General features: G+C 66.3%; 53 protein-coding genes and 1 tRNA gene. 31 read left to right on the top strand and 23 right to left on the bottom strand.

Translation table 11 applies throughout. The features are described from left to right. Window positions 1–281 precede the first annotated feature (281 nt). Window positions 282–632 (top strand): GFA family protein, encoded by a 351-nt coding sequence (locus tag GGR43_RS19570; protein WP_188073493.1) that lies wholly within the window; start codon window positions 282–284, stop codon window positions 630–632. Between the two features lie 18 nt (window positions 633–650). On the opposite strand, the gene GGR43_RS19565 is transcribed toward GGR43_RS19570, so the two are convergent. Together GGR43_RS19565 and folE are read right to left on the bottom strand one after the other, a co-directional pair. Further along, window positions 651–1466, bottom strand: coding sequence for an SDR family oxidoreductase (locus GGR43_RS19565; RefSeq protein ID WP_188073492.1), 816 nt, complete (start codon window positions 1464–1466; stop codon window positions 651–653). Beyond that, a complete protein-coding gene (gene folE, locus GGR43_RS19560) occupies window positions 1459–2046 on the bottom strand; it encodes a GTP cyclohydrolase I FolE (RefSeq protein ID WP_188073511.1) in 588 nt (195 codons plus the stop codon). The genes GGR43_RS19565 and folE overlap by 8 nt, the downstream gene beginning before the upstream one ends. A 557-nt stretch (window positions 2047–2603) precedes the next feature. Between folE and GGR43_RS19555 the strand changes: the two genes are divergently transcribed. Next, window positions 2604–2942 carry a P-II family nitrogen regulator gene (locus GGR43_RS19555; protein WP_188073491.1) on the top strand — a complete coding sequence of 113 codons (339 nt, stop codon included), beginning with the start codon at window positions 2604–2606 and terminating at the stop codon, window positions 2940–2942. A gap of 101 nt (window positions 2943–3043) precedes the next feature. Further along, a complete protein-coding gene (gene glnA, locus GGR43_RS19550) occupies window positions 3044–4456 on the top strand; it encodes a type I glutamate--ammonia ligase (protein ID WP_188073490.1) in 1413 nt (470 codons plus the stop codon). 493 nt (window positions 4457–4949) lie between these two features. On the opposite strand, the gene GGR43_RS19545 is transcribed toward glnA, so the two are convergent. The 4 genes from GGR43_RS19545 to GGR43_RS19530 form a co-directional block, all read right to left on the bottom strand. After that, window positions 4950–9158, bottom strand: coding sequence for a translocation/assembly module TamB domain-containing protein (locus GGR43_RS19545; RefSeq protein ID WP_246343935.1), 4209 nt, complete (start codon window positions 9156–9158; stop codon window positions 4950–4952). After that, entirely contained in the window at window positions 9158–11602 is a 2445-nt protein-coding gene (locus tag GGR43_RS19540; RefSeq protein WP_246343934.1) for a BamA/TamA family outer membrane protein, read from the bottom strand. Before GGR43_RS19540 ends, GGR43_RS19545 begins: the two co-directional genes overlap by 1 nt. A gap of 68 nt (window positions 11603–11670) precedes the next feature. Beyond that, entirely contained in the window at window positions 11671–12162 is a 492-nt protein-coding gene (locus GGR43_RS19535; RefSeq protein ID WP_188073489.1) for a DUF1465 family protein, read from the bottom strand. Between the two features lie 123 nt (window positions 12163–12285). After that, a complete protein-coding gene (locus GGR43_RS19530) occupies window positions 12286–12465 on the bottom strand; it encodes a YdcH family protein (RefSeq protein WP_425502250.1) in 180 nt (59 codons plus the stop codon). Between the two features lie 215 nt (window positions 12466–12680). On the opposite strand from GGR43_RS19530, the gene GGR43_RS19525 reads away from it, so the two are divergent. Beyond that, a complete protein-coding gene (locus tag GGR43_RS19525) occupies window positions 12681–12836 on the top strand; it encodes a YdcH family protein (protein ID WP_188073508.1) in 156 nt (51 codons plus the stop codon). A gap of 460 nt (window positions 12837–13296) precedes the next feature. Here the strand turns inward: GGR43_RS19525 and dksA are convergent, their stop codons facing one another. Together dksA and GGR43_RS19515 are read right to left on the bottom strand one after the other, a co-directional pair. Then, on the bottom strand, window positions 13297–13710 hold the full coding sequence (gene dksA, locus GGR43_RS19520; protein ID WP_188073487.1) for an RNA polymerase-binding protein DksA: 414 nt from the start codon (window positions 13708–13710) through the stop codon (window positions 13297–13299). A 733-nt stretch (window positions 13711–14443) separates the two neighbouring features. Further along, complete coding sequence (locus tag GGR43_RS19515; protein WP_246343933.1) at window positions 14444–15136, bottom strand: hypothetical protein; 693 nt, start codon at window positions 15134–15136, stop codon at window positions 14444–14446. Window positions 15137–15303: 167 nt separating this feature from the next. On the opposite strand from GGR43_RS19515, the gene serS reads away from it, so the two are divergent. The 4 genes from serS to rimO all read left to right on the top strand — a co-directional run bounded on the left by serS (window position 15304) and on the right by rimO (window position 20015). Beyond that, a complete protein-coding gene (serS, locus tag GGR43_RS19510; RefSeq protein WP_188073486.1) occupies window positions 15304–16581 on the top strand; it encodes a serine--tRNA ligase in 1278 nt (425 codons plus the stop codon). Continuing rightward, a complete protein-coding gene (surE, locus tag GGR43_RS19505; RefSeq protein WP_188073485.1) occupies window positions 16581–17342 on the top strand; it encodes a 5'/3'-nucleotidase SurE in 762 nt (253 codons plus the stop codon). Before serS ends, surE begins: the two co-directional genes overlap by 1 nt. A 15-nt stretch (window positions 17343–17357) precedes the next feature. Further along, window positions 17358–18395 carry a potassium channel family protein gene (locus GGR43_RS19500; RefSeq protein ID WP_246343932.1) on the top strand — a complete coding sequence of 346 codons (1038 nt, stop codon included), beginning with the start codon at window positions 17358–17360 and terminating at the stop codon, window positions 18393–18395. Window positions 18396–18641: 246 nt separating this feature from the next. Further along, the gene (rimO, locus tag GGR43_RS19495; RefSeq protein ID WP_188073483.1) at window positions 18642–20015 is read left to right on the top strand and encodes a 30S ribosomal protein S12 methylthiotransferase RimO; all 1374 of its coding nucleotides are present in this window, start codon (window positions 18642–18644) and stop codon (window positions 20013–20015) included. On the opposite strand, the gene GGR43_RS19490 is transcribed toward rimO, so the two are convergent. Both GGR43_RS19490 and GGR43_RS19485 read right to left on the bottom strand, forming a co-directional pair. Next, entirely contained in the window at window positions 19982–20818 is an 837-nt protein-coding gene (locus GGR43_RS19490; RefSeq protein ID WP_188073482.1) for a PdaC/SigV domain-containing protein, read from the bottom strand. The two genes, rimO and GGR43_RS19490, sit on opposite strands and share 34 nt — an antisense overlap. A gap of 66 nt (window positions 20819–20884) precedes the next feature. Then, a complete protein-coding gene (locus GGR43_RS19485) occupies window positions 20885–21091 on the bottom strand; it encodes a hypothetical protein (protein WP_188073481.1) in 207 nt (68 codons plus the stop codon). A 121-nt stretch (window positions 21092–21212) separates the two neighbouring features. Here GGR43_RS19485 and GGR43_RS19480 point away from each other — a divergent pair, with 121 nt between their 5' ends. From GGR43_RS19480 to argC, 3 genes are all read left to right on the top strand, one after another. Beyond that, complete coding sequence (locus GGR43_RS19480) at window positions 21213–22616, top strand: leucyl aminopeptidase family protein (protein WP_188073480.1); 1404 nt, start codon at window positions 21213–21215, stop codon at window positions 22614–22616. Between the two features lie 115 nt (window positions 22617–22731). Further along, window positions 22732–23643: a C40 family peptidase gene (locus GGR43_RS19475; protein WP_188073479.1), complete on the top strand. Its 912-nt coding sequence runs from the start codon at window positions 22732–22734 to the stop codon at window positions 23641–23643. Continuing rightward, window positions 23640–24572: an N-acetyl-gamma-glutamyl-phosphate reductase gene (gene argC, locus GGR43_RS19470; RefSeq protein WP_188073478.1), complete on the top strand. Its 933-nt coding sequence runs from the start codon at window positions 23640–23642 to the stop codon at window positions 24570–24572. The genes GGR43_RS19475 and argC overlap by 4 nt, the downstream gene beginning before the upstream one ends. Window positions 24573–24635: 63 nt before the next feature. Here argC and GGR43_RS19465 read toward each other — a convergent pair whose 3' ends face one another. Together GGR43_RS19465 and GGR43_RS19460 are read right to left on the bottom strand one after the other, a co-directional pair. Then, entirely contained in the window at window positions 24636–24845 is a 210-nt protein-coding gene (locus GGR43_RS19465; protein WP_188073477.1) for a hypothetical protein, read from the bottom strand. Window positions 24846–25035: 190 nt separating this feature from the next. Then, window positions 25036–25299, bottom strand: coding sequence for a hypothetical protein (locus tag GGR43_RS19460; protein WP_188073476.1), 264 nt, complete (start codon window positions 25297–25299; stop codon window positions 25036–25038). Window positions 25300–25341: 42 nt separating this feature from the next. Between GGR43_RS19460 and GGR43_RS19455 the strand changes: the two genes are divergently transcribed. After that, on the top strand, window positions 25342–26667 hold the full coding sequence (locus GGR43_RS19455; RefSeq protein ID WP_188073475.1) for a PQQ-dependent sugar dehydrogenase: 1326 nt from the start codon (window positions 25342–25344) through the stop codon (window positions 26665–26667). 238 nt (window positions 26668–26905) lie between these two features. On the opposite strand, the gene GGR43_RS19450 is transcribed toward GGR43_RS19455, so the two are convergent. After that, window positions 26906–27739, bottom strand: a complete 834-nt coding sequence (locus tag GGR43_RS19450) for an ATP-binding protein (protein ID WP_188073474.1) — start codon at window positions 27737–27739, stop codon at window positions 26906–26908. 517 nt (window positions 27740–28256) lie between these two features. Between GGR43_RS19450 and GGR43_RS19445 the strand changes: the two genes are divergently transcribed. Then, window positions 28257–29219 carry an L-threonylcarbamoyladenylate synthase gene (locus GGR43_RS19445; protein ID WP_188073473.1) on the top strand — a complete coding sequence of 321 codons (963 nt, stop codon included), beginning with the start codon at window positions 28257–28259 and terminating at the stop codon, window positions 29217–29219. A gap of 14 nt (window positions 29220–29233) precedes the next feature. On the opposite strand, the gene GGR43_RS19440 is transcribed toward GGR43_RS19445, so the two are convergent. Next, window positions 29234–29458: a hypothetical protein gene (locus GGR43_RS19440; protein ID WP_188073472.1), complete on the bottom strand. Its 225-nt coding sequence runs from the start codon at window positions 29456–29458 to the stop codon at window positions 29234–29236. A 98-nt stretch (window positions 29459–29556) separates the two neighbouring features. Between GGR43_RS19440 and aqpZ the strand changes: the two genes are divergently transcribed. Beyond that, window positions 29557–30258 (top strand): aquaporin Z, encoded by a 702-nt coding sequence (gene aqpZ / locus GGR43_RS19435; RefSeq protein WP_188073471.1) that lies wholly within the window; start codon window positions 29557–29559, stop codon window positions 30256–30258. 23 nt (window positions 30259–30281) lie between these two features. Here the strand turns inward: aqpZ and msrA are convergent, their stop codons facing one another. The 4 genes from msrA to GGR43_RS19415 form a co-directional block, all read right to left on the bottom strand. Next, a complete protein-coding gene (gene msrA, locus GGR43_RS19430; RefSeq protein WP_188073470.1) occupies window positions 30282–30818 on the bottom strand; it encodes a peptide-methionine (S)-S-oxide reductase MsrA in 537 nt (178 codons plus the stop codon). Window positions 30819–30831: 13 nt separating this feature from the next. Next, window positions 30832–32523, bottom strand: a complete 1692-nt coding sequence (locus tag GGR43_RS19425) for a long-chain-fatty-acid--CoA ligase (RefSeq protein ID WP_188073469.1) — start codon at window positions 32521–32523, stop codon at window positions 30832–30834. A 91-nt stretch (window positions 32524–32614) separates the two neighbouring features. Continuing rightward, window positions 32615–32689: transfer RNA gene (locus tag GGR43_RS19420), tRNA-Val, on the bottom strand. Between the two features lie 116 nt (window positions 32690–32805). Then, on the bottom strand, window positions 32806–33018 hold the full coding sequence (locus GGR43_RS19415; RefSeq protein ID WP_188073468.1) for a hypothetical protein: 213 nt from the start codon (window positions 33016–33018) through the stop codon (window positions 32806–32808). Window positions 33019–33123: 105 nt separating this feature from the next. Between GGR43_RS19415 and hslV the strand changes: the two genes are divergently transcribed. Continuing rightward, complete coding sequence (gene hslV / locus GGR43_RS19410) at window positions 33124–33690, top strand: ATP-dependent protease subunit HslV (protein WP_281392539.1); 567 nt, start codon at window positions 33124–33126, stop codon at window positions 33688–33690. A 13-nt stretch (window positions 33691–33703) separates the two neighbouring features. Beyond that, window positions 33704–35005, top strand: a complete 1302-nt coding sequence (gene hslU / locus GGR43_RS19405; protein ID WP_188073467.1) for an ATP-dependent protease ATPase subunit HslU — start codon at window positions 33704–33706, stop codon at window positions 35003–35005. A 94-nt stretch (window positions 35006–35099) separates the two neighbouring features. Here the strand turns inward: hslU and GGR43_RS19400 are convergent, their stop codons facing one another. The 3 genes from GGR43_RS19400 to GGR43_RS19390 form a co-directional block, all read right to left on the bottom strand. Next, on the bottom strand, window positions 35100–35387 hold the full coding sequence (locus GGR43_RS19400; protein WP_188073505.1) for a GIY-YIG nuclease family protein: 288 nt from the start codon (window positions 35385–35387) through the stop codon (window positions 35100–35102). A gap of 80 nt (window positions 35388–35467) precedes the next feature. After that, window positions 35468–38356, bottom strand: coding sequence for a M16 family metallopeptidase (locus GGR43_RS19395; protein ID WP_188073466.1), 2889 nt, complete (start codon window positions 38354–38356; stop codon window positions 35468–35470). A 75-nt stretch (window positions 38357–38431) separates the two neighbouring features. Further along, window positions 38432–39826, bottom strand: coding sequence for a DEAD/DEAH box helicase (locus tag GGR43_RS19390; RefSeq protein WP_188073465.1), 1395 nt, complete (start codon window positions 39824–39826; stop codon window positions 38432–38434). A 293-nt stretch (window positions 39827–40119) separates the two neighbouring features. Here GGR43_RS19390 and GGR43_RS19385 point away from each other — a divergent pair, with 293 nt between their 5' ends. The 10 genes from GGR43_RS19385 (at window position 40120) to GGR43_RS19340 (ending at window position 47617) form a co-directional block, all read left to right on the top strand. After that, complete coding sequence (locus tag GGR43_RS19385; protein WP_188073464.1) at window positions 40120–40707, top strand: NifU family protein; 588 nt, start codon at window positions 40120–40122, stop codon at window positions 40705–40707. 109 nt (window positions 40708–40816) lie between these two features. Beyond that, the gene (tsaB, locus tag GGR43_RS19380) at window positions 40817–41455 is read left to right on the top strand and encodes a tRNA (adenosine(37)-N6)-threonylcarbamoyltransferase complex dimerization subunit type 1 TsaB (protein ID WP_188073463.1); all 639 of its coding nucleotides are present in this window, start codon (window positions 40817–40819) and stop codon (window positions 41453–41455) included. A gap of 3 nt (window positions 41456–41458) precedes the next feature. Continuing rightward, the gene (locus GGR43_RS19375) at window positions 41459–41947 is read left to right on the top strand and encodes a GNAT family N-acetyltransferase (RefSeq protein ID WP_188073462.1); all 489 of its coding nucleotides are present in this window, start codon (window positions 41459–41461) and stop codon (window positions 41945–41947) included. A 95-nt stretch (window positions 41948–42042) separates the two neighbouring features. Continuing rightward, window positions 42043–42465 carry a Ros/MucR family transcriptional regulator gene (locus tag GGR43_RS19370; RefSeq protein WP_188073461.1) on the top strand — a complete coding sequence of 141 codons (423 nt, stop codon included), beginning with the start codon at window positions 42043–42045 and terminating at the stop codon, window positions 42463–42465. A 138-nt stretch (window positions 42466–42603) separates the two neighbouring features. Beyond that, complete coding sequence (locus tag GGR43_RS19365; RefSeq protein ID WP_188073460.1) at window positions 42604–43026, top strand: Fur family transcriptional regulator; 423 nt, start codon at window positions 42604–42606, stop codon at window positions 43024–43026. 7 nt (window positions 43027–43033) lie between these two features. After that, window positions 43034–43798, top strand: a complete 765-nt coding sequence (locus tag GGR43_RS19360; RefSeq protein ID WP_188073459.1) for a lysophospholipid acyltransferase family protein — start codon at window positions 43034–43036, stop codon at window positions 43796–43798. 8 nt (window positions 43799–43806) lie between these two features. Further along, window positions 43807–45159, top strand: coding sequence for a tRNA (N6-isopentenyl adenosine(37)-C2)-methylthiotransferase MiaB (gene miaB / locus GGR43_RS19355; RefSeq protein WP_188073458.1), 1353 nt, complete (start codon window positions 43807–43809; stop codon window positions 45157–45159). 19 nt (window positions 45160–45178) lie between these two features. Then, window positions 45179–46174: a PhoH family protein gene (locus GGR43_RS19350; protein WP_188073457.1), complete on the top strand. Its 996-nt coding sequence runs from the start codon at window positions 45179–45181 to the stop codon at window positions 46172–46174. Further along, on the top strand, window positions 46167–46682 hold the full coding sequence (gene ybeY, locus GGR43_RS19345; protein WP_188073456.1) for an rRNA maturation RNase YbeY: 516 nt from the start codon (window positions 46167–46169) through the stop codon (window positions 46680–46682). The genes GGR43_RS19350 and ybeY overlap by 8 nt, the downstream gene beginning before the upstream one ends. An 8-nt stretch (window positions 46683–46690) precedes the next feature. Then, window positions 46691–47617: a hemolysin family protein gene (locus GGR43_RS19340; protein ID WP_188073455.1), complete on the top strand. Its 927-nt coding sequence runs from the start codon at window positions 46691–46693 to the stop codon at window positions 47615–47617. A gap of 189 nt (window positions 47618–47806) precedes the next feature. Here GGR43_RS19340 and GGR43_RS19335 read toward each other — a convergent pair whose 3' ends face one another. Beyond that, window positions 47807–48106, bottom strand: coding sequence for an HNH endonuclease (locus GGR43_RS19335; RefSeq protein ID WP_188073454.1), 300 nt, complete (start codon window positions 48104–48106; stop codon window positions 47807–47809). A 104-nt stretch (window positions 48107–48210) separates the two neighbouring features. Here GGR43_RS19335 and GGR43_RS19330 point away from each other — a divergent pair, with 104 nt between their 5' ends. The 5 genes from GGR43_RS19330 to GGR43_RS19310 all read left to right on the top strand — a co-directional run bounded on the left by GGR43_RS19330 (window position 48211) and on the right by GGR43_RS19310 (window position 53183). Next, window positions 48211–49362, top strand: coding sequence for a glycosyltransferase family 4 protein (locus GGR43_RS19330; protein ID WP_188073453.1), 1152 nt, complete (start codon window positions 48211–48213; stop codon window positions 49360–49362). Between the two features lie 8 nt (window positions 49363–49370). Next, window positions 49371–50690: a replication-associated recombination protein A gene (locus GGR43_RS19325; protein WP_188073452.1), complete on the top strand. Its 1320-nt coding sequence runs from the start codon at window positions 49371–49373 to the stop codon at window positions 50688–50690. Window positions 50691–50756: 66 nt separating this feature from the next. Beyond that, window positions 50757–51332, top strand: coding sequence for a DUF1285 domain-containing protein (locus GGR43_RS19320; protein WP_188073451.1), 576 nt, complete (start codon window positions 50757–50759; stop codon window positions 51330–51332). Beyond that, on the top strand, window positions 51329–51988 hold the full coding sequence (locus GGR43_RS19315; RefSeq protein ID WP_188073450.1) for a CoA pyrophosphatase: 660 nt from the start codon (window positions 51329–51331) through the stop codon (window positions 51986–51988). The genes GGR43_RS19320 and GGR43_RS19315 overlap by 4 nt, the downstream gene beginning before the upstream one ends. Continuing rightward, on the top strand, window positions 51966–53183 hold the full coding sequence (locus GGR43_RS19310) for a CCA tRNA nucleotidyltransferase (RefSeq protein ID WP_188073449.1): 1218 nt from the start codon (window positions 51966–51968) through the stop codon (window positions 53181–53183). The genes GGR43_RS19315 and GGR43_RS19310 overlap by 23 nt, the downstream gene beginning before the upstream one ends. Here GGR43_RS19310 and GGR43_RS19305 read toward each other — a convergent pair. Continuing rightward, window positions 53147–54832 carry a putative bifunctional diguanylate cyclase/phosphodiesterase gene (locus GGR43_RS19305; RefSeq protein ID WP_284278609.1) on the bottom strand — a complete coding sequence of 562 codons (1686 nt, stop codon included), beginning with the start codon at window positions 54830–54832 and terminating at the stop codon, window positions 53147–53149. The two genes, GGR43_RS19310 and GGR43_RS19305, sit on opposite strands and share 37 nt — an antisense overlap. Window positions 54833–55294: the final 462 nt, after the last annotated feature.

The raw sequence follows: 55294 nt of genomic DNA, 5'->3' as shown, positions 1-55294 counted from the left end.
GCGGAGCGATCCGGGCGGCCTTTTCCTTTTGGGGTGGTTGGGCGACATAACCCCGATCGTCATGCTGAACTTGGTTAGCTGCGCCGGCCTTCGGCTCAGCATCCATCAAGCCCCACGCTTCTCCGCTCAATCCGGCGAAATGGACCCTGAACCAAGTTCAGGGTGACGATAGAGGCAAGGTCCGCCATCGAACTACAACCCGCCATCTCCTCCAACGCAAGCTGGTCCCTCCACTCCTCCCCGGCTATGCTCCAACCGCCAGAAACAATCCGGAAGCGATCATGTCATTCGAAGGCAGCTGTCATTGCGGGGCCGTCCGATTCACGGTCGACGCCCCTGTTCCGCAAAGCGCGATCAGTTGCAATTGCTCGCATTGCCGCAGGAAAGGCTTCCTCCTGACGTTCGTGCCCGCCAATCTGTTCCGGCTGGTGACGGGAGAGGACGATCTGCGCTCCTACCGCTTCAACACCCATCGCATCGAACATCGCTTCTGCACGACCTGCGGCACCCAGGCCTTTGCCTGCGGCACCGGGCCGGATGGGAGCGAAACGCGGGCGATCAACCTGCGCTGCGTGCCGGAGGTCGATCTGGACAGCCTGCACCTCCAGCCTTTCGACGGCGCCAGCGCGTAAGCCGTCCCTCGCTACCTCTCAAAGAAACATGAAATCGCGGGCGTAGCTTTCCATATGCGCGCCGCCGTCCACGGCGATGACCTGCCCCGTCACCGCCCGCGCCCGCGCCAGATAGAGCACCGCCTCGGCGATCTGCGACGGATCGGGCAGGCGCCGCAGCGGCATCATGCCGGAAAGGCGCTCCATCTGCGCGTCGTCATAATGCTCCGTCGCGATGGTGAGGCCCGGCGCGACCGCGTTGACACGTATCCCCTTGCCCGCCAGTTCCCGCGCGGCGATGTGGGTGAAGCCGGCCAGCGCCTGCTTGGACAGCGTATAGGCCAGCTGGTCGCCATGGGGATTGGCCAGCCGCTGGTCGAGCATGTTGACGATCGCCCGATCCCGTCCCGGCGCCCGGTCGCCCCGCGCACCCGTCTGCGCCGCCATCGCCCGCGTCAGCAACACCGGCGCGGCGCAATTGATCGCATGATGGCGCATCATGTCGACGCCGGTCACGCTCTCCAGCCGGTCCTGCCCGAAGATCGCCGCGCTGTTCACCAGCAGATCGGGGCCCTGCCCGAAATGGGCGGCCACCGCATCCATCAGCGCGGTGGCGGCTTCCGGCTGCTCGAAATCGGCAACGAAGCCCCGCCATTCCACGCCCGTTTCGGCAAGCGTGCGCGCCAGTTCCGTATCGGGCGCGGCGTCATGGCTGCCGTGCAGCGCGAGGCGATATCCGGCGCGGGCCAGCGCCCCGGCGATGCGCGCGCCCAGCCGCCTGTGCCCGCCGGTCACCAGCGCCAGCGCGGGCGCGCCGTCCGCCGCCGTCCCCGACCCCGCCGTCACCTCAGGCAAGGCCCATCAGGCGCAGCACTTCCTTGCGGCTCTTCTCATCGTCGCGGAACACGCCCATCATGCGGCTGGTCTTCATCGCCACATCGGGCGTGCGCACGCCGCGACCCGTCATGCAGCCATGCGTCGCCTCGATCACCACCGCGACGCCGCGCGGGCGCAGATTGTCCCAGATGCAGTCGGCGACCTCGGCCGTCAGCCGCTCCTGCACCTGAAGGCGGCGTGCGAAGCCGTGCAGCACCCGCGCCAGCTTGGAAATGCCGACAACATAGTCGCCGGGCAGATAGGCGATATGGGCAACGCCGATGATCGGCGCCATATGATGTTCGCAATGGGAATGGAAGGGAATGCCCTTCAGCAGGACGATCTCGTCATAGCCGCCGACCTCGTGGAAGATGCGCGACAGATGATAGGCGGGATCTTCCTTATAGCCTTCGCAATATTCCAGCCAGGCGCGCGCGACCCGCTGCGGCGTGTCGAGCAGCCCTTCGCGCGCCGGGTCGTCCCCCGCCCAGCGGATCAACGTGCGGACCGCTTCCTGAACTTCCTCGGGCACCTCCGGCTTGCCGGGAACCGGCTGCATCCCTTCCTCCCAGGCCTTCACATCGTGCATCTTTTTTTCCACTGATCTGGTGTCGACTGGTTCCATATGGCCCCGGCCCGGCAAAATGCCAGACTTTTCTGCCAAAAGCCGGGCCGTCCCGCCTCTGCTATCAAGGATGCGTTTCTTGCCCCGGTCCTTCCCGCTCGCTCCGCCGAGAGGATGCTGCGCCGCAACAAAATTCGTGTCGCGATGGGAAAATATTTATTGGGCATAGTGGGCAGACGCCAGAGCGGTCCATCTTTTCAGCACCGGCGTAGAGAGAAAATAGGCCATTATCCGTCCTTTTTCCGGCCGCGCGCAAGATCTGCCCAAAAAACAGGCAGGCATGGACGAAAATGCCTGAAACTGAGGCATTGTAGACTTTTCATCCGGCTTGTCCGAAGGTCCCTTGCCGAGTCGTATTGCGGCGATTGCGGAGCCTTGTCTTCGCAAACCGGCAGCGGCGGCGGTTGGGGAACGGGTCGGCCCTATGGCGCACTGCGGCAGGCTTGTTTGAGCGGCGGGGCGACCGGCTGGAAGATTGGGGTAGGAATGAAATGAAGAAGATCGAGGCGATCATCAAGCCATTCAAGCTGGACGAAGTGAAGGAAGCCCTGCATGAGGTCGGCGTTTCGGGCATCACCGTCACGGAAGCGAAGGGCTTTGGCCGCCAGAAGGGGCATACCGAGCTGTATCGCGGCGCAGAATATGTGGTCGACTTCCTGCCCAAGGTGAAGCTGGAAGTGGTGGTCGAGGCGTCGATGGCGGAACGCGTGGTGGAAGCCATCGCCAACGCCGCGCAGACCGGCCGCATCGGCGACGGCAAGATCTTCGTCTCGCCGATCGAATCGGCCATGCGCATCCGCACGGGCGAGCGCGACAGCGACGCGATCTGACGCTCTTCCGGGGCGGCGGCGGGCGCGGCCCGCGATCAGGACATTATGGATAAACGGCCGGACAGACGAATTCCGGCGGCAATGAAGAAAGGTAATCGGAAATGGCGAATACGCCTCAAGACATTCTGAAGATGGTCGAGGAAAAGGAGATCGAATGGGTCGATCTGCGCTTCACCGATCCCAAGGGCAAGTGGCAGCACCTCACCATGTGCGCGGGCGTCGTTGGCGAGGATGAACTGGCCGATGGCTTCATGTTCGACGGCTCCTCGATCGAAGGCTGGAAGGCGATCAACGAATCCGACATGATCCTGAAGCCGGATCTGGACGCCGTCTATGTTGATCCGTTCAGCGCCACCCCGATGCTGATCCTGTTCTGCGACATCGTCGAGCCGTCGAGCGGCGAGCTTTATGCCCGCGATCCGCGCTCCTGCGCGAAGCGCGCGGAAGCCTATGTGAAGTCCACGGGCGTGGGCGACACCATCTATGTCGGCCCGGAAGCCGAATTCTTCATGTTCGACGATGTCCGCTTCGGCACCGGCTATGACGGCAGCTTCTTCAAGATAGACGATATCGAACTGCCGACCAACACCGGCCGCGAATATGAAGGCGGCAACCTCGCCCATCGTCCGCGCGCCAAGGGCGGCTATTTCCCGGTCGCGCCGGTCGACAGCTGCACCGACATCCGCGCCGAGATGGTGTCGACCATGCTCGAAATGGGCCTGCCCTGCGACAAGCATCACCACGAAGTCGCCGCCGCGCAGCACGAGCTGGGCCTGACCTTCGGCACGCTGGTCGAAACCGCCGACCGCATGCAGATCTACAAATATGTCGTGCACCAGGTCGCGCAGGCCTATGGCAAGACCGCGACCTTCATGCCCAAGCCGATCAAGGAAGACAACGGATCGGGCATGCACACCCACATGTCGATCTGGGACAACGGCAAGCCGCTGTTCGCCGGTGACGGCTATGCGGGCCTTTCCGACATGTGCCTCTATTTCATCGGCGGCGTGATCAAGCACGCCAAGGCGCTCAACGCCTTCACCAACCCGACGACCAACAGCTACAAGCGTCTGGTGCCGGGCTATGAAGCTCCGGTGCTGCTCGCCTATTCGAGCCGGAACCGCTCGGCCTCCTGCCGCATTCCCTACGGCACCGGCTCGAAGGCGAAGCGCGTGGAATTCCGCTTCCCCGACGCGCTCGCCAACCCCTATCTCTGCTATGCGGCGCTACTGATGGCGGGTCTGGACGGCATCCAGAACAAGATCCATCCGGGCGACCCGATGGACAAGAACCTGTACGACCTGCCGCCGGAGGAACTGAGCCAGGTTCCGACCGTCTGCGGCTCGCTGCGCGAAGCGCTGGATTCGCTGGAAGCCGACATGGACTTCCTGCTGAAGGGCGACGTGTTCACGAAGGACCAGATCGAAGCCTATATCGAAATCAAGCGCGCCGATGTGGCCCGCTGGGAAATGACCCCCAGCCCGGTCGAATTCGACATGTACTACAGCGGCTAACCCCTAGCAGGGACTGCGAGAAAGCCCGGACGAGCAATCGTCCGGGCTTTTTTTGTGTGTGGGCGGTTTTTTGTCTCGCGAGTGGATTGAGGCAGGCGAGTCCGGAACTGGAGGCCTTTCAAAATGGAACGTCAACTTGCCGACAATAGCTGACCTAAGAAAACCGTTCGGACTGATGAGCGAGTCACTCGCCTCGCTTCAATGTCGAAGCCCTGTCCTTTCTTCTTGTCCCAAGAAAAGCAGCCGTTGGCTTTGCCCGCCCTGCGGCGGGTCGACAAGCCTCTGAGCGCGTCGAAGGGCTCAGGGCGAACGAAGGCAGGGCCACCCAGTAACCAACTAAATTCAAACGCTATTTCTCCGTCATGCCAACGCAGGCCGGCATCTCGGAAGACGCGCAACATCGCTTACGACCCCCAGCCTGCGCCGGGGTGACGGTAAAGGCTGGTTTCCACTGACCACCCAGGCCCGTCATTCCACTCCCGCCAGCCTCGCCTCAATAATCCTTCGACGCGCGGGCGGTGATGCTCTGGCGGCCCAGCGTGGAGACGGAGGACAGCAGCGAGAGCCAGCGGGTGATCTGATATTCGAGCTGCGTCGCCGAATAGCCCTGACCGTCGGTGATCAGTTCGACATAGATCTTGCGCGTCAGATATTTGCCTACGCCGATCGACGTGCCCTGTCCCGTCGTCTCGTCGGCGGGCAGGATACGCAGGCGGTCCAGCCCGGCCGCCTTGCGCACCGCGTTGATCGGGTCCAGCCCGCCGCCGCCGCCCTGCAACGATGCGACCGCCGAGGCCAGTTGCAGCGCTTCGGGCGCGGACAGGCTGGTGATCGAGGAGCCGAACAGGATGCGCGAGAGGATTTCGTCCTCCGGCAGGCTCGGCGTGCTGGTGAAGGAGATTTCCGGCGCCATGCTGGTGCCCTTGATCTCGATCGTCGCGTCCAGATCGCTGAGCGACGCCTCCGCGCGGATATCCAGCGTCGGATTGGCGGGCACGCTGCCGTCGAAGCGCAGCGATCCTTCCTTCAGGTCGAAGCGGCGGCCGCCGAAATCATAGGTGCCGCGCACCAGATCGGCGCGGCCGACGATCTTCGGCGAGGACACCGCCCCGCCCACGGTCAGGTCCATGCTCCATTCGCTCGACAGGCCCATGCCGCTCACCATCAGGCGGTTGCGCGCATTGGCCTTGATGTCGAGCAGCCAGCCCGCGCCCTTGGGCGCCTGTTCGAACACGTCGCCGCGCCGGTTCTTCTCTATCACGCGCAGTTCGGGGATTTCGGCGACCGCCGCCGCGCGGCCCATGGTGAAGCGGCTGCTCACCACGTCGAACTCCCCGGCGATGACCCCGTTCACGCCGTCGCGGGAGCGGATGGAGACCGGGCCGGTGACGGTCGCGCCGATATCGTCGCGGTCGAGCAGCACCGCCCGGTTGGCCTGCAACGCGACGTTGAGGCCGACGCCCTGCCCGATCGACAGGTCGAACACGCCCTTGCCGCTGACGGTGCCGCCGCCCCTGGTGGTGCCGCTGATCTGCGAAAGCACCAGCCGCGAGCCGTCGAACCGGCCGGAGGTCTGGAACTGGGTCATCCGCATGCCGGTGATCGGGCTTTCCAGCACGGCGTCGCGCGTCATCAGCGCGCCCTCTATCACCGGATTGGCGCCGGTGCCGCTGATATTGGCGGTGAGCGCGAGCTGGCCGTTCAGGTCGATGATCTCGATCGTGCTGAGCCGCCAGAGCGAACTGGCCGGGCCGACATAGCGCAACTGCGCCCGCACCGGTGCCGCGCTCAGCCTTTCCATCAGGCTGCCCCGGCCCAGCGGCGCCATCAGCGCCTGCGCCTTGCCGATGACCTTGCCCTCCTGACTGATGAGCGCGCGCATCGCGAGGCGGCTGTCGGTCAGCTCCGCGTTCATCCCGATATCGACCGGGGTCGAGGTGCGCGTCACGCCGGACCGGCTCAGCCCCTTGATCTTGACCGAGGCGGAACCGCGCGTGCCCGCGCCGGACGTCCAGCTGTAAACTATGCGCCCGTTCGCCGTGCCGCTGAGGCCGAGGTCGATATTGGTGAGGTCGAGCAGCGAGAGCGACAGGTTCTGGACGCCCACGTCCAGCGCCGTTTCATCGCCGAACAGCGCACGGTTGATGACGGCCCGGCCGCCGCGATAGCGGATCGTCACCGGATCGAGCGCCCAGCCGCCGTCCACCCGGCGCAGCCGCGCCCGGCGATCGAGCGCGATCGCCTGCCGGTCGAGCGTGCCCGACAGGCCGAAGCCGATCTCGTCCGCCGCTATATCCGCATCGATCTTCAGGTTGAACAGGCGCCCACGCTGCCCGGTGACGGTCGCGTTGAGCTTGCCCTCGCCATTGACCAGATGGGTGTCGGCGACGATCCGGTTGATCCGCATGCCGCCGACCTGAATGCCGTTGCCGGTCAGCCTCGCGTCGATCGTCGTGCCGCCCGGATCGAGCGACAGGTCGGCATCGAGGCGGCCGCGGGCGATATCGATGGGCGTGGCCCCGGCGAAATGGGCCTGTTCGATCCGCAGCGCCGCCTTTGCCTTCTGCACGCCGCCGACCACCGACAGGTCGATGGGGCCGCGCACCGCGCCCTCGAAATCGAGCCTGCCCGCAAGGCCGCCATCGACGACGCCCAGCCGCCCCTGCCCCTGCGATCCGTTGACGGCCAGCCGCTCGACGGCGAGCACGGTCTGCCCGCCCGGCGGCATCTCGATCGCGCCCGTCGCGGTGAACGGGCCGAGATAGGACTGGCCGTCCGCGTCGAAGCGGTAATCGCGCCCTTCCGGTTCCAGCACCACATGCACATTCGCCAGCCCGGCTGCATCGAGCGGGCGGGCCAGCACCAGATCGACGCGGGGCAGGCTCAGGTCTCCGTCCAGCACCAGCTTGAGCGGCCCATATTGGCGATGTGTACCGCTGCCGGTCAGGTGCACGGTGCCGTCGCGATTGCGCACCCCTTCGCCCCGCAGCGTCATATCCGGGGCGGTCAGCAGCAGGTTGCGCAGCATCAGGCGCCCGTCCGCGCCGAGCGCGATATCGGCGCGCGCTCTCGGCAGGCCACCCGCTATGGTCCGCAGGAAAGCGATATCCAGGCGGCGCACCGACGCATCGACGCGGCCGGTCAGGCTGAAGGCGCCCTTGCTGTCCGGCACCGCCTGCACCCGCGAATGCAGGTCGACAATGCCGAAGCCGGGGATCAGCAGCCCGCGCAGGTCGCCGCCCAGCGCGATATCGTAGCGGCCGGAGGAAAGATCGAATATCGCGACCACCCGCCCGTCCAGCTTGTCGGAGCGCAGGCGCATGGGCGAACTGGTGATGACCGCGCCCTTTTTCTGCAAGGTGCCGGTGATGCTGACATTGCGCAGGATCGAGGCGACCAGATCGCCCTGCCCCTCGACGCTCTTCGCCGACAGGCTGACCGGGATCAGCGTCACGCCGCTGGCGCCGCCGCCGCGCCCGTCGCCCGCCGCATGAACGCCGCGCAGCAGGGTGGAGCCGAAGCGCAACTGATCGGCGCGCAGCAGATATTCGAACCGCGCGGTGGCGAACGGCCCGTTGAGCCGCGCGCGGGCGACCAGCCCCTTCGCGTCGAAATTGTCGAGCAGCGCGCCGGGCCTGGTCAACCCGACATCGACCAGCAGATTGTCGTACCCCCGGCCGCCCAGATGAAGGCCGCCCTTCATATCGACGGAGATCGCCTCCGACCGGGCCTGGAAGGTGCCGGACAGCAGCTTGTTCTCGAACCGCCCCTGCGCCTTCACCGCCAGTTGCGGGGAGGTCAGCCGCGCCAGCAGCCCGTCATTGGCGATGGCCGACCCGGCGATCGTGCCTTCGATCTTCCAGTCGCCCTTGCGCAGGCCGATATCGAAACCGGCGGCCGACCGGCGGTCCAGAGTGGCGATCAGCCTGCCGTCCCAGCGCGTCCAGTCCCCCTTGCCTTCCAGCCGCACATTGGCGTCCTGCGTCAGGCCCGCCAGCGTGGCGATGAGACCGCCCGCCCTCGCATTGACGGTCAGGTCGATGTTGAACCGGTTGTCGTCCGGGCGGCTGTCCAGCGCGAGGAGCAGGCGATCGTCGCCCTTCAGCGAGCGCAGTGACAGGTCGACCACCGCCTGCCCGCTCCGCACATCGGCATCGCCTTCCAGCATGAAGGAATCGGCGCGGCCCGTCACCGGCTCGTCCACGTCCAGACGCCCCAGCCGCAGCCGCATGATGCGGATGTCGAAATCGGGCAGTATCTTGCCGGTGCCCTCGGTCCTGTTGAACTGCGGCAGCTTGTGCAGGCGCGCGCGCGGCACGATCAGTTCGTCGATATCGAGCCGGTTCGACAGCCAGCCCAGCGGCGACCAGTCCAGCCGCACCTCCGGCGAGGAGAAGAATATGCCCTTGGGATCGTAGAGGCGCAGGTCATGCAGCACCGCCTTGCGGAACAGGCTGCCGTCGATGCGGCCGATCACGATCCTCATGCCCGATTGCGGGCGCAGCTCGCCTATCTTCTGCACGACGAAGCGATGGCCGGCCGGGCTGTCTATCCACATGACGGCGCCCGCGAGCGCCAGCAGCAGCGCCACCACCATGCCCGCGATCCAGCGCTTCCACGCCCGGCCGCGCCGTCCGGGCGTCTCCGGCCTGTCCGGCGGCGGCGGGTCCATCGCGGGGGGATCGGTGCGGCCGTCGGTCATCAGAAAGCCTGCCCCAGGGATACGTAGACGGCAATGCGGCTGTCGCCCGGCTGCCGGTTGAGCGGCGTGCCCACATCGATGCGGATCGGGCCGAAGGTCGAATAATAGCGCAGGCCGATGCCCGCGCCGTAGCGCACGTCGCCCAGCCTGGGCAGGAAGCCGGACGAGATGTTGCCCGCGTCGATGAACGGCACCACGCCGAAGGTGCCGAACTTGATCCGCGCCTCCAGCGAGAATTCGGCGAGGCTCTTGCCGCCATAGGGGTTGTTTTCCGGGTCGCGCGGGCCGATGGCCTGATAGGCATAGCCGCGCACCGACGCGCCGCCGCCCGCGTAGAAGCGGCGCGACGGCGCGATCTGGTCGACATCGACACCGCCCAGTATCGACCCCAGCCGCACGCGCGAGGCGATGACGATGCTGTCCGACATCGGCACATAGGCGCTGCCGTCCACCTGCGTGGTGAAATAGGTGAAGGCCTTGCCGTGCCAGGACGCCTCCGGGCTGACCCGCGCGCCGATGCGGAAGCCGCTGGTCGGATCGAGCAGGTCGTCGCTGCTGTCATAGGTCAGGGAAACGGGCAGCGCGCCGATCAGGAAATCGCGGTCGGTCTTGAACAGATTGCCGCCATAATAATTGCGCTCCCGCGTGCCCAGCAGCTGCATGCCGACGCTCCACGCCCATTTCTTCTGGAACAGCAGGTTGCTCTGCCGCTCCAGCCCGGCGCTCAACGACAAGGTCTTGGCCTTATAGGCGTCATAGTCGCGATGGTAGAAGCTGAAGCCCGCGGACAGGATGTTGTCGCGCCTGCGGAAATTGTTGCGGCGATAGGACAGGCCGGCCGCCTGCTCCTTCGTGCCGAGCAGCCCGCGCGCGGTCACCGCGCCTTCGGGCGGGAAGAAGTTGCGATGCTGCCAGCTGCCCTCGATCCGGTATCCCTCGCCCGTGCCATAGCCGATCTCGCCCGCGATGGTGCGCATCGGCGCGGGCGAGGCGGCGACCGCGATGTTCGCATGCTGGCCGTCGCCCGCATCCTTCGGCGTGACGGTGACCGACGACACCAGCCCGGTGGCGACGATCGCGCGGCGCAGGTCCTCGACCTCCGACACCTTGTAGATGTCGTCGCGGTCGAACCGGGCGATGCGCTCCAGATGCCGGGCGGAGAAGATCTCCCCCGTCCGGTCGTCCAGCACGATGCCGCCGAAGCGGCGATGGCCGCCCGCGCGCACCACCATCTCCAGATCGCCCTTCTGCGTGTCATGATCGATGGTGACCTGCGGATCGTCCACCCGCGCGAAGGGAAAGCCGTTTTCGCCCAGCGCCTTGGCCAGATCCGCCTGACCCGCGGTGATGGCGTCGGCGTCGACCGGATCACCGACCTTGACCGGAAACACCGTGCGCAGTTCGGGCGCGCGGCTCACGGCATAGGCAAGGCCGGGCAGGCTGACCGAGGACAGTGTGTAGCGCGGGCCGGGGCGCACCGAGAACACCGCGCGCAGCCTGCTGCCGCCTTCCTCCGGCGGCTGCACCCGGCGGCCGATGAAGGCGCCGTAATAGCCCTTGGCGCGCAGGATGCGGTCGAGCACTTCCTCGTCCAGCTCCATCCGGCGATTGATCTGCGCGATATTGGCCGCCTTGCCGCTTTCCGCCTTCAGCGTGGAGAGGGAATTGAAGCGGTCGCGGAACTGGTTGTCGGCGATCTCGTCAATGCCATTGAGCACCACTTCATAGCGCCGTTCCGCCCCGTCGTCGGCCAGCACCGGGGTTTCCTCCGTGCCGGGTGCGCCCCCGCCCTCGGCAAGCTGCCCGTCCTCCGCCGTCTCGGCGCCATCCCGCGCCCTTTCGGCCTCTTGCGCACCCGCCTCCAGCGCATCGCCGATATCGGCATCGGGGGCGGCGTTCCCGGCCACGGCATTCTCGTCGGGCGCGGTGCTGCCGTCGACCGGCCCGGTCAGCCGCACGTCCGGCGCGTCGGTGGACATGTCGGGCCAGGCGACGCCTACGTCCATCTGCTCGTCCAGATCGAGGCTGAATTCGCTCTCGCTGACGGGCGGCACATCCGGCAGCGTGGCGGGATCGGGCGGCAGCGGCGGCGGCGGAGCAGCGCCCGGCAGCGGCGGCGCGCCTTCCTGCGGCACGGCGGGCGGCACAGGCTCCCCTTCCGGGGCAAGCGGCGCGGGATCACCGGCGTCCGGCGCCTGCTCCGATGCCGGCGCGCTCTCCTGCTCCTGCGCGAGCAGGGGCGCTGCGGGCAGCAGCAGCAGGCCAACGCCGATCGCCCGGCCCGCGCACAGGGCGACGGAGCTGGAAAAGAGGGGGCCGGAAAACATGGTGAGGGAACAGGCCCGCGCAATGCGGAGCTTGGGAAAAGCGCGCCCGGCCAATGCCGTCATCTGTTCGATTCTGCGCTTTTCATGCCGGTCATCGGCGGGCCGGATATCAAACATGGCCGCCATGCTTATCCGGGCAAGGCGCGGCGCGCAATCTCGGCCTGTAGAAAAACGCCGGGTTTCCGTCAGAACGAGCGTTCCAGACGGGCAAGCAATTCCCGCGCCGGACCGGGGGCCACACCATCGCCCGCTTTTTCCGGCGCGGACGCCGTCCGGCGGTTCCGCTCCTGCAAGCGCCGGACGCGATCGTAGAGGGACTGGCTGTCCTGGACCAGCGCACGCGCGCGGGCCGGCATGGCATCGACCGCCGCCGCCTCGCTCGGGGCGGCCTCGCCCAGCCGATATTGCTCGCTTTCCAGCACATCCCGGCCGACTTCTCCCCGCCGCCACGCTTTCTGGGTCAGCAACCAGGCGATGACGTGCATGAGGCGGGTCGTCACCTTGAGCGATTCGCAGGCGAAGGAAAGACGCACGATCGCGCCAAGCCGTTCCCGATCCTCCATTCCCGGCCCGTCAAAATAGGCGCGGGCCTCGTCGGCCAGCACCATCGCCTCGACGTACAGATTGTCGACGAGGCGGGAATAGAGTTCAGGATCAAGGGATTCGACCGTGGACATAAGGAAAAGTCGCACATCGCCCGGCATTTGTCAGCAGGGCTTCATGGTTAACGCCCGGTTGCCGCACCCCGGCGCCATGCAATGTCCCGATACGATACGTCCTGCCCCCCGATCCGCCCGGCGTCAGGCAATGATGTCGGGGATCAGCGTATCCTCCAGCAGGGCGATCTCGTCGCGCAGCATCAGCTTGCGCTTCTTCAGCCGGGCAAGCTGCAACTGATCGGCCAGGCTGCTGTGCGCCAGCGCGGTGATGGCGGTGTCGAGGTCACGATGCTCCTGCTTCAGCAGTTCGATCCGGCGCATGGTTTCTTCGGGGTTCATGGCACCGGGATAACCGATATGCGCGGCGCGGGTCCAGTGCCGAAAACAGCAGCCGCAGCGCGAGGGAAAAAGCGGATGGCGCTCGACATACCGCAGCAAAAACGCGCCCCATCTCCCCCTCCCCAAATGAGAGGGAGACATTCCCCGCGAATCATGTTCTACTGAAATTTCCCGACGCCCATTTCATGGAGAAAGTCATGGAAAACAGCCACATTTCTGCCCTTCGTGCCAAGCATGACGCGCTCAAGGCGACGATCCGCCACGAGCTGAGTCGGCCGATGCCGGACGCGTTCCGGCTGACCGAACTGAAAAAGCAGAAACTGCGGCTGAAAGAGTCGCTCGGCAACAGCTGACGCCTTCCCGCATCTGCGGGAAAGCCACCCTGCCGAGAGCGGAAAAGACCGCAAGCATCTGTCCCCGTGTTGCAGGGACATGCCCGTCATCGGGTGCGCCTTTGCGACCTTTGGACAGCGCCAATGCGAGAGCGTTGCGGTTCATGATCTGCCGCCATATCGGCAGGGTGGTCAAGGGTTCCGACTCGATGCCGGGGAGTGATCGGCCGCTTGACGACCCGTTCCCCGGCATCGAGGAGGCAATGAACGTCCGGGTAACGCTTCGGTTCGAGGCGGGTTCCCGCCTATCCGCTCCGGCGGGCCGCTTTCCGCGGACGGCGCGGACCATATCGGAGCGGCGGCCGGAATATCCAATCTGTAAGAGGCCGATCAGGTAGCGCCGCAAAACTGCGGCGTCGCGGGCGCTGCGTTAATGCCCGCCTCCGCGCGGGCTCGCGAGAATGCCCTTTTCCCGCGTGGGTCAATCGTCGCGGGAGATTTTCTCCTGCCGCTCATGACGCTCCTGCGCCTCCAGCGTCATCGTTGCGATCGGGCGGGCTTCCAGACGACCGAGCGAGATCGGCTCGCCGGTCACCTCGCAATAGCCATATTCGCCATCGTCGATCCGGCGCAGCGCCGCGTCGATCTTGGAGATGAGCTTGCGCTGCCGGTCGCGCGTGCGCAATTCGATGGACCAGTCGGTTTCGCTGGACGCGCGGTCGTTCATGTCGGGTTCGCGCAACGGTTCATTCTGCAACACCGCCAGCGTGTTTTCCGCCTCCGACAAAATCTCCTTCTTCCAGTCCAGCAACCGCCGCCGGAAATATTCCAGTTGAAGGGGGTTCATGAACTCTTCGTCAGGAGAGGGACGGTAGCCTTCGGGCAGATTGGTCATGACTTCTCCGCGATCACCAAGATATCGATACCGTGCCGCAAGCCAAGGCACTCTTCCCGCGAATCCCCGCGATGACCTGCCACACATGGGTGGAGGCGCCTATAGCCATGCCATGGTTCTCACACAAGAAGGCATGCATGACCCGGCCCGGCCGGAAGCGGGGGAAGCCATACTCCCGAAAGGCTTAACCGGGGCTGCACCGGAAGGGCGATCTGTGCCGCTTAGGGACAGTTTTGGGCTCAGGGCCACGGAAATTCGTAAATTCTTGCAGTCAACATCGAAAAACAGAGTTAATGACGTTGCGATTAACGCTATATTTCGTGTTTATGGTGATACCCGAAGCGTGGGACAGGGATAAAAGAAGATCATGGCGTAGCGCCATCATCTCAAGTGGGTGAGACGGAAAAATGTCGGTAAGAATGGCACTTGCTAAACTGTGCGCCTATGCATGCGGCGGCGCCATCATCGGCGGCGGCGCGGTTCATGTGGCCGAATCACCCCGCCCGGCGGTCGTCAAATCGACCAAGAGCAAGAAATATGTCGCGCCCCGGAAGCGCATCGTCGCGAAGCGGCCGCAATATACGCCCCGCCCCGTGCCCGTCAGGACGGTGACGACCACGACTCAGCCGGCCCCCGTGCCCGTGCCGATGGCGATGGTCGCCCCGGCGGCGATGCCCGCGCCGGCAACGGGCGGCGGCGCGGCGCCGGTGGTGATCGGCGGCAGCGGCGGCGGCTATATCGGCGGCAGTGGTGGATTTTTCGGCGGCTTCTTCGGCGGCAGCGGCGGCGGTGGCGGGGCCACCGTGGTGATTTCCAGCACCGGCGGGTCGACCAGCACCAGCACCAGCGGCGGATCGACCAGCAGCAGCACGGGTGGCATCTCCTCGACGACCGGGGGCGTTTCCTCCACGTCGAGCACGTCCACCGGCGGCGTCTCCTCCACGACGGGCGGCGTTTCCTCGACCTCCAGCACGTCGACGGGCGGGGTTTCCTCGACATCGAGCACCTCGACCGGGGGCGTCTCCTCGACGTCGAGCACCAGCACCTCCTCGGGCAATGTCAGCTCGACCTCCTCGTCGTCCGGCAATGTCAGTTCGAGCACGTCGACCTCTTCCTCGTCGTCGGGCAATGTGACCTCGTCGTCCTCGACCTCCAGCTCGACCTCTTCCAGTTCGAGCTTCGGCGGATCGACCAGCACGTCGAGCACCTCGACTTCGTCTTCGACATCGACCTCCAGCTCGACCAGTTCCTCGACCTCGTCGAGCACGGGCGGCACCGACGTGCCCGCGCCGCCGATGATCCTGCTGTTCGGCGCGGCGGCCGCGGCGCTGATGGCCCGGCGCCGGTTCACCGCCCGCAACGGGGAAGCGGCGGAGGCCTGAAAGCCGCCATCCGCGACCGGAACAGGAATGAAGGGCGGCCCCACCTGTCGGCGCCGCCCTTCTTCATTTGCGCGCCTTCGCCGTTCCGGCCCTTGCGCCTGCCCGACAGCGGCGGCATAGGCAGCAGGAAAGCTGGTCGGTTTCACAGCCGCCCGGTTTCAAGGCGTCCGGCTCGCGGGCGCCCAGTTCGAAGGACCGGACCACCGCCGCCATGCACGATATTCGCTTCATCCGAGAAAATCCGCAGAGCTTCGACGCAAGCCTCGCCCGGCGCGGGCTGGAGCCGCTTTCCGCCCGGCTGCTGAAGCTGGACGAGGAGCGCCGCACGCTCGCCACCGAATTGCAGCAGAGCCTCGCCAAGCGCAACGAGGCAAGCAAGGCGATCGGCCAGGCGATGGCGCAGAAGGACATGGAAAGGGCCGAGGCGCTGAAGGCCGAGGTCGCCGCGCTCAAGGAAAGCCTGCCCGCGCTGGAGGAGAAGGAAAAGCAGGCGGGCGCCGCGCTGGATGCCGCCCTCGCCGCCATCCCCAACCTGCCCGGCGACGATGTGCCCGAAGGGGCGGACGAAAGCGCCAATGTGGAGGTCAGCCGCTGGGGCACGCCGCGCGATTTCGCCTTCACGCCGCAGGATCATGCCGATTTCGGCCCGGCGCTCGGCCTCGATTTCGAGGCGGCGGCCGCCATTTCCGGCGCGCGCTTCGCGGCGCTGCGCGGCGGTGTCGCCCGGCTGCACCGCGCGCTCGCCCAGTTCATGCTCGACCGCCAGACCGGCGAGAACGGCTATGAGGAGGTGAACCCGCCGCTGCTGGTGCGCGACGCCGCCCTCTACGGCACCGGCCAGCTGCCCAAATTCGCCGAGGATCTGTTCCAGACCACCGACGGGCGCTGGCTCATACCCACCGCCGAGGTGTCGCTGACCAATCTGGTGCGCGAACAGATCGTCGCGGAGGACAGCCTGCCGCTGCGCTTCACCGCGCTGACCCCCTGTTTCCGGTCGGAAGCCGGGTCCGCCGGGCGCGACACGCGCGGCTTCATCCGCCAGCATCAGTTCGAGAAGGTCGAGTTGGTCGCCATCTGCCGCCCGGAAGACTCGGAAGCCGAGCACCAGCGCATGGTGAAGTGCGCCGAGGGCATATTGGAGGCGCTCGCCCTGCCCTATCGCAAGGTTCTGCTATGCACCGGCGACATGGGCTTCGGCGCGCGCAAGACCTATGACCTCGAAGTCTGGCTGCCGAGCCAGCAGACCTATCGCGAGATCAGCTCCGTCTCCAATTGCGGGGATTTCCAGGCGCGACGCATGAACGCCCGCTACCGGCCGGAGGGCGAGAAGGCCACGCGCTTCCTCCATACCCTCAACGGGTCGGGGCTGGCGGTCGGCCGCACGCTGGTCGCCGTGCTGGAAAACTGTCAGAACGAGGACGGCAGCGTCGACATTCCCGCCGCACTGCACCCCTATATGGGCGGCATCACCCGGCTGGAGCCGCGCTGATGCGTATCCTGCTCACCAATGACGATGGCGTCCACGCGCCCGGCCTCAAGGTGCTGGAGGCGATCGCCCGCACCCTGTCCGACGATATCTGGATCGTCGCGCCGTCGGAGGAGCAATCCGGCGCGGGCCACAGCCTCACCCTCACCCGCCCGCTGCGCATCCGCAAGCATGGCGAGCGGCATTACAGCGTCACCGGCACGCCGACCGACGCCGTTATGATGGCGGTCAGCCATCTGATGAAGGACTGCCCGCCCGATCTCGTCCTCTCCGGCGTCAATCGCGGCGCCAACCTGGCCGAGGACGTCACCTATTCCGGCACCGTCTCCGCCGCGATGGAAGGGGCGATTTCGGGCATCCGCTCGATCGCGCTCAGCCAGGTCTATTCGCGCGAGGGCATGGGCAACGACGTCCCCTTCGCCTGCGCGCAGGCCTGGGGGGAGAAGGTGCTGCGCCCGCTGCTCACCGTGCCGCACGACCCGCGCATGCTGGTCAACGTCAATTTCCCCGCCATCGACCCGGACAGGGTGAAGGGCGTGCGCGTGGTGCGCCAGGGCTTTCACACGCCCGGCCGCACCAAGGTGGTGGAAGGCACCGACCCGCGCGGTTTCCGCTATTACTGGTTCGGCCTGGGGCTGAGCGACAGCGCGCCGGAAGGCAGCGATCTGGAGGCGATCCGCGCGGGCTATATCGCGGTGACACCGCTGCATTTCGACCTGACGCACGACCGGTCGATGGCCGCGCTGGAAAAGGCGCTGGGCTGACCCATGCGCCTGAGGATGCCTCGCAGGGATGATTTCTCTCATTTCCTGCAACGGCGCTCCTCGGTGCCGGTGTGGCTCGACCTGCTGGCGCGGGTCGGGGTGATCGTCGCGCTGTTCGGCGTCGTCCTCGTCGTGCACTGGATCTATCGCGACGGCCTGCACGATTCGCTGGACAACCGGATCAGCTTCATCGACGTGCTCTATTTCACCACCGTCACGGTGACGACGGTGGGCTATGGCGACATCGTGCCGGTCAGCCCGGAAGCGCGGTTGTTCGAAACCTTCGTGGTGACGCCGATCCGGCTGATTTTCTGGCTGATCTTTCTCGGCACGGCCTATAGCTTCGTTATCCGCAAATCGCTCTACAGGTGGCGCATGGCCCGCATACAAAGGATGCTTCAGGATCACATCCTCGTCGCCGGTTTCGGCATCAGCGGCAGCGAGGCCGTGAACGAGATGATCGCGCGCGGGGTAGCGCCGGAAAAGATCGTCGTGATCGATCCGTCGCCCTCCCGGCTGGAGGAGGCGGAAAAGCTGGGGTGCAACGTGCTGCGCGGCGATGCGACGCGGGACAGGACGCTGTCCGACGCGCGCATATCGCTGGCCAGCGCGATCATGATCTCGGCCGGGCGCGACGACACCAGCATCCTCATCACCCTGACCGCCCGGCATCTGGCGCCCGGCACGCCGATCAGCGTGGTCGTGCGCAACGAGGATAACGAGATGCTCGCGCGGCAGGCGGGGGCAACGACCGTGATCAACCCGGTCAGCTTCACCGGGCTGCTGCTGGCGGGCAGCGGCGCGGGGCCGCATATCGCCGACTATATCGCCGACCTCGCCTCGTCCGCCGGGCGGGTGCAACTGAACGAGCGGCTCGCCACCGCGGAGGAGGTCGGCAAGCCGCTGGGGGCGATTACATCCGGCCTCGGCGTGCGCATCTATCGCGCCGGGCGGCCGTTCAGCTTCGCGGAACCGGAGGCGCGGGCGCTTCAGGCGGGCGATGTGATCATCGAGATTTTGACCTCCGGCCCGGTGGGCGAGGCGGATCTATGATGGTTCGGACGACATAGCCCAACCGTCATGCTGACCTTGTTTGGCTGTGCTGGCCTTCGGCTCACCATCCATCAAGCCCAACAGACCGACGCTTAATCCGGCGAAATGGACCCTGAACCAAGTTCAGGGTTGACGATAAGGGCAAGGGGCCATTTTAAGCCGAAACCCGCCCTCCATCCCGAAACGCTGTCACGCAATCCCGCCGCGTGACATTTCCCGCGCAAACGGGTATGGGCCACCTCAATCATGGCAACGAAAATCATCCCCCCCGCGCCCAAGGTCGGCATGGTGTCGCTCGGCTGTCCCAAGGCCCTGGTCGACAGCGAGCGCATCCTGACCAAGCTGCGCTCCGACGGCTATCAGATGTCGCCCGACTATGCGGGCGCCGATGTCGTGCTCGTCAACACCTGCGGTTTCCTCGACAGCGCGAAGGAGGAAAGCCTGGAGGCGATCGGCGAGGCGATCGCCGAGAACGGCCGCGTCATCGTCACCGGCTGCATGGGGAACGAGGCCGACGTCATCCGCGCCCGCTTCCCTCAGGTGCTCGCCGTCACCGGCGCGCATCAATATGAGGCGGTGGTGAACGCGGTGCATGAGGCATCGCCGCCGGTGCCCAATGCCTTCGTCGATCTGGTGCCCGAAGGCGGGCTGAAGCTGACGCCGCGCCATTACAGCTATCTGAAGATTTCGGAGGGCTGCAACCATCGCTGCTCCTTCTGCATCATCCCGTCAATCCGGGGCGACCTCGTGTCCCGCCGCATCGACGCGGTGCTGCGCGAGGCGGAAAAGCTGGTCCACGCGGGTACGCGGGAACTGCTGGTCATCAGTCAGGATACGTCCGCCTATGGGGTCGACGTGCGCCACGAGCCGCGCCAGTGGAAGGGCGCGGAAATCCGCACCCATATGACCGACCTCGCCCGCGCGCTCGGCGACCTCGGCGTGTGGACGCGGCTGCATTATGTCTATCCCTATCCGCATGTGGATCAGGTGATCCCGCTGATGGCGGAAGGGAAGCTGACGCCCTATCTCGACATTCCGTTCCAGCATGCCAGCCCGAAGGTGCTGAAGGCGATGAAGCGCCCGGCCAACGACGCCAAGGTGCTGGACCGCATTCGGGGCTGGCGGGATATCTGCCCGGATATCGCGATCCGCTCCTCCTTCGTCGTCGGCTTCCCCGGCGAAACGGAGGAGGATTTCCAGTATCTGCTCGACTGGCTGGACGAGGCGCAGCTCGACCGCGTCGGCGCCTTCCGCTTCGAGCCGGTCGAGGGCGCCGCCGCCAACGCCCTGCCCGACCCGGTGCCGGAGGAGGTGAAGGAAGAGCGCTACGCCCGCATCATGGAGAAAACCGCCGCGATCAGCGCCGCCCGCCTGCAGGCGAAGGTCGGCCGCACGCTGCCCGTCATCGTCGACGAGGTGGGCGAGATGGACGAGGACGGCAGCATCGGCGCCACCGCCCGCTCTCAGGCCGACGCGCCGGAGATCGACGGCAATGTGTTCCTGCGCGACGTGCAGATCGGGCGGGCCGACCTGAAGCCCGGCGACATCCTCGACGTGCTGATCGAGGATGCCGACGAGCATGACCTTTACGGCGTGCCGGTCGAGAACCAGCCGCGATAGGGCTGCTTCACCGCCTCCAGCATCGCCGGGGTGACGGGCAGGTCTATCTCATAGCTGCCTTCCGCATAGGGGCCGGCGACATAGGGCCCGATCACCACGCGTATCGCGTCGAGCACCTTGCCGTTGCGGGACAGGGGCAGGATTTCCTGCTCCGCCATGATCGGGCACTGGTTGAATTCGGCGATGCCGTCCTTCGCATCGGGATCGACCGGCTCGCCGCGCTTTTCCGCGCGTTGCCGGTCCAGTTCCGCGCAGAATGCCGGGCGCGCCGCCGCCGTCAGCTTCGCCTTGTCGAGCACGTCCGCCGTGCCCAGCCGCTTGCCCGCCTTGCGATCCCAGATCAGCGAGGTGACGAACGGCATGCCGTGCGCGCCGCCGGTATAGCTGTATCCGCTGCTTTCCAGCACCAGCACGCCGGGCAGGTCGGCGACGCTTTCCCACTGCTGCGCGAAGCTGTAGCGGCGGAACGGATAGCCGTCGCTCTTCGCCGCCTTGCGCCCTTCCTCCGCCTCGGCCAGCGCCTTGCGGTACTGGTCCTCCGCATGGGCGCGCAGCCAGGCATCGAGCGGGCCGACCGCCGCCGCAGCGCCGGGCCAGCCATAGTCGAATTCCAGCGCCTCATCGCCGCGCTTTATCGCCACGTCCTGCCCGCCGGCGCCCTGCGAAGTCGGGGCGGCGGCGGGCATGTCCGCCGCGTTGGTTGCGGGCGCCGCGCCATTGCCGGTCGCGGGAGCGGCGTCCTTCTGCGCCGGGGAACAGGCGCACATTGTCAGCAGCGCCATTCCCGCCAGATATGTCCTCATGATGATTTGCCCCCCTTCTCGCGGACGGGGCGGCAGGACGCCGCCCCGGCTTGCCTTATACAGGCTTCAGTGCGCGCTGGCACGCGCCGCGCGGCAGCGTTCCTCGACCGCCTGCATCACATAGTCGCTGTGCATCACGCGGCGGGCATTGGGCCAGCCTTCGCCGATCAGCGCGCGCTCCACGTCGCGCACCGCCTCGAACTTGCCGCTTTCGGCAAGCTTGTAGGCCCGCTCGCGGATGGCGCGATCGCCCTTGTTGTCGGCAATATGCATTGTCCTTCTCCTGTGCTGTGGATCCCTCCCCGCCTCAACGAACCGGCGCTCCGCAGGTTGCATGAACGGCCGCCGGAAAAGCGCACTTTGCCGCCGCGACGCTTTGCCCTAAGGAGGATGGATGAGCGATTATGCCGATCTGTTGAAGGCCGACACCGGCCAGCCCGCCCATGACATCCACATCGTCGACGCCGACAGCTATGAAGGCTGGCTCGCGGCCCAGCCCGAACGAGTGCGCACGGCGCTGGCCGCGCAGCGGTACCGGGCCAAGCCCTATGCCCATGCGATCCTGCCGGGGGAAAAGGCGGAGGACTGGGCGGCCGTCACCACCGTCGCCAATGCCGCCTCGCTGTCGAGCTGGTGCCTTGCGAAGCTGGCGGAGGTCCTGCCCGCGGGCACCTACCGCCTCGCCGATGGCGGCGATATCGGTCCGGCAGGGCTGGGCTGGCTGACCGCGCACTACCGCTTCGACCGCTACCGCTCCGCGCCGGAGGACGCCGCCATCGGCCCGCGCGTGCTGCTGACCGGCGACGTCGCGCGGATCGAGCAGACGGTACGCCTCGCCGGGGCGGTGCATCTGGTGCGCGATCTCGTCAACACGCCCACCGCCGACATGGGGCCGCCCGATCTGGAAAAGGCCGCCGAAGCCGTCGCCCGGCGCCATGACGCCACCTTCACCGTGACGCGCGGCGACGCGCTGGAGCAGGGTTATCCGATGATCCACGCGGTCGGGCGCGCTGCCCATCGCGATTATGCGCCCCGCCTCATCGAGCTGACATGGGGCCATGCCGATCATCCGCGCATCGCGCTGATCGGCAAGGGCGTCTGCTTCGACAGCGGCGGCCTCGATATCAAGCCGTCCTCGGCGATGCGGCTGATGAAGAAGGATATGGGCGGCGCGGCGCATGCGCTGGCGTTGGCGGAGCTGGTGATGGCCAGCGCCCTGCCCGTGCGCCTCCACCTGCTGATCCCGGCGGTCGAAAATGCGATATCCGGCAACGCCTTCCGCCCCGGCGACGTGCTGGCGAGCCGCAAGGGCCTGCATGTCGAGATCGGCAATACCGACGCCGAGGGGCGGCTGGTGCTGGGCGACGCGCTGACCCGCGCGGGCGAGGAGAAGCCGGAGCTGATCCTCGATTTCGCGACGCTGACGGGCGCGGCGCGCGTGGCGCTGGGGCCGGACCTGCCCGCGCTTTTCGCCAATGACGACGACCTCGCCCGCAGGCTGGTCGAGCTGGGGCGCAAGGCGGACGATCCGGTCTGGCAGCTGCCGCTCTGGACCGGCTATGCCGACATGCTGAAATCGGACATCGCCGATGTCGCCAATGCGGGCGAAGGCGGCTTTGCCGGGGCGATCACCGCCGCGCTGTTCCTGCAGAAATTCGTCGGAGAAGGCGCGCTCTGGGCGCATTTCGACACCTTCGCCTGGCGTCCCTCGGCCAAGCCAGGCCGCCCCAAGGGCGGCGAGGCGCTGGGCCTGCGCGCGGCCTTCGCACTGTTGCAGGAACGCTACCCCCGGCCATGAAAATGCGGCCACCGGCAAGGGCGGGCGCGTGAAAGCGGGGATTCCGGAGGGACTTTGCGTGGCAGGGCCGCGCGAAACCCTTGACGATCCGTTTCATTCATCGCAGGGGCGTGCGATGCACGCCACGACGAAAAATTCCGGCCGGACGGCCGACACCCGCATATGCTTTCGCCTGAAGGGCCGCTCGATCGAGCTGGACCGCAGGATCCATGCCGTGCGCGGCGATCTTGCCGATATCAGCCTCGCCGGGCTGCTGTTCGCGCCCCATTATGCCAAGGCCCAGCCGATGCACTGCCTCGCCCCGGCCGCCTTCCTGCGGGACGCCCCTTCCGCCGATGCCACGGCGGTCAGCCAGCTGTTGCAGGGCGAAGGCTTCCACCTGCTCGACGTGACCGGCGACTGGGCCTGGGGCTTTTGCGAGCATGACGGCTATGTCGGCTATGTCGAGCGCGCCGCGCTGGCGACCGAATTGCTGGCCGCCACGCACAAGGTGACGGCCCGGTCCGCGCCGGTCTTTGCGAAGGCCGACATCAAGGCGCCGGTGACAGGCATGCTTTCGGCGGGCGCGCGCATCGCGGGCGCAGTCGAGGGGGATTTCGTGCTGACGGCGGAAGGCGCGGTCCACCTGCGCCATGTCGCCCCGGTCGAGGAGTGCGCGACAGATTGGGTCGCGGTGGCGCAGGGCCAGCTCGGCCAGCCCTATGTCTGGGGCGGGCGCGGCCATGGCGGCATCGACTGCTCCGGCCTCGTCCAGCTGTCGCTGGGGCTGGCGGGCGTCCGCATGCCGCGCGACACCGACCTGCAACGCGAAAGCCTCGGCGCGCCGATCGGCGAGGGCGAGGAGCTGCGACGAGGGGACCTCATCTTCTTCCCCGGCCATGTCGGCATCATGCTGGATGGGGAGACGCTGCTGCACGCCAATGCCTGGTGGATGAGCACGGTGGCGGAGCCCCTTGCGGACGTGATCGACAGGCTGAAGCCCGACCATGAACAGCCGGTGCTGGCCCGGCGCAGGATCGACCTATGACCCATGCTATTTTCATCGACGGTGCCGCGGGCACCACCGGCCTCGAAATCCGGGAACGGCTGGAAGGCCGCGCGGAATTCTCGCTGATCCTGCTGGACGAGGCGCAGCGCAAGGATGCCGCCGCGCGCGCGCAGGCGATCAACGACGCCGATGTCGTCATCCTCTGCCTGCCCGACGATGCCGCGCGCGAGGCCGTGTCGCTGATCGCCAGCGACCGCACGCGGGTGATCGACGCGTCGACCGCGCATCGCGTCGCGCCGGGCTGGACCTACGGCTTCCCGGAACTGGTCGGGCGCGAGACGGTGGCCGCCTCCAAAAGGGTGAGCAACCCCGGATGCTACCCCACCGGCTTTCTCGCGCTGGTCGGGCCGCTGGTGCGCGCCGGGCTGATCCCGGCCGACTGGCCGCTCAGCGTCAATGCGGTGTCGGGCTATTCGGGCGGCGGCAAGGGCATGATCGCCGATTATGAAGGCGAAAAGGCCGGTTCCGCTCCCTCGTGGATGACCTACGGGCTGACGCTCGCGCACAAGCATGTGCCGGAAATGACGCAGCATGCCGGGCTTTCCATCGCGCCGATCTTCGCGCCCTCGGTCGCCAACATGCTGCGCGGCATGATCGTGGAAGTGCCGCTGCCGCTCGCCGCCCTGCCGGGCAGGCCCTCGGCGAAGCAGGTGCGCGATGTGCTGGAGGCCGCCTATCGGGACTCGTCCGTGGTGCGCGTGGTCGGGGATTATGCGCAGGCCAATCTGCCGCTGGAGCGCAAATCCGGCACCGACGGCATGGACCTGTTCCTGTTCGCGAGCGCGGACGGGGCGCAGGCGCGCCTGGTGGCGGCGCTCGACAATCTGGGCAAGGGCGCGTCGGGCGCGGCGGTGCAGAACCTCAACCTGCTATGCGGCCTCGACGAAACCGCCGGGCTGAAGCTCTGATCCCCTGAAAACCGGAAAGGGCGCGCGACCGGATCGCGCGCCCTTTCGCGTTCGTCTTTTGCCTCAGTGAACCGACCCCGTCGGGCATTCCACCGTCATCTGGACGATCAGCCGCTCTATCTGGCGCCAGTGGCAGAAATGGACATGGTTGCCCAGATCCCGGCTGCGATCGGCGCGCAGCGCCGCCTCATAGCCCGCATTGGCGCCGAAATGCTCGATCAGCCGCGCGGCGTCCTCAAACCCCTTGCGCCCACCCATATATGGTAACTGCATTATTCCCGCCCTGCCCGCTGTTGTGCTGTTGCCCGTGGAAGGTACAACAGCCGTGCCAGTTTCCTTCCCGCCCGCGAAACCGCCCGGCGCGAAGGTCAACGCCGCATTAGGCAAATACCAGATCGGGACAATTGTGTGCTGGCGGGACGGGCCGCGTCCCGATATGAGGCATGGCTGGCGACGCCATCCCTTAACGGCCATGATGCAGAGACAATCGATGAACGGACAATCCCCAAGACAATCGCCGGGCAGCGCGGGCGGAGTTTTCATTGCCATCCTCGCCCTTGCGGGCGTATTCATAGGCGGGTTTCAGGGACAGCCGACGATCGGCCTGCTGGGCGGCCTCGCGCTGGGCGGGCTCGTCGCGCTGGCCTTGTGGTGGAGGCAGCGCCCGCGATAGGGCGCGGGGCGATCCGGCCGATGGCGGGTTGCCCTCGATCCAATAGCCGGTCATGCTGAAGCGGGCCCCTATCTTGTTCTGGAAAACGGACATTCGATGAAAAAACATATCCTTGCCCTGTCTCTCATCTTCATCCTGATCGGCGCCGGAGCCGTCTATTGGCTGACGCGGCCCGATGTCGCGCGCCTCGCCGCCGGGCAGGATGTCGGCAGGGAGCCGGTGTTCACGCCCGCCCGGCCGCAATGGATACCGACCGTCGCGGTGGCCAGGGCCGTGGGCTGGCCCGCCGGCAAGGCGCCCGTCGCCGCGCAGGGCCTCTCCGTCGCGCCCTTCGCCGAGGGGCTGGAGCATCCCCGCTCCATGCTGCGCCTGCCCAATGGCGACATATTGGTCGCGGAAACCAACAGCCCGCCCCGGCCCGGAACCGGCATCGTCGGCCGGGTGATGAACCATTTCATGAACAAGGCGGGCGCGGACGTGCCATCCGCCAACCGCATCACCCTGCTGCGCGACGCCGACAAGGACGGCAAGGCGGAGGTCAAAACGGCCTTTCTCACCGGCCTCAATTCGCCCTATGGCATGGCGCTGGTCGGCGACACGCTCTATGTCGCCAATACCGACGCGGTGATGGCCTTCCCCTATAAGGAAGGCGAAACGAAAATCGCGGACAAGGGGCGCAAGGTCATCTCCCTGCCCCATGGCGCGCCCAATAGGCACTGGACGCGCAACCTGATCGCCAGCCCGGACGGCAGGCTGCTCTATGTCGCGATCGGCTCCAACAGCAATGTCGCCGAAGGAGGGCTGGAAACCGAAACCAACCGCGCCGCGATCATCGAGGTCAACCTGGAAACCGGCGACAACCGCGTGTTCGCCTCCGGCCTGCGCAACCCGGTCGGCATGGCGTGGAACCCGGTGACGGGCGCGCTCTGGGCGGTGGTGAACGAGCGGGACGGCCTCGGCTCCGACCTGGTGCCCGATTTCCTGACGCGCGTGGAATTCGGCGGCTTCTACGGCTGGCCGTGGAATTACTGGGGCGGCTATGAGGACAAGCGCGTCGAGCCCGGCCGCCCGGAACTGCGCGAATATACCCATCGCCCCGATTATGCGCTGGGCAACCACGTCGCCCCGCTGGGCCTCGCCTTCGCAACGGCATCGAAGCTGGGGGCGCCGTTCGAGCAGGGCGCGTTCGTCGGCCTGCACGGCAGCTGGAACCGCGTGCCCGCCGCCGGGTACAAGGTGGTGTTCGTGCCGTTCGACGCCAAGGGCGTGCCGCAGGGCAAGCCGGTCGACGTGCTGGGCGGCTTCCTGTCGCCGGACAATGAGGCCTATGGCCGCCCCGTCGACGTGCTGGTCGACGCCGAAGGCGCGCTGCTGGTCAGCGACGATGTCGGAGGCCGCATCTGGCGCGTCAGCCGGAAATAGGCGGCGAGAATTTGGAAGGAAGAGGCCGCCCGGTGATGGCGCCCTTTTTTGTGGGACGGATTGGCTGCAAGGGGCTGGTTTGGGTGGTTGGCAGCCTTTCCGCCCTTCGTCACCCCAGCGCAGGCTGGGGTCGTAAGCCACGTCGCGCGCCCCCTCCGGAGATGCCAGCCTGCGCTGGCATGACGCGTCGGGAAGGGCAGGAATTGGCCGAAACCAGCCGCCGCATAACAGCCGCCTCTCACTCCCCCCGGCGGATGGAGCGGCCTTCGCGGCCGGCCAGTTCCGTCACATATTGCCAGGCGACGCGGCCAGAGCGGCTGCCGCGCACCGTCGCCCAGTAGACCGCGTCCTTGCCGTCGAACGGCAGGCCATAATGGCGGGCATAGCCTTCCACCACCGCCAGATAGGTGTCCTGGTCCATCGCGTGAAAGCCGAGCGAGAGGCCGAAACGATCCGACAGCGCCAGCTTGTCGTCCACCACGTCGCGCTTGTTGATCGGGTCGTCCTGCTCGCTCATGTGGCGCGAGACGATGTGGCGGCGGTTGGAGGTGACGTAGAGGCGCACATTGGCCGGGCGGGCGCTCGCCCCGCCGTCGAGCAGGGATCGCAGCATGCGCGCGGTGTCCCCGGCCGCGCCCTCGTCGAAGGAGAGATCGTCGATGAACAGGATGAAGGGCCTTCCCGCCCCGCGCAGCAGGCGAAACAGCACCGGCAGGCTGGCGAGCTGATCCGCGCTGCATTGCATCAGCGCGATGTCGGCGCCTTCGCGGCGCAGCTTGCCGACCACCGCCGACACGCTTGCCGACTTGCCGGTGCCGCGCGATCCCCAGAGCAGCACGTCATGCGCCGGATGCCCCGCCATGTGCCGCCGCGTATTTTCGAGCAGCATGTCCTTCTGCGCGTCGATGCCGGACAGCAGGTCGAAATCGGCGGGCGCGAAATCCTCCACCGCATGGGCGGTGCGGCCGTCCCAATAATAGGCCGGATGCGCGGTCAGATCGGCGATCGGGGCGGCGGGGGGGGCAAGACGCTCCAGCGCCTCGGCGATGCGGGTGAGCAATTCTTCGGTCATGCGCGGCGGTCTAGCATTTTTCCCCGCCGTGGAAACGGGACGATTCGAAAAAATGCGGGCCGGTTATGTCCTTTGGTGAGCAGGTTGCGGTGGGAGAGTGCTTCCGGTCGGTCAGAATATTAACATAAGAAACCGTTCGGGCTGTTGAGCGAGTCACTCGCCTCGCTTCAATGTCGAAGCCCCGTCCTTCTTTCTTGCCCCAAGAAAAGCAGCCGTTGGACTCCGCCCGCCCTTCGGGTCGACAAGCTCAGGGCAAACGGGGTGAGGATAAACAATAACCACATAAAATTTATCCGTCATGCCAGCGCAGGCTGGCATCTCCGGAGGGCGCGCGCGACATCGCTTACGACCCCAGCCTGCGCTGGGGTGACGGTAAAGGCGAAGGTCCGTTAACCATCCAGTCCGGTCTTCCGCGCAAGGATATGATCGCGCAAAAACACTGTCCAAAAATACGGACAAACGGGAAAATCCGCCCCGGCCCTTTTTCCCGCGCCCGTCGCGCGATATAGCGCAGGCGATGGATGCCACCGCCCCCGCCCCTTCCCCGTTCCGCACGATCGCCCTGCCCTATGGCGAGGAGGCGCTGGAGCAGGCAGCGCGATGGATCGCGCAGGGCCAGCCCGTCGCCGTGCCGACCGAGACGGTCTACGGCCTCGCCGCCAATGCCCGCGATTCCGATGCGGTCGCCGCCATCTACGCCGCCAAGAGACGGCCCAGCTTCAATCCGCTGATCGTCCATGTCGACGGCCTCGCCATGGCGGAGCGGCTCGCCCGGTTCGATCCGGTCGCGCGCAAGCTCGCCTCGGCCTTCTGGCCGGGGCCGCTGACGATGGTGCTGCCCGTGCGGGAGGATGCCGGATTGTCGCCGCTGGTGATGGCGGGCCTGCCCACGGTCGCGCTGCGCCTGCCCGCCCACCGCGCGATGCAGGCGCTGATCGCGCGCGCCGGGACGCCGCTCGCCGCGCCCTCGGCCAACCGCAGCGGCGCGATCAGCCCGACCAGCGCGGCGCATGTCGCCGCGAGCCTCGGCGGCCGCATCCCGTTCATCCTCGACGATGGCCCGACCACGCAGGGGCTGGAATCCACGATCGTCGCGCCCGAAGCCGGTCGCATCCGCCTGCTCCGGCCCGGCCCGGTCACCCCGCGGATGCTGGAGAAAGCAAGCGGCCTGCCCGTCGTCGCCGCGCAAGGCGGGTCGATCGAGGCCCCCGGCCAGCTCGGCAGCCATTATGCGCCTTCCAAGCCAGTGCGCCTGTATGCGACGGAAGCGCAGGCGGACGAATATCTGGTCGGCTTCGGTCCCGTTCCGGGCGCGATCAGCCTTTCCGAAAGCGGCGATCTGGTGGAGGCGGCGGCCAACCTCTTCGCGGCGCTCCATATCGCCGACGCTTCATCGCTCCCCCGCGTCGCCGTCGCGCCGGTGCCGGAGGACGGCATCGGCCTTGCGATCAACGACCGGCTGCGGCGCGCGGCGGCGTAAGCGCGTAAGCAGCCTCAGCAGTCCTTGCGGCCCTGCTTGCGGCATGCCTTGCGCTGGCGCTCCTCTTCCTTGCGCATTTCGCGGCCACGGTTGCGGTCGGCCTCGTCCTGGCTGGTGGTGGCCCAGTCCGCCGCCTGCGATCCGGCGCGGACGGGGACCGTGGCCACGTTCCACGCAGTCTTGGCAACACAGCCGGACAGCAGCAGCGCCGCGATGGGAAGCATGGTTCGAAATATCATGACTGCCTCATAATATTATTTTACGATACTGTACGCGGACAAGATGGTACGAAAGCCATCCTGTTCCGAAAAGGATCGGCCATAGGGGGAATGAGGATATGGCAAATATCAATCGCGGGGTAGCCGAATTCTTCGGCACGTTCTGGCTCGTTTTCGGCGGCTGCGGCAGCGCGGTCTATGCGGCGACCGTTCCCGATGTCGGCATAGGGTTTCTCGGCGTCGCGCTGGCCTTCGGCCTTACCGTCGTGACCATGGCCTATGCGGTGGGCCATATTTCCGGCGCCCATTTCAACCCGGCCGTGACCGTGGGCCTGTGGGCGGGCGGGCGCTTTCCGGCAAAGGACGTTCCGCTCTATATCATCGCGCAGGTGCTGGGCGGCATAGCGGCGGCCTATGTGCTGTACGTCATCGCCGTGGGCGCGCCCGATTATGCGCTCGCCGCCAACGGCCTTGCCGCCAACGGCTATGGCGACGGGTCGCCGGGCGGCTATTCGCTGACCGCGGCGTTCATCGCCGAAGCGCTGCTGACCTTCTTCTTCCTGATCATCATCATGGGCGCGACCAGCAAGCGCGCGCCCGCCGGCTTCGCGCCGCTGGCCATCGGCCTGACGCTGACGCTCATCCACCTCATCTCGATCCCGATCACCAACACGTCGGTCAACCCCGCCCGCGCGACCGGCCCGGCGCTGGTCGAAGGCGGCCTTGCGCTGCAACAGCTCTGGCTGTTCTGGGTTGCGCCGATCCTCGGCGGCGGCGTGGGCGGGCTGGTGTTCCACTGGCTGAACGGCGGGGAAGATTGACCTTCCGGTCGGGCGCCTGATCTTCAGGCGCCCAGCCTTTCGGCGAACTTCGCCTTCAGCTTGTGCAGCTTGGGCGGGATCACCGCCATGCAATAGGGATTACGGTCGCCCATGCGGTTCCAGTAATCCTGATGATAGCTTTCCGCCGGATACCATGGGCCGAGCGGTTCGATCGCGGTGACGATCGGGTCGGCATGGTCGGCCTGCGCGCGGGCGATCGCGGCCCTTGCCTCTTCCTCTTGCGCGGCGTCGTGTGGAAAGATGGCGGAGCGATATTGCGTCCCCACGTCATTGCCTTGCCGGTTGAGGCTCGTCGGGTCATGGGTGGCGAAGAATATGTCCAGCAGGTCGCCATAGGAGATCACATCGAGATCGAAGCCGATGCGGATCGCCTCGGCATGGCCGGTGGCGCCGGAACAGACCTCCTCATAGGTCGGGTCGGGCTTCGCGCCGCCGATATAGCCGCTTTCGACGCTGCCTACCCCCGCCAGCTGCAAGAACACCGCCTCGGTGCACCAGAAACACCCGCCCGCCAGGGTCGCCCATTGCTGTTCGGCCATGTCTGCCTTCTCCTTATCCCTGCGCGCGGGCGGCGGCCTTTTCCTTCTCCTCGGCGACCAGTTCCTTGCGCGACAATTTCCCTACCAGTGTTTTGGGAAGGGTTTCGCGGATTTCAACCTCCACGACGCGCTCATGCTTGCCCAGTTGCGGGTTGAGCCAGTCCTTCAGCTCCGCCCCGGTCGCCCGCGCCACGCTGCCGAGCGTGACGAACGCCTTGGGGCTTTCGCCATGATAGCTGTCCGGAATGCCGATCACCACCGCCTCCCGCACATCGGGGTGGCGATAGAGCACGGCCTCGATCTGGCTGGGGAACACCTTGAAGCCGCTGACATTGATCATGTCCTTCACCCGGTCGACGATGCGGATATAGCCGTCCGGATCGATGGTGGCGACGTCGCCGGTGCGCAGGAAGCCGTCGACGACCATATGCGCGTCGACATCGGGTCTGCGCCAATAGCCCTTCATCGCCTGCGGGCCGCTGAACGCCAGTTCGCCCGGCTGCCCCTCGCCTGCCTCCAGCCTGTAATCGTCGCGGTCGAGCAGCTTGACCTTCGTTCCCGGCAGCGGCTGGCCGATCGTCCCCGCCTTGTTCAACCCCTCATAGGGATTGGCGCTGATGACGCCGCTGCTTTCGGTGAGGCCATAGCCTTCCACCAGCACCGCGCCGGTCACCTGCTCGAACCGCTGCTTCAGTTCCTGCGGCAGCGGCGCGCCGCCCGATATGCACACGCGCAGCGAGGAGAAATCCGCAAGACCGATCGAGGGATGGTCGAGCAGCGCCTGATACATGGTCGGCACACCGGGCAGATAGCTCGCCTTGGTCCGCTCGACCGCGGAAATCACCTGCATCGCGTCGAACCGGGGCAGCAGCACCATCTCGCCGCCGGTGAACACGGTGCGGTTGAGCACGCAGGTGTTGGCGAACACATGGAACAGCGGCAGCACGCCGATGATCCGGTCGTCCTCGCCGCTGTGCGGATCGACCAGCGCCACCTGCCGCGCATTGGCGGAGAGATTCTGGTGCGTCAGCATCGCGCCCTTGGGCGTGCCGGTGGTGCCGCCCGTATACTGGATGAGGGCGACGTCCTGCTCCGGATCGAAGGCGACGACGGGAAAGGCGCCGTCATTGTCGATGAGGCCGGAAAAGCGGACGATGCGCGGATCGTCCGGCGCATGGGCGACCTCACTGCCCTTGAACAGGCGGTAGAGCAGCGACCGCGCGGGCGGCAGCGCCCCGGCGACCGAGCCCACCACCAGCGTTTCGAGGCTGGAGCCTTCCAGCACCTCCAGCGCGGTGGGCAGCAGCGCCTTCGCCGACAGGGTGAAGAGCAGGCGGGTGCCGCTGTCCTCCACCTGATGCCGCAATTCCTCGGCGGTGTAGAGGGGCGAGAAATTGACGACCATCGCCCCCATCATCATCGCGCCATAATAGGCGGCGACATAATGGGGGATATTGGGCAGGAACAGGCCGACCCGGTCGCCCCGCCGGATCCCGGCCCGGTGCAGCCCGCTGGCGACGCGCCGCGCGGTCGCCGCGACATCGGCATAGCTGTAGCGGCGGCCCATGAAGTCGATCATCGGCGCCAGCGGCTTTTTCGCCGCCATGCCGGTCAGAAGATCGGGAACGCTCAGCGGCTCGAAGCGGCTGTTCCACGGGACCGGATGATTATAATGATCGGCCCAGATCCAGTTTTCTCTCTCCATGGCGGCATCCTAGCCCAAGGGAGCGGACAGGCCAAGCGAAACGGCCCGTCGCCCTACGGGCGCGGGAGAACCATGTCCTTGCGATCGGGAATGGTGGGCGCGGCAGGGTTTGAACCTGCGACCCCACCCGTGTGAAGGGTGTGCTCTACCACTGAGCTACGCGCCCGATCAGGGAAGCAGGCCATTGGCATCGCGAGGCCGCTCTGTCAAGCGACAGCGCATGCTTGCCGAAAGAAAAATGAGAGACAATAAGAAACGGCAGACGCCGCGCAGGCGCCAAAACTATTGCAACGCAAAAAAGTTCCCGCCGCCGCGATCCTCTTCCCGTTGCAGGCGAATCCCGTTGCACTGGGGGTCGTCGCAGCCGCAACGCTCGACGACATAGCGCACGCCGCACATCACCAATATGTCGTTTTCGATATGGAAATTATCGATTCCCGCGGCAGATACGATCTCGCGCACCCGTGCCGCAATGCTGGTCGTCTCCGGCCTCATTGCCTCTTCCTTACGAGTCGTCGGGGAAAACAGCCTCTCATGCTGCGTCGCAATATGTCAAGCCTGCGCTTGAACCGTTCGCCGGTCCTGCCCATATGGCGGACCATGAGCACTTCTTCCTCTTCCGGCATGCCGCAATGGCATGGCACCACCATCCTCTCCGTCCGCAAAAATGGCCGCGTCGTCGTCGCCGGCGACGGGCAGGTCAGCATGGGGCAGACCGTCATGAAGCCCAACGCCCGCAAGGTCCGCCGGTTGCATGACGGCAGCGTGATCGGCGGCTTTGCCGGCGCGACCGCCGATGCCTTCACCCTGTTCGAGCGGCTGGAGGCGAAGCTGGAACGCCATAACGGCCAACTCATGCGCGCCGCCGTGGAGCTGGCCAAGGACTGGCGCACCGACAAATATCTGCGCAATCTCGAAGCGATGATGGCGGTGGCGGACAGGGAGATCACCCTCATCCTCACCGGCAACGGCGATGTGCTGGAGCCGGTGGACGGCATCGCCGCCATCGGATCGGGCGGCAATTTCGCCCTGTCCGCCGCCCGCGCGCTGGTCGATTACGAACAAGATGCCGAAACCATCGCGCGCAAGGCGATGGCCATTGCGGGCGACCTGTGCGTCTACACCAACCACAACATTACCCTCGAAGCGCTCGACAGCGCGGCCTGAACCCGGAAAGACCATGAATCCTGACCTGACCCCCAAGGCGATCGTCGCCGCCCTCGACGAGCACATCATCGGCCAGAAGGACGCCAAGCGCGCGGTCGCCGTCGCGCTGCGCAACCGCTGGCGGCGGCAGCAGTTGCCCGCCCATCTGCGCGACGAGGTGACGCCCAAGAACATATTGATGATCGGCCCCACCGGCTGCGGCAAGACCGAGATTTCCCGCCGCCTCGCCAAGCTGGCCGACGCACCCTTCGTGAAGGTGGAGGCGACCAAGTTCACCGAGGTCGGCTATGTCGGCCGCGACGTGGAGCAGATCGCCCGCGATCTGGTCGAGGAAGCGGTGCGGCTCGAACGCGACCGCCGCCGCGAGAAGGTGCGCGCCGCCGCCTCCGACGCGGCGATGGAGCGGCTGCTCGACGCGCTGACCGGCAAGGAAGCGAGCGAGGCCACCCGCCTCGCCTATCGCCAGCGCATCGAAGCCGACCAGATGAACGACACGGAGATCGAGATAGAGGTCGCCGACAGCCCCTCCATGCCGATGGAGATACCCGGCCTCGGCGGGCAGGTCGGCATGATCAACCTTTCCGACCTGATGGGCAAGGCGTTCGGCCAGCAACAGCGCAAGCGCCGCAAGATGCGTGTCGCCGATGCGTGGGACAAGCTGGTCGAGGAAGAGCAGGACAAGCGGCTCGACCAGGACGACCTCAACCGCACCGCGCTGCACGATGCGGAGCAGAACGGCATCGTCTTCCTCGACGAGGTGGACAAGATCGCGGTCAGCGACGTGCGCGGCGGATCGGTCAGCCGCGAGGGCGTGCAGCGCGACCTGCTGCCGCTGATCGAGGGCACGACGGTGTCGACCAAATATGGCCCGCTCAAGACCGATCACATATTGTTCATCGCGAGCGGCGCCTTCCATGTGGCGAAGCCCAGCGACCTGCTGCCCGAATTGCAGGGCCGCCTGCCGATCCGCGTCGAGCTGAAGGGGCTGACGCAGGAAGATTTCGTCGCGATCCTTTCCGACACCAAGGCGTCGCTGACCGAACAGTACAAGGCTCTGCTCGGCACCGAGGGCGTGACGATCGACATGACCGAGGACGGCATCCGCGCCGTCGCCCGCATCGCGGCGGAGGTCAACGAACAGGTCGAGAATATCGGCGCCCGCCGCCTCCAGACGGTGATGGAAAAGCTGCTGGAGGATGTGAGCTTCGATGCGGAGGACCGCAGCGGCGAAACGCTGGTGATCGACGCGGCCTATGTGGATGGCCAGCTGGCGAGCATTTCGCGGAATACGGATTTGAGCAAATATATACTTTGATTTATCGCGACACGGTAAAATAATGGAGGGAGGAAAAAGCTTCCTCCCTCGTCATGCCAGCGAAGGCTGGCATCTCTGGCATTTATGAAGAAGGTCAGACAAGCTGATCGAACAAATCCTCCCAATTAGGATTAACGTCTTCGATCAGCCTGATCTTCCAGGCGCGTTGCCACGCCTTTAAAGCTTTTTCACGAGCAATAGCATTTTCAATGCTGGAATGCTGTTCCGCCAAAACCAGGCGCTTCAAGCCATATTTCCGGCAAAAGGATGATCCCGTTCCTGCCCGGTGCTGCATCATCCGCGCCGCAAGATCAGCAGTTACGCCGACATGGAGGACGCCTTCCGGCTTGTTCGTCAGAATATAGGTCCAGCCGCATCGCATGTACCGAGGATAGTGCCCGAAGGCCAACGATGCCAGCCTTCGCTGGCATGACGATATAATGTGACAGTAGGATTAGAATTTCACTCTCCCCCCTTCGGCAAGACCGTCACCGAGTAGCTCTTCCCCGCCACCAGATATTTCGCCGCCAGCGTCTGCAGGTCCTCCGCCGTCACCTGCAGCGTGTCGCGCATCATCGTCTGCATCGCGGTGATGGTGCGCGGGTCCTGCGTTCCGCCTTCCAGCAGGCTCATCCAGAAGGCGTTGCCGGTGCTCGCGCGCGTCAGCAGCTGCGCCATCGGCGCCAGCGTGCGTTGCAGTTCGTCATTGCTGACCGGGCGGCTCGCCAGATCGGCCGCGATCTCGTCGACCAGCTTGTAGAAATAGTCGATCCGTTCCGGCTTCAGCTGGCTGACCACCGCGAGATAGCCCTGCCCTTTCCCAAAGCCGAGCGGCCAGTCGGAGGTCGCCTGCGGGCTGTACGCCGCGCCGTCGACCGCGCGCAGCTTTTCGAACAGGCGGTCGCTGATGATCTGCGCCAGTATGTCGAGCTGCCGCGCCTCGCGCGTGTCGTCCAGCCCCGCGCCGGTCGGCCAGGCGATCACCGCCGCCGCCTGATCCCTGTCGCCGTCATGGGTGAGGACCAGCGGCCTGTCGTTATGCGCCGGGAAGCGGATGCCGGCATTGGCCGGATCGACCGGCCGCGCCTTGCGGGCGGGCAGCGCGCCGAACGTCTCCGCGACGGCCGCGACCGCCTCCTCCGGCTTCACGTCGCCGAACAATTGCACCTCGATCGGGCCGGAGGCGAGGATGGGCGCCCAGAACGCCTTGAACCGGTCGGGCGTCAGCGCGGAAATCTCCGCCTTGTCGGGGGTGCGGAAGCGCATGTCCTTGTCGCGCAGCAGCCAGACGAGATCGCGCCCCAGCACCGCATTGGGCGAGGTGGAGGACACGTCATAGGCGGCCAGCAGCCCGGCCTTGGCCCGCTCCACCGGTTCGCCCGCCCAGCCGGGAAAGGCGAGCTTGGTCGCGAACAGCCGCAACTGGTCCTTGTAATCGGCCGGGCGGGTCAGCGCGCCCAGCTCGAACGCGTCGTCGTCTATGCCGAAATCGAAGCCCAGGCGGCGGCCGTTGGTGAGGTCGTCCATCTCCCGCTGGCCCAGCTTGCCGATGCCGTTGGCCGCCAGCACATAATTGGCCGCCCATGTCGGCTCCACCTGCCGGGGCGACAGGTCCAGCATGCCATGGCCGAAGCGCACATTGACGCGGACCTTGCCGGTTTCGGCGTCATTGGCGAACAGCATCAGCTTCACGCCGTTGGCGAAGGCGATCTGGCGGATGCCGGAGGTGCCCAGTTGCTCGTCCGAAACCACCTTGCCCGCGGGCGGCAGCTTCGGCAGGTCGTCCATCGTCACCGTGCTGGCGGACAGGCGCACGTCGCTCGCCGCCTCCACCGGCGTTTCCAGCGCGGCGGCGAGGCGCGCCTCGGCATTGGGCTGGGCCTTGGGCATCACCAGCATCGCGCGGGTGGCGTCGCCGGTGAAGGTGCGGCGCGTCGCCTCCAGCATATAGTCGGGCGTCATGATCGCGCGGGCGCTGCGATAGATATCGAGCGCGGCCTGCGGCGAGACGGTGGTTTCGCGGATATCGACAGCGGACACCAGATCGCTCGCCTGCCGCGCGCTGGGCTCGGTATCCTGATTCTCGACGCCGATGGCGAGCACGGTTTCCATTTCCGCGAATTCGCGGTCGATCTCCTGCGTCGTCGCGAGCGCGCGCTTGGCGTCCTCGATGATCGCGCGGGCGTCCTGCAACGCCTTTTCCCAATCCTCGCCCAGCGCGGTGATCGACAGGAAGGTGCCGTTCACCGAGCGGCTGACGTCCTGCACATCGACGCTCGCCTGCAGGAAACTGGCCGTGCCCCGGCGCGCGGCCTCCTCCAGACGGCGGTTGATCATCTGGAGCGCGACCATGTCCGCCAGCTTGCGCTGGTTATAGACGATGGTGTCGGCCTTGGGCTGCCACGGGCGCAGCCAGGCGACGGTGACGGTGGTGGGCAGGCCGGGCTGCACGACGACGGCGCTGGTCGGCGCGTCGGCATCGGGCTTGCCGAAATCGGCGGCGGGCGCGGTCTTGCCGGTCGCCTTCCAGCCGGAGAAATATTTGCGGATCAGCGCTTCCATCGCCTTGGGGTCGATATCGCCGGAGACGGAGATCACCGCATTGGCGGGCCGGTACCAGCGGTCGTGGAACGCCTTCAGCGTCGCGGCGGTCGCGGCGTTGAGCGTTTCGGCCGTGCCGATCGGCGCATGGCTGCCGAGCGGCTGCCCGGCGAAGAACAGCGCCCGCGTCGCGTCGCCCACGCGGGTGCCGACATTGGTGCCCTCGCGCATCTCCGCGAGCACGACCGCCCGTTCCGCATCCACGGCGACCGGGATGATATTGGGATCGGTCATCATGCCCGCGAGGATCTTCACGCTCTCGTCCAACCCGGCGGGCGAGGCATTGGGCAGGTCGAGCGCATAGGTGGTGCCGGTCGGCGTCGTCTGCGCGTTGCTGTCGCTGCCGAAGGTCACGCCGAGCCGCTGCCACAGCCGCTTGGATTCGCCGTCCGGCACATATTTGGAGCCGCGGAAGGTCAGATGCTCCATGAAGTGGGCATAGCCCTTCTCGTCCGGGCGCTCCATCAGCGACCCGGCATCGATGCGCAGGCGGATCGACACCTGCCCCGGCGGCACCGTATTGCGACGGATCGCATAGCGCAGGCCGTTGGGCAGTTCCCCGAACAGCCAGGCCGGATCGATGGGAACGTCGCTGTTCTCGTAGAGCCAGGGCCGGGGCGCCTCCTGCCGCGCAGCCGTGGCGGCGGCAGGCGCGACCTCGCGCGCGTGGATCTGGACGGACCAGCCACCGGCAAGGGCGAGGATAAGGGCAAGCGAGTGCGTCAGGCGCGAACGGGCGATTATGTTCATCGCCCGGTCATAGCCGTGAATTCCTGAACCGGCACTTACAAAGTTGAAAGCATGCCGGTTCCCGTTCGAGGACGGTCAGCCCCTGAACTTGCGGACGGCATCCTTGTGCGCGCCCACCGGCTTGCGGCGGCGGCGTCCGCCGGACGGGCGCCCTGCCCCCTCGCCGCCCTCGGCACGCTGGCGGCCTTCGCCCTGACGGGGGGCGGCGTCCTGCCCCTGCCCCCGCCGGTTCTCGCCGCGATGCGCCCGCTCGGCGCCGCCGCGACCACCACCGCCGCCCTTATTGGGACGCGGGCCGCGCTGGACCGGCGCGGGCTTGGGCAGCTCGCGCACCAGATCGTCGAAATTCTCCGGCAGCGGCACCACCTCGCATTTCTGGCGGGTCAGCCGCTCGATCGCGCGCAGATAGGGCCGCTCGTCCGCCCCGACGAGGCTGATCGCGATGCCGTCCGCCCCGGCGCGCGCGGTGCGGCCGATGCGGTGGACATATTGCTCGGCCACATTGGGCAGCTCGAAATTGATGACATGGCTGACGCCCGACACGTCGATGCCGCGCGCGGCGATGTCGGTCGCGACGAGGAACTTCACATGGCCGTGGCGGAACGCCTGCAGCGCGGTCGTGCGCTGCGCCTGGCTCTTGTTGCCGTGGATGGCCACCGCCTCCACGCCCGCGCCGACGAGGAAGCGCACCACCTTGTCCGCGCCATGCTTGGTGCGGGTGAAGACGAGCGCCCGGTCGATCGCCGGATCGCGCACGATCTTGTTGAGCAGCGCCTGCTTCTGGCCCTGATCGACGAAGCTCACATATTGGCGCACCCGCTCGGCCGTGGTCGATTGCGGCGCGACCGACACCTTGACCGGATCATGCAGGAACTGGTTGCCCAGATCCGCGATTTCCTTGGGCATAGTGGCGGAGAAGAACAGGTTCTGCCGCTGCTTGGGCAGCATCTTGACGATGCGCTTGAGCGGGGCGATGAAGCCCATGTCCATCATCTGGTCGGCCTCGTCGAGCACGAAGATCTCGACGCCCGACAGGGTGAAGGCGCGCTGGTCGATCAGGTCGAGCAGACGGCCCGGCGTCGCCACCAGCACGTCGACGCCTTCCTGCATCTGGCGGATCTGGCGGTTGATCGGCACACCGCCGAAGATGGTCGCGACCGAAATCTTCATGAAGCGGGCATAGGTGCGGAAGCTGTCGGCGATCTGCGCCGCCAGTTCCCGCGTGGGGGACAGCACCAGCATACGGCAGCCATGGCGCATTACCGGCTTCGGGTTACGGTGGAAATAATCGAGCGAGGGCAGCGCGAAGGCGGCGGTCTTGCCCGTGCCGGTCTGCGCGATGCCACACAAATCGCGCCCTTCGAGCAACGGCGGGATCGCCTGCGCCTGAATGGGCGTCGGCGTCTCGTAATTCTTCGAAGCGAGCGCTTTCAGCAGGGGTTCGGCAAGGCCGAGTTCGGAAAAGGTCATTCTTATAGTCTTTCCATATTCATGGCTCCGCTGTCCGCACCCCGACAAGGGAAGCAGGCAACGGGGCGGGTCCAGAAACGACCCGCGTGAACAGGGAAGCCTCAAACGAAGCGCGATCCTTGGCCGATCCGGCGGCATGCCTGCCGGATGTTCACGCCACCAATTCCCAGGAGCCGATGATACGGCATCCGTCGCGCTGCCCGCCATGTAGGGAAGAATGCGGCGAAATACAAGAAAAGTTACATGGTGGCTCATGGCTTGATTCTTGGCGCTGCAATCGCCACATGGGCGCCATGCTGATCGAAACCGAAAGAACGCCCAACCCCGCGACGCTCAAATTCCTGCCCGGCCGGCAGGTGATGGCGGCGGGAACCCGCGATTTCGCCACGCCCGAGGAAGCCGAAGCCTCGCCGCTGGCCGAGGCGCTGTTCGCACTGGGCGACGTGACCGGGGTGTTCTTCGGCGGCAACTTCATTTCGGTGACGATCGCGCCGGGCGCCGAATGGTCCGACGTGAAGCCCGATGTGCTGGCGACGCTGCTCGATCATTTCACGGCGGACATGCCGCTTTTCCGCGGCGGCACCGCCACCGGCATCCACATCCCCGCCGATGACGGGGATCAGGATAGCGGCTTTGCCGACGATCCGGAGGACGCGGAAATCGTCGCCCAGATTCGCGAGCTGATCGATACCCGCGTGCGCCCCGCCGTCGCCAATGACGGCGGCGACATCATCTATCGCGGCTTCGACAAGGGCAAAGTCTATCTGCGCATGCAGGGCGCCTGTTCCGGCTGCCCCTCGTCCACCGCGACGCTGAAGAACGGCATCGAGGCGCTGCTCAAACATTATGTGCCGGAAGTAACGGAAGTATTGTCCGTCTGATACGGCATCCCGCCTTTTCATCGCTTATAGTTGCAAAAAGCCGCAAAGCGTCTAATCGCGGGGACCAACACGGGTTCGCGGAAAGACCCAGGGTTCGCGGAAAGAAAAGGTGCGCCAGCTAGTCATTGATACCGCCACGGAAGCATTGTCCGTCGCCCTGTTCGACGGTGGCAGGCTGATCGATTCCCATCATGAAATCGCCGGACGCGGCCATGCCGAAAAGCTGATCCCGATCATCGCCGCGATGGACGGCGGCGGGCGCGCCGACGAAATCGTCGTGGACAACGGACCGGGCAGCTTCACCGGCGTGCGGGTCGGCCTCGCGGCGGCGCGGGCGCTGGCTTATGGCTGGCGGGCGCGGCTGCGCGCCTATGCGAGCCTGTCGCTGGTCGCGGCCATCGCCCGCGCGGCGCAGGACGGAGGCGACACCATGCCTCCCCTCACCGTCGTCATGACCGGCGGCCATGGCGAATGTTTCTGGCGGCGCTTCGACGCGGCAACGCTGGAACCGCTCGCCCCGCCCGCCTCCACGCCGATCGCACGGCTGGCGGAGGAGCTGGACGCGCCGGTCCTCTACGGCACGGGCGCGGCGGCCGTGGTGGAGGCGCGCGGCCATGGCGAGGCGGCGCCGCTTCACCCCGATGCCCGCCAATTCCCGCTGCTGCCCGCCGGGCTGCTGAGCGAGGACAGCACCCCGCTTTACGGCAGGGGCGCCGACGCCGTGCCGCTGGCGATGCGAAAGAACTGATCCATGTCCGAAAATATCAGCCAGGCCCTGCGCATCCTCGCCTATACCTACCCCGATCACCGGGCCGAGGCCGCCGCCAGCGCGATCATGCGCAACGCGTTCAGCCCCGCCTATGGCGAAGCCTGGACCCCGGCGCAGCTGTCCAGCTTCATGAGGCTGACCGGGGTGCGCCTGTCCTTCGCCTGTCTCGATAATGCACATCTCGGCTTCGCGCTGACCCGTTATGTGCTCGATGAGGCGGAATTGTTGCTGATTGCCACCGATCCGCGCTGGCAGAGCCGGGGCATCGGCCAATTTCTTTTGCAGGATTGCGTCAATCATGCCCGAAAATCGCGGATCAGCGCGATTCATCTAGAGGTGCGCTGCAATAATCAGGCGATCGAATTCTATCTTCGCAATGGTTTTGAGCAAGTCCATCGCAGACCGGCTTATTACAAGGGTGATGACGGAACTTATTATGACGCCCTCAGTTTTCGTCTGTCACTTGATTGAATCGAGAATCGGATTGATTCCTAAATAAAAAAAGATATATTATAGATGACAAATGATATCTATCAGGGTCGCCCCCAAGTTAGTGGAGAAAATTCATGGATGACACCAACGCCAAAAGCGAGATGCTGATTACGCTGACATCGGATATCGTGGCCGCGCACGTCTCGAACAACAGTGTCGCCGTTTCGGATCTGCCGCTGCTGATCCAGAATGTTCACGCCGCGCTCGCCGGTCTCGATTCGCCCGCCCCAGCGCCGGAAGTCCGGCAGGAACCGGCGGTGTCGGTCCGTTCTTCGGTGAAGCCGGAATATATCGTGTGCCTGGAAGACGGCAAAAAGCTGAAGATGCTGAAGCGCCACCTGATGACCCATTATCAGATGACGCCGGAAGATTACCGCGCCAAATGGAATCTTCCCGCCGACTATCCGATGGTGGCGCCCAACTATGCCGAACAGCGCCGCTCGCTGGCCAAGAAAATCGGCCTTGGCACTTCGCGCAGCCGCGGCCGGAAGAAATAAAGTCCGCCGCTCGCCGGTCGTTCAGCCGGCGGAAATATAGGATATAAGGATGGAGGCGGACAATTTGTCGCCTCTCCCTTCCCATTTCGCGCAGATGGACTAGACTGCGCCTCTCTTTTCACAGTTCGAGCAGGTTGAATGCCCCGTAAAATCGACATCGAGGCGCTGTGCGCCGAAAAAGGCCTTCGCATCACGGAGCAGCGTCGCGTGATCGCCAGGGTGCTGTCCGAGGCGGAGGATCATCCCGATGTCGAAAAGCTGCACGAACGGTCGGCCGCGATCGATCCGGGCATTTCCATCGCCACGGTCTACCGCACCGTGCGCCTGTTCGAGGAAGCGGGCAATTTGGAACGGCATGATTTCGGCGACGGCCGCGCCCGGTACGAAGCCGCGCCCGAATCGCACCATGACCACCTCATCGACGTCGAGACCGGCAATGTGATCGAGTTCGTCGATCCGGAGCTGGAGCTGCTGCAAAAGCAGATCGCGGAAAAACTGGGCTTCCGTCTCGTCGACCACCGGATGGAACTGTACGGCGTCGCCCTCGACCGCAAGAATTGACACGCGATTGAAGGCAGGCCGCGCAAGGGCAAGGCTGCGCCGCGTCCGGCGCCTCCTCGCGCTGACGGGGAGCCTGGTCCTGTGCCTCGTCCTGCACCTTGGCTGCAAGCTGCTGCACCTGCCCTCGCCATGGCCGCGGCGCTTTCTGGCGCTGGCGGCGCGGTCCGTCGGCGCGCGGGCGCGGGTGGAGGGAAGCCCTCGCCGCCGCGACATATTCTTCATCGCCAATCATGTCAGCTGGCTCGACATATTGCTGCTGGGCGGCGCGAGCGGCGCCGCGTTCATCTCCCATGACGGGGTGGCGGGCTGGCCGCTGATCGGCTGGCTGGCGCGGCAGAACAACACCATCTTCGTCGCCCGCGCCGACCGCCATGGCGTGCGCGACCAGATCCATGCGCTGCGCGCGGCGCTGGAACGGCACCAGCCGGTCGCGCTCTTCCCCGAAGGCACGACCGGCGACGGCCGCGCGCTGCTGCCGTTCAAGCCCGCGTTGCTGGCCGGGCTGATGCCGCCGCCGCGCGACCTCGACATCCAGCCGGTGTGGATCGACTATGGCAACGCCGCGCCGGAGATTGCGTGGCACGGCGGCGAGAGCGCCGGGGCCAATGCGAAACGGCTGCTGGAACGCGCGGGGCCCCTGCCGGTGACGCTGCATTTCCTCGACCCGTTCGACCCGGAGGACTTCCCCGACCGCAAGGCCGTCGCCGAGGAAGCACGAAATCGCATCCTCACGCGGCAATCGGCTTTCGCGCCGCCGCCGGGGCCTGTATAGCTGGGCCGATGAATCGCACGAAAAATCAGGACGCGCCCAAGACCTTCCACGTCAAATCCTTCGGCTGTCAGATGAACGTCTATGACGGCGAACGCATGGCGGAGATGCTGGGCGCGCAGGGCATGACGGCGGTGGATGACGGTGTCGAGGCCGACATGGTCGTTCTCAACACCTGCCATATCCGCGAAAAAGCGGCGGAAAAGGTCTATTCCGACATCGGCCGCCTGCGCCGTGAGGACGGCAGCCGCCCGATGATCGCGGTCGCGGGCTGCGTCGCGCAGGCGGAAGGGGCGGAGATCACCCGGCGCACGCAGATGGTCGACATCGTCGTCGGTCCGCAGGCCTATCACCGCCTGCCCGACCTCATCGACAAGGCGGCGAAGGGCGAAGAAGCGCTCGACACCGACATGCCCGCCGCCTCCAAGTTCGGCGCGCTGCCCGACCGGCCGAAACAGCCCCGCCCCACCGCCTTTCTGACGGTGCAGGAAGGCTGCGACAAATTCTGCACCTATTGCGTCGTGCCCTATACGCGCGGCGCGGAGATCAGCCGGCCCTGGGGCGCGATCATCGATGAGGCGAAGGCGCTGGTCGACGGCGGCGTGCGGGAGATCACGCTGCTCGGCCAGAATGTGAACGCCTGGACCGGCGAGGACGCCAAGGGCCACGCACAGGGCCTTGCGGGCCTGATCCGCGCACTGGACCGGATGGAAGGGCTGGAGCGCATCCGCTACACCACCAGCCACCCCAACGACATGGAGGACGACCTGATCGCCGCCCATGGCGAGGTCGCCAAGCTGATGCCCTATCTCCACCTGCCGGTGCAGTCGGGCTCCGACCCGATCCTCAAGGCGATGAACCGCAGCCATACGCGCGATTCCTACCTGCGCCTGCTCGACCGGGTGCGCGCGGCGCGGCCCGACATCGCGCTGTCGGGCGATTTCATCGTCGGCTTCCCCGGCGAGAGCGACGCGGATTTCGAGGCGACGATGAGCCTCATCCGCGAGGTCGGCTATGCCTATGCCTTCTCGTTCAAATACAGCCCCCGCCCCGGCACCCCCGCCGCCGACATGGATCGCCAGATCCCGGCGGAGGTGATGGACGAGCGGCTGAAGATCCTTCAGGCGCGGATCAGCGCGGATCAGCTCGCCTTCAATCAGGCGACGGTCGGCAAGCGCACGAGCATCCTCATCGAAAAGCCGGGCCGCAAGCCGGGCCAGCTGGTCGGCAAGTCGCCCTGGCTGCAATCCGTCCACGTCTATGCGGACGGCGCGCGGATCGGCGACATGATCGAGGTCGATATCGTCTCGGCGGGTCCGAACAGCCTTGCCGGGGAACTCGCAGGGAGAAAAGAGGCCGCATGAAACAGGGGATGCCGCGCTGATGGCGAAAAAGCATGTTCAGGCAGAACCGGGCGACCGCTCAAGGCTGGAGCTGGTTTTCGACAAACCCCATCTTCTCGGCATGGTCTTTGGTCAATATGACCAGAATCTGGTGGCGATAGAAAATCGCCTCGGCGTCTATATCGGCGCGCGCGGCAACAAATTGCAGATAGAGGGCGAGGCAAGCGCCGCCGCCCGCGCCCGCGACGTGCTGATGGGCCTCTACAACCGGGTGGCGCAGGGGCAGGAAATCGACAGCGGCGCGGTGGAGGCGGTGATCGCCATGTCCTCCGAACCGACGCTCGACGGCATCATCCGCCGCGATGTGAGCGAACCGCCCAAGGTGATGATCCGCACGCGCAAGAAGACCATCGTCCCGCGCAGCAGCACGCAGGTCACCTATATGGAGGAACTGACGCGACGCGACGTGATCTTCGCGCTCGGCCCGGCGGGCACCGGCAAGACCTATCTCGCCGTCGCGCAGGCGGTGAGCCAGTTGATCACCGGCAGCGTCGATCGCCTGATTCTCTCCCGCCCGGCGGTCGAGGCGGGCGAGCGGCTGGGCTTCCTGCCCGGCGACATGAAGGAGAAGGTCGACCCCTATCTCCGCCCGCTCTACGACGCGCTCTACGACACGCTGCCCGCCGAGCAGGTGGAGCGCCGCATCGCCAGCGGCGAGATAGAGATCGCCCCCATCGCCTTCATGCGCGGGCGCACGCTCGCCAATGCGTTCATCATCCTCGACGAGGCGCAGAACACCACCACCGCGCAGATGAAGATGTTCCTCACCCGCTTCGGCGAAGGCAGCCGCATGGTCGTCTGCGGCGACCCGAAGCAGGTCGACCTGCCCGTCCCCGGCATATCGGGCCTCGCCGATGCGGTGGAGCGGCTGGAGGGGGTGGACGGCATCGGCGTCGTGCGCTTCAGCGCGGCCGACGTGGTGCGTCACCCCATCGTCGGGCGCATCGTCCAGGCCTATGAGGGCCCGGATGCTTGAAATCGCCGTTCTGGAGGAAGACAGCGGCTGGCCGAAGGATGTGGACTGGGAAGCGCTGGCCGACCGCGCCATCCGCGCCGCCTTCACGCAGACCCCTTATGACGAGCTGACCCGCCGCATCGTCACGATCGAAATCTCGATCAAGCTGACCGACGATGCCGAGGTGCGGGCGCTCAACCGCGACTATCGGCACAAGGACGCGCCGACCAACGTGCTGTCCTTCCCGATGGTGCCGGTGGACCTGCTCGAAACGCTGTCCAACAGCGACGATGGCGAGGTGCTGCTGGGCGATATCATCCTCGCCGCCGAAACCTGCGCGCGGGAGGCGGAGGAGAAGGGCATATCGGTCGCCGACCATGCCGCCCACCTGATTGTGCATGGCACTTTGCATCTTCTCGGCTATGACCATATGGTGGATGAGGAAGCAGAGGCGATGGAAGGCATGGAGACGCTGGCACTGGCCGCGCTCGGCCTGCCGGATCCTTATGCGGAACCAACAGGGGATTGAAGAGCGCCATGGCGGAAGAAAGCGCGTCCGGTTCGAAGGAAGCGGACAGTAGCGAAGGCAGTATATGGCGGGGCCTGAAGGCCCTGCTGTTCGGAGAAGGCGGCGAGCAGAGCCTGCGCCGCGAACTGGAAGACGCGATCGACGAATATGACGAGGAGGCGGAGGAGAACCGCCAGCCCGGCGGCAAGGGCGACCTCTCGCCGCTGGAGCGCCAGATGCTCCGCAACCTGCTGCATTTCAGCGAGCATACCGTCGACGACATAGCGGTGCCCCGCGCCGACATCATCGCGATAGAGGAAGGCGCCAGCTTCGCCGATCTCGCCGCGCTGTTCGTGGAGGCAGGGCACAGCCGCATCCCCGTCTATCGCGGCACGCTCGACACCATCGTCGGCATGATCCATGTGCGCGACGCCTTCGCGGCGATCGCGCAGGGCGGCACGCCGCCCCGAACGCTGGAACCATTTATCAGGCAACCGCTCTATGTCCCTGAAACCATGGGCATTCTCGATCTGATGGCGGAGATGCGGGCCAAGCGCACCCATCTGGCCATCGTGCTCGATGAATATTCCGGCACCGAAGGGCTGCTGACCTTCGAGGACCTGATCGAGGTGATCGTCGGCGAGGTCGAGGACGAGCATGACGAGACGCCGGAGCAGATGCTCGTCGCGCTGGAGGACGGCCTGTGGGAAGCCGACGCCCGCGCGGAGCTGGACGATGTGGCCGAAGAACTCGATCCGCGCCTTGCAGAGGTGGAGGAGGATGTCGACACGCTGGGCGGCCTCGCCTTCGTGATCGCCGGGCATGTGCCGCAAGTGGGCGAGATATTGACCCACGCGCAGAGCGGCTGGCGCCTGGAAATCGTCGCCGCCGATCCGCGCCGGGTCAAGCGCCTGCGGCTCCACCCCCCGGCGCAAAGGGAGGATGGGGAAAGCTGATCCCGTCGTTCGCTGTAGAGCGGGTTTCGGCCAATCCTTGCCATTCCTATCCCGTCATGCCATTGCAGGCTGGCATCTTGGGAGGCGGCGCGCGCCATGGCCTGAGACCCCAGCCTGCGCTGGGGTGACGGTAGAGGCGAAGGTCCGCCAGCTACGCCAAACCGTCATCCGCAACCACGCGTCCGCACATTATCCGCCACCCCTCCCCTTATACGTCGGAACATGGAAATCCGGCGGCTTGTCCGCGATCCAGCGCAGGAAGCGGGCCATCGCCTCGCGTTCCTTCAGTGCGTCGGGAAGCGGGGGCAGCCTCGCCAGCTCCGCATTGGTGAAACAAGCGTGGATCGTCCGGTGGCAGAGCGGATGCACCGGCACCATCGCGCGCCCTCCCCGGCTTTTCGGCACCGGATGATGCCATTCGACACGGGCGCCCAGCGGCCGGCCGCACAGCCAGCAAAGCCCTTCTCCGCCTGTTCCCGCACCGGTCAAATATGCAGCCCTTTCACCACAGTTTCGCGCAAAAAATCGGCCCGCGCGCGCCCCCGCGCTCCTCTTTACTTTGCGTTCTTCCGGCCGCTGTCTATAGAGGCCGCATGTCGTCCGCTCCCCTTCGCGTCGCGCTGTTCAGTGGCAATTATAATTATGTCCGCGACGGCGCCAACCGCGCGCTGAACACCCTTGTCGGCTATCTGCTGCGGCAGGGGGCGCAGGTTCGCGTCTATTCGCCGACGGTCGCCCGGCCCGCCTTCGCGCCGACCGGCGATCTGGTCAGCCTGCCGAGCATTTCCATACCCGGCCGCGCCGAATATCGCATTCCGCTGGGCCTGTGCCCGCGCGTGCGGCGCGATCTGGGCCGGTTCAACCCCGATATCGTCCATATCTCCAGCCCCGACCCGTCGGCCCATCGCGCGGTCAGCTGGGCGCGGGCGCGCGGGGTGCCGGTGCTGGCCAGCGTCCACACCCATTTCGAAACCTATTTCCGCTATTACAACCTCTCCTTTCTGGAGCCGGTGGCGACGGCGATCCTCCGCCGCCTCTACCGCCGCTGCGACGCGCTGGTCGCGCCGTCGGAAAGCTTCGCGCAGGTGCTGCGCGCGCAGCGGATGAACTACGACATCTCGCTCTGGTCGCGGGGCATCGATCACAGCCTGTTCAACCCCAACCGCCGCGATCTGGCATGGCGCCGCGACCTCGGCATCGGCGACGGGGAGGTGGTGATCGGCTTTCTCGGCAGGCTGGTGATGGAAAAGGGGCTGGACGTCTTTTCCGAAACCATCGACGTGCTGAAACGCCGCAGCGTGCCCCATCGCGTGCTCGTCGTCGGCGACGGCCCCGCCCGCGGCTGGTTCGAGGATCGTCTGCCCGGCGCGGTGTTCGTCGGCTTTCAGGCCAATGAGGCGCTTGCCCGCGCGGTGGCGAGCATGGACGTGCTGTTCAACCCGTCCGTCACCGAAACCTTCGGCAATGTGACGCTGGAGGCGATGGCCTGCGCCGTGCCCGCGCTGGGCGCGCGGGCGACCGGCAGCTCCACCATCATCCAGGACGGGCGCACCGGCTTCCTGTGCGAGCCGGGCGCGGTATCCGCCTTTGCCGACCGGCTGGAAAGCTATGTGCGCGATCCGGAGCTGCGCATCCGCCACGCGCAGGCATCTTCTCTCGAAGCCGAGCGTTATCACTGGGACCCGATCAACGAGGCCGTGCTCGACGCCTATAAACGGCTGATCGCGACGAGCCGGAAGAAATAGGACAAGCCATGGCGGACCTGTTCGGAGACGACCCGGTACAGCCCTCCTCCCCCACCACGGCGGAAAACGCCCCGCTGGCCGACCGGCTGCGCCCCGCGCGGCTGGAGGACGTGGTGGGTCAGGAACATCTGACCGGCCCGGATGGCGCGATCGGCCGGATGGTGGCGGCGGGCAAGCTCTCCTCGATCATCCTCTGGGGTCCGCCCGGCACCGGCAAGACGACGATCGCGCGTTTGCTGGCCGATGCGGTGGGCATGCGCTTCGTGCCGGTTTCGGCTGTGTTCAGCGGCGTCGCCGACCTCAAGAAGATCTTCGCCGCCGCGCGCGAGCATGCCCGGCTGGGGCAGCGCACCCTGCTGTTCGTGGACGAGATCCACCGCTTCAACCGCTCGCAGCAGGACGGCTTCCTGCCCTATGTCGAGGACGGCACGATCACGCTGATCGGGGCGACGACCGAGAATCCGAGCTTCGAGCTCAACGCCGCGCTGCTTTCCCGCGCGCAGGTGCTGATCCTGCGGCGGCTGGACGCAGCCGCGCTCGAACGCCTGCTGGAACGCGCGGAGGCATTGATGGACCGCCCGCTGCCGGTCGATGCGGCGGCGCGCGAGGCGCTGATCGCCAGCGCGGACGGCGACGGACGCTTCCTGCTCAACCAGGCGGAAACGCTGTTTTCGGTGCGGATCGACGCGCCGCTCGACCCGGCGGGTCTCTCCGCGCTGCTGCACCGGCGCATGGCCGTGTACGACAAGGACCGCGAGGGCCATTACAACCTCATCTCCGCGCTCCACAAATCGCTGCGCGGGTCGGATCCGCAGGCCGCGCTCTATTATCTGGCGCGCATGCTGGTGGCGGGGGAAGAGCCGCTCTACGTGCTGCGGCGGATCGTGCGCTTCGCGGTCGAGGATATCGGCCTTGCCGACCCGCAGGCGCTGGTGCAGGCGCTCGCGGCGAAGGATGCCTATGATTTCCTCGGTTCGCCGGAGGGGGAGCTGGCGATCGTGCAGGCCTGCCTCTATTGCGCGACCGCGCCCAAATCCAACGCCGCCTACGCCGCGCAAAAGGCATCGTGGAAGGCCGCGCGGGAAACCGGATCGCTGATGCCGCCGCCCAATATCCTCAACGCGCCGACGAAGCTGATGAAGCAGATCGGCTATGGCGAAGGCTATTCCTACGATCATGACGCGCCGGAGGGGTTTTCCGGCGACAATTACTGGCCGGAGGAAATGACGCCGCAGGTCTTTTACGCGCCGACCGATCGCGGCTTCGAAAAACGGATAGCGGAACGCATCGCCTGGTGGGACGAATTGCGAAAAGGAAAAAACAAATAGTTGATTATCAACAACAAATTCAAATACCCTTTGCGATATCGAGCCGCCCACCCTATCTTTTGCACCATGCCCATGAAGCCGATGCCTGATTTTTCCGCTCTTTCCTTGAGCGAGATTGCCCGTTTCGAGCAGGAACAGCGTCTGCCGCCGGTCGATCAATGGCATCCCGATCATTGCGGCGACAGCGAGATGCGGATCGCCGCCGACGGCACCTGGTATCATCAGGGCTCGCCGATCGGCCGCCCGGAAATGGTGCGCCTGTTTTCCACCATCCTGCGGCGCGAGGAGGACGGCAGCCATGTGCTGGTGACCCCGGCCGAAAAGCTTTCCATCGCTGTCGACGACGCGCCCTTTCTGGCCGTCACCCTGAACAGCGAGGGCAGCGGCGCCGAACGCCGCCTCGCCTTCCGGCTCAACACCGGGGAGCCGGTGACCGCCAATGCCGATCATGCGATCCGCATGCGGGGAACGGCGGAGGAGCCGCGCCCCTATCTGCACGTCCGCCGCGGGCTGGAGGCGCTGATCGCGCGCCCGGTCTTCTACGAACTGGCGCATATCGCCATGCATGAGGCCGACAAGGGCAACGGCCCCATTGGCCTGTGGAGTTGCGGCCACTTCTTCCCGCTGGAACCGGGCCGATGACGCTGGCCGCGCAATTGCGGACACGATTGCACGAAGGCCATGCCCGCCCCCTCTCCGTCACGCTGGCGGACACGCGCATCGGCGTGATCGCGGCGGACTCGCCCGCCGGTTCGGAAATCCCCGCCGGCCCGTCGCGTGGGCCCATGCGGTTCGCCCCGGCGGCGGTGCTCGTCGCGATCACCGACCGGCCTTCCCCCGGCGTCATCCTGACCCGCCGCGCCTCGCATCTGCGCAAGCATGCCGGGCAGGTCGCCTTTCCCGGCGGACGGGTCGACATGCAGGACAAGGATGCCATCGCCGCCGCGCTGCGCGAGGCGGAGGAGGAAATCGCTCTGCCCCCCGCCCATGTCGAGGTCGTCGGCATATCGGACCGCTACCAGACCTTCACCGGCTTCGACATAGTGCCGGTGCTGGGCGTCATCCCGCCCGACCTGCCCTTCCGCGTGCATGAGGCGGAGGTCGAGGCGCTGTTCGAGGTTCCGCTCGACTTTCTGCTCGATCCAGCCAACAGGATAAGGCGGGAAGTGCAGCTCGCCGGGGCGCTCCACCATTATTACGAGATATTCTGGGAGGATTACCGCATATGGGGCATAACCGCCGCCATCATCGCCAATCTGTCGAAGCGGCTGGGCTATGACGACGACATCGCTGCCTGACGCGGCGTGGCGGCACCGCCCCGGCTTCGACGAGTTGTGCCGCCTGCTGGATGTGGAGGGGGACAGCGTGCGGCTGGTGGGCGGCGTGGTGCGCGACGGGCTGCTCGCCATTCCGGTCAGCGACATCGACCTTGCGACCATATTCCCGCCCGAAGAGGTGATGCGGCGGGTGGAGGCCGGGGGGATGAAGGCGGTGCCGACCGGCATCGCCCATGGCACAATCACCGCCGTGCTGCCCGATCATCACCCGGTCGAGATCACCACGCTGCGCCGCGACGTCAGCACCGACGGGCGGCGCGCGACCATCGCTTATACCGACGACTGGCGCGAGGATGCGGCGCGGCGCGACTTCACGATGAACGCGCTCTACGCCAGCCCGCTGACCGGGGAGGTCCACGATTATTTCGGCGGGCTTGAGGATCTGGCCGCGCGGCAGGTGCGCTTCATCGGCGACCCGCGCGCGAGGATCGCCGAGGATCATCTGCGCATATTGCGCTATTTCCGCTTCCTCGCCCGCTTCGGCGCGCTGCCGCCCGACGCGGCCTCTTACGCCGCCTGCGTCGATCAGGCCAACAGCCTGATGGCGCTGTCGCGCGAGCGCATCGCCGACGAGGTGATGAAGCTGCTGGCGCTGCCCGACCCTTGCGCGGTGCTGGACCTGATGATCGAGGGCGGCATCTTCCTGCCGGTGCTGCCGGAAATCAGCCGCGCCGGGCTGGAACGGCTGGAACGGCTGATGGCGCGGGAAAGCGCGGCCGGTCTGCCGCCCTCGCCCCAGTTGCGCCTCGCCGCGCTGCTGCCGCCCGATGCCGAGGCGGCGGAGAAGGTCGCCGCGCGGCTCAAAATGTCGAACAAGGCGCGCAAGCGCATCGCCGCCGCGCTGACCCCGCCGCCCGCCCATGGCGACGCGCGGGAGCTGGCCTTCCGCATCGGGCGGGACGGCGCGATCGATCATCTGCTGCTCGATGCCGACACGCCGGTCGAGGAAGTGGCGGGCCTGCGCGACTGGCAGGTGCCCGACTTCCCGGTCGGCGGCAAGGATCTGCTGGCGCTGGGCGTGCAGCCCGGCCCGGCGGTGGCGCGGCTGCTGGGCGCGATCAGGGAGAAATGGATCGCGGCGGGCTTCCCCCCGCGTGAGGTCGCGCAGGCGCTGGCGGCTCAGTGCGTGGCGGAGGCCGAGCGCGCCGACCAATAGTCGAACGCCTGATCGGCGGTCATCGGCCGCGCGAAATAATAGCCCTGGCCGAAGGTGCAGCCCATTTCCTGCAACTTGGCGGCGACGTCGGCATCCTCGATCCCCTCGGCGGTCGCCTTCATCCCCAGCGCCTCGGCCAGCGACAGGATCGCGCGCACGATCTCCAGCTTGTCGTGGTCGGCCATCATGTCCGACACGAAGCTGCGGTCGATCTTCAGCATGTCGATGGGCAGGCTTTGCAGGCTGGCCATGTTGGAATAGCCGGTGCCGAAATCGTCCATCGCGATGGCGATGTGCGACCGCTTGAGCGCATCGAGCAGGAAGGAGCAATTGGCCGGATCGCTGACGAGCGCGCTCTCGGTCAGCTCGACGGTCAGCCGCTCGCCGTCCACGCCGGTCAGGCGCAGCGTGTCGCCGATCATCTTGAGCACGTCGTCGCGCGCCATCTGGATCGGCGAGAGGTTGACGTTCATCCGCACCGGGATGCGCTCGCCCAGCCGCTCGTCCCAGCGGCGCAGCTGCTCGACCGCCTCTTGCAACGCCCAGCGGCCCAGCTGCACGATGAGGCCGGATTCCTCGGCGACGGAGATGAAATCGGTGGGCGGAATGGTGCCCAGCACCGGATGGGTCCAGCGCGCCAGCGCCTCGAACCCGGTGACATGCGATGTGGACAGGTCGATGATCGGCTGGAACATCAGGTGCAGGCCGCTGCTTTGCAGGCTGTCGCGCAAATGGCTTTCGAGGAAGAACCGCTGCCGCGCCGCGCCCAGCTCGCCCGCGCGATAGATTTCCAGCCGCCCGGTCGTCTTGGCGACGCGCGCGGCGGTCTGCGCCTGCCGGATCAGCTGGTCCGGCTCCACATCGCCTTCCGCCGCCAGCGAGCAGCCGATCGCGCAATCGACGGCGATTTCGAGGTTGGACAGCCGGATCGGCGCCTCGAACGCGGTGTTGATGCGGTTGGCGAGCGCCATCAGCCCGGCAAGGCCGGTGGCGAAGCTGTGGCAGATGCCGAAATCGTTGCTGCCCAGCCGCGCGAGGACGATGTCGTTGCCGACGCAGGCCTTCAGCCGCGCGGCCACAGCGAGGATCAGTTCGTCCCCGGCCATGGTGCCCAGCGCCTCGTTGATGCGGCTGAACCGGATCAGGTCGATGATGAGCACCCCGACCGTCGAGCGCGCGGCCGCGCCGCTGCATTGCGACGATCCGCAGCAGCGGCCCAGCGCGCCCTCCACCGCTTCGCCGAAGCCGATGCGGTTTGGCAGCGCGGTCAGGCTGTCGGAAATCAGCTCGCGCCTCAGGCTCACCTCGACCCGGCGGTCGGCGGTGCGGTCGATCGCGCTGATCAGGATCTGGTCGTCCATCGGCTGGCGGTCCCGTACCCAGGCGAGGGTGCAGTCGAACACTTCGGGGCCGAGCGGGGTCATGCGTTCGATCTCGAACCGGCTGACCTCATGGCCGGACAAGGCGAAGCTGGCGAGCTCCGCCTGCAGGCGCGCGGTGGCGCCGGGGTCCATCTCTCCCCGGCCGTGCGTCATCGCGGAAAAGCTGCGCTCGAAGCGGTCGTTCCATTGCCGCAGGCGGATGGCGCCGTTGCGCCACTGGGCCAGAGCCGCCGGATGCGGCAAGGCCGTCAGCAACGGGGACGGCACGGATATACGCCCATCCTCGCCGCGATCGCACGGCGCTTCGCAGGGAATATATTCCGTCCCCGCCCAGAAATCTGGCGTAAATCCGTCCATGGCACTGTTAACGACCGTAATTTCAATCTTTTAAATCGCAGCGCCCCTTTGCCCGCTTTTCACGCGGATTCGGAGGCGCCCGACGGCCCATAATAATTTCCATTTCTTTTCGAGGGGTTAAGGAAGAACGGCAATTGCGCTTATTTCCATGATGAGGCTTGCAGGCCTGCTTGCGGAAGGGCTGCTCTTGGGGGCTACCACCCTTCCTTATCTTCACCCCAGCGACCCGGAGGGCCGAAGGTCAACGCTGGGGCCGTAGGCCATGTCGCGCGCCTCCTCCTGAGATGCCAGCCTTCGCTGGCATGACGGAGAAAAGAAAAGGTTTAGAGCGGGACCTCCGTTCGCCCTCGTCTTAGAGGTTTGGGTTATTAT

It is taken from the genome of Sphingobium jiangsuense, from assembly GCF_014196495.1.
GTDB lineage: Bacteria > Pseudomonadota > Alphaproteobacteria > Sphingomonadales > Sphingomonadaceae > Sphingobium > Sphingobium jiangsuense.
The sequence above is the reverse complement of the archived record's forward strand: the minus strand, read 5'-3'. Positions and strand labels throughout refer to the sequence as shown.

What these genes read in the sequence shown, in the direction of transcription:
- GGR43_RS19570 (WP_188073493.1), top strand. Translation starts at nt 282, where the DNA reads ATGTCATTCGAAGGCAGCTGTCATTGCGGGGCCGTCCGATTCACGGTC.
- folE (WP_188073511.1), bottom strand. Translation starts at nt 2,046, where the DNA reads ATGCAGCCGGTTCCCGGCAAGCCGGAGGTGCCCGAGGAAGTTCAGGAA.
- GGR43_RS19555 (WP_188073491.1), top strand. Translation starts at nt 2,604, where the DNA reads ATGAAGAAGATCGAGGCGATCATCAAGCCATTCAAGCTGGACGAAGTG.
- glnA (WP_188073490.1), top strand. Translation starts at nt 3,044, where the DNA reads ATGGCGAATACGCCTCAAGACATTCTGAAGATGGTCGAGGAAAAGGAG.
- GGR43_RS19545 (WP_246343935.1), bottom strand. Translation starts at nt 9,158, where the DNA reads ATGACCGACGGCCGCACCGATCCCCCCGCGATGGACCCGCCGCCGCCG.
- GGR43_RS19540 (WP_246343934.1), bottom strand. Translation starts at nt 11,602, where the DNA reads ATGTTTGATATCCGGCCCGCCGATGACCGGCATGAAAAGCGCAGAATC.
- GGR43_RS19535 (WP_188073489.1), bottom strand. Translation starts at nt 12,162, where the DNA reads ATGTCCACGGTCGAATCCCTTGATCCTGAACTCTATTCCCGCCTCGTC.
- GGR43_RS19530 (WP_425502250.1), bottom strand. Translation starts at nt 12,465, where the DNA reads ATGCGCCGGATCGAACTGCTGAAGCAGGAGCATCGTGACCTCGACACC.
- GGR43_RS19525 (WP_188073508.1), top strand. Translation starts at nt 12,681, where the DNA reads ATGGAAAACAGCCACATTTCTGCCCTTCGTGCCAAGCATGACGCGCTC.
- dksA (WP_188073487.1), bottom strand. Translation starts at nt 13,710, where the DNA reads ATGACCAATCTGCCCGAAGGCTACCGTCCCTCTCCTGACGAAGAGTTC.
- serS (WP_188073486.1), top strand. Translation starts at nt 15,304, where the DNA reads ATGCACGATATTCGCTTCATCCGAGAAAATCCGCAGAGCTTCGACGCA.
- surE (WP_188073485.1), top strand. Translation starts at nt 16,581, where the DNA reads ATGCGTATCCTGCTCACCAATGACGATGGCGTCCACGCGCCCGGCCTC.
- GGR43_RS19500 (WP_246343932.1), top strand. Translation starts at nt 17,358, where the DNA reads ATGCCTCGCAGGGATGATTTCTCTCATTTCCTGCAACGGCGCTCCTCG.
- rimO (WP_188073483.1), top strand. Translation starts at nt 18,642, where the DNA reads ATGGCAACGAAAATCATCCCCCCCGCGCCCAAGGTCGGCATGGTGTCG.
- GGR43_RS19490 (WP_188073482.1), bottom strand. Translation starts at nt 20,818, where the DNA reads ATGAGGACATATCTGGCGGGAATGGCGCTGCTGACAATGTGCGCCTGT.
- GGR43_RS19485 (WP_188073481.1), bottom strand. Translation starts at nt 21,091, where the DNA reads ATGCATATTGCCGACAACAAGGGCGATCGCGCCATCCGCGAGCGGGCC.
- GGR43_RS19480 (WP_188073480.1), top strand. Translation starts at nt 21,213, where the DNA reads ATGAGCGATTATGCCGATCTGTTGAAGGCCGACACCGGCCAGCCCGCC.
- GGR43_RS19475 (WP_188073479.1), top strand. Translation starts at nt 22,732, where the DNA reads ATGCACGCCACGACGAAAAATTCCGGCCGGACGGCCGACACCCGCATA.
- argC (WP_188073478.1), top strand. Translation starts at nt 23,640, where the DNA reads ATGACCCATGCTATTTTCATCGACGGTGCCGCGGGCACCACCGGCCTC.
- GGR43_RS19465 (WP_188073477.1), bottom strand. Translation starts at nt 24,845, where the DNA reads ATGCAGTTACCATATATGGGTGGGCGCAAGGGGTTTGAGGACGCCGCG.
- GGR43_RS19460 (WP_188073476.1), bottom strand. Translation starts at nt 25,299, where the DNA reads ATGACCGGCTATTGGATCGAGGGCAACCCGCCATCGGCCGGATCGCCC.
- GGR43_RS19455 (WP_188073475.1), top strand. Translation starts at nt 25,342, where the DNA reads ATGAAAAAACATATCCTTGCCCTGTCTCTCATCTTCATCCTGATCGGC.
- GGR43_RS19450 (WP_188073474.1), bottom strand. Translation starts at nt 27,739, where the DNA reads ATGACCGAAGAATTGCTCACCCGCATCGCCGAGGCGCTGGAGCGTCTT.
- GGR43_RS19445 (WP_188073473.1), top strand. Translation starts at nt 28,257, where the DNA reads ATGGATGCCACCGCCCCCGCCCCTTCCCCGTTCCGCACGATCGCCCTG.
- GGR43_RS19440 (WP_188073472.1), bottom strand. Translation starts at nt 29,458, where the DNA reads ATGATATTTCGAACCATGCTTCCCATCGCGGCGCTGCTGCTGTCCGGC.
- aqpZ (WP_188073471.1), top strand. Translation starts at nt 29,557, where the DNA reads ATGGCAAATATCAATCGCGGGGTAGCCGAATTCTTCGGCACGTTCTGG.
- msrA (WP_188073470.1), bottom strand. Translation starts at nt 30,818, where the DNA reads ATGGCCGAACAGCAATGGGCGACCCTGGCGGGCGGGTGTTTCTGGTGC.
- GGR43_RS19425 (WP_188073469.1), bottom strand. Translation starts at nt 32,523, where the DNA reads ATGGAGAGAGAAAACTGGATCTGGGCCGATCATTATAATCATCCGGTC.
- GGR43_RS19415 (WP_188073468.1), bottom strand. Translation starts at nt 33,018, where the DNA reads ATGAGGCCGGAGACGACCAGCATTGCGGCACGGGTGCGCGAGATCGTA.
- hslV (WP_281392539.1), top strand. Translation starts at nt 33,124, where the DNA reads ATGAGCACTTCTTCCTCTTCCGGCATGCCGCAATGGCATGGCACCACC.
- hslU (WP_188073467.1), top strand. Translation starts at nt 33,704, where the DNA reads ATGAATCCTGACCTGACCCCCAAGGCGATCGTCGCCGCCCTCGACGAG.
- GGR43_RS19400 (WP_188073505.1), bottom strand. Translation starts at nt 35,387, where the DNA reads ATGCGATGCGGCTGGACCTATATTCTGACGAACAAGCCGGAAGGCGTC.
- GGR43_RS19395 (WP_188073466.1), bottom strand. Translation starts at nt 38,356, where the DNA reads ATGAACATAATCGCCCGTTCGCGCCTGACGCACTCGCTTGCCCTTATC.
- GGR43_RS19390 (WP_188073465.1), bottom strand. Translation starts at nt 39,826, where the DNA reads ATGACCTTTTCCGAACTCGGCCTTGCCGAACCCCTGCTGAAAGCGCTC.
- GGR43_RS19385 (WP_188073464.1), top strand. Translation starts at nt 40,120, where the DNA reads ATGCTGATCGAAACCGAAAGAACGCCCAACCCCGCGACGCTCAAATTC.
- GGR43_RS19375 (WP_188073462.1), top strand. Translation starts at nt 41,459, where the DNA reads ATGTCCGAAAATATCAGCCAGGCCCTGCGCATCCTCGCCTATACCTAC.
- GGR43_RS19370 (WP_188073461.1), top strand. Translation starts at nt 42,043, where the DNA reads ATGGATGACACCAACGCCAAAAGCGAGATGCTGATTACGCTGACATCG.
- GGR43_RS19365 (WP_188073460.1), top strand. Translation starts at nt 42,604, where the DNA reads ATGCCCCGTAAAATCGACATCGAGGCGCTGTGCGCCGAAAAAGGCCTT.
- miaB (WP_188073458.1), top strand. Translation starts at nt 43,807, where the DNA reads ATGAATCGCACGAAAAATCAGGACGCGCCCAAGACCTTCCACGTCAAA.
- GGR43_RS19350 (WP_188073457.1), top strand. Translation starts at nt 45,179, where the DNA reads ATGGCGAAAAAGCATGTTCAGGCAGAACCGGGCGACCGCTCAAGGCTG.
- ybeY (WP_188073456.1), top strand. Translation starts at nt 46,167, where the DNA reads ATGCTTGAAATCGCCGTTCTGGAGGAAGACAGCGGCTGGCCGAAGGAT.
- GGR43_RS19340 (WP_188073455.1), top strand. Translation starts at nt 46,691, where the DNA reads ATGGCGGAAGAAAGCGCGTCCGGTTCGAAGGAAGCGGACAGTAGCGAA.
- GGR43_RS19330 (WP_188073453.1), top strand. Translation starts at nt 48,211, where the DNA reads ATGTCGTCCGCTCCCCTTCGCGTCGCGCTGTTCAGTGGCAATTATAAT.
- GGR43_RS19325 (WP_188073452.1), top strand. Translation starts at nt 49,371, where the DNA reads ATGGCGGACCTGTTCGGAGACGACCCGGTACAGCCCTCCTCCCCCACC.
- GGR43_RS19320 (WP_188073451.1), top strand. Translation starts at nt 50,757, where the DNA reads ATGCCCATGAAGCCGATGCCTGATTTTTCCGCTCTTTCCTTGAGCGAG.
- GGR43_RS19315 (WP_188073450.1), top strand. Translation starts at nt 51,329, where the DNA reads ATGACGCTGGCCGCGCAATTGCGGACACGATTGCACGAAGGCCATGCC.
- GGR43_RS19310 (WP_188073449.1), top strand. Translation starts at nt 51,966, where the DNA reads ATGACGACGACATCGCTGCCTGACGCGGCGTGGCGGCACCGCCCCGGC.